The organism is Marinobacter sp. (assembly GCF_040904845.1).
In the GTDB taxonomy this organism is placed as follows: Bacteria; Pseudomonadota; Gammaproteobacteria; order Pseudomonadales; family Oleiphilaceae; genus Marinobacter.
In genome coordinates this window covers 57,059-104,458 of sequence record NZ_JBBDSR010000070.1, presented here as the reverse complement: position 1 = coordinate 104,458, position 47,400 = coordinate 57,059, and the positions used below count along the sequence as shown (strand labels likewise).

40 protein-coding genes and 3 tRNA genes (1 of these 43 running past the window's edge) are annotated in these 47,400 nt (G+C 58.4%); 27 read left to right on the top strand and 16 right to left on the bottom strand.

The annotated features are described in order from the left end of the window. Nucleotides 1-1,241 (bottom strand): leucyl aminopeptidase (locus WD429_RS09635; protein ID WP_368421960.1); only part of this gene is annotated, 1,241 nt, incomplete at its 3' end. 230 nt (nt 1,242-1,471) lie between these two features. Between WD429_RS09635 and lptF the strand changes: the two genes are divergently transcribed. Both lptF and lptG read left to right on the top strand, forming a co-directional pair. Continuing rightward, nucleotides 1,472-2,569 (top strand): LPS export ABC transporter permease LptF, encoded by a 1,098-nt coding sequence (lptF, locus tag WD429_RS09630; protein WP_368421959.1) that lies wholly within the window; start codon nt 1,472-1,474, stop codon nt 2,567-2,569. Beyond that, nucleotides 2,562-3,623, top strand: coding sequence for an LPS export ABC transporter permease LptG (gene lptG, locus WD429_RS09625; RefSeq protein WP_368421958.1), 1,062 nt, complete (start codon nt 2,562-2,564; stop codon nt 3,621-3,623). The genes lptF and lptG overlap by 8 nt, the downstream gene beginning before the upstream one ends. A 3-nt stretch (nt 3,624-3,626) precedes the next feature. Here the strand turns inward: lptG and WD429_RS09620 are convergent, their stop codons facing one another. Continuing rightward, nucleotides 3,627-4,163, bottom strand: a complete 537-nt coding sequence (locus WD429_RS09620; RefSeq protein WP_368421957.1) for an RDD family protein — start codon at nt 4,161-4,163, stop codon at nt 3,627-3,629. Between the two features lie 130 nt (nt 4,164-4,293). Here WD429_RS09620 and alaS point away from each other — a divergent pair, with 130 nt between their 5' ends. The 6 genes from alaS to WD429_RS09590 all read left to right on the top strand — a co-directional run bounded on the left by alaS (nt 4,294) and on the right by WD429_RS09590 (nt 9,095). Further along, nucleotides 4,294-6,924: an alanine--tRNA ligase gene (gene alaS, locus WD429_RS09615; protein ID WP_368421956.1), complete on the top strand. Its 2,631-nt coding sequence runs from the start codon at nt 4,294-4,296 to the stop codon at nt 6,922-6,924. A gap of 104 nt (nt 6,925-7,028) precedes the next feature. Further along, a complete protein-coding gene (locus WD429_RS09610) occupies nt 7,029-8,264 on the top strand; it encodes an aspartate kinase (protein WP_368421955.1) in 1,236 nt (411 codons plus the stop codon). 182 nt (nt 8,265-8,446) lie between these two features. Further along, a complete protein-coding gene (csrA, locus tag WD429_RS09605; RefSeq protein ID WP_248184444.1) occupies nt 8,447-8,644 on the top strand; it encodes a carbon storage regulator CsrA in 198 nt (65 codons plus the stop codon). A gap of 127 nt (nt 8,645-8,771) precedes the next feature. Continuing rightward, a tRNA-Ser gene (locus WD429_RS09600) sits at nt 8,772-8,861 on the top strand. Between the two features lie 60 nt (nt 8,862-8,921). Further along, a tRNA-Arg gene (locus WD429_RS09595) sits at nt 8,922-8,998 on the top strand. A gap of 20 nt (nt 8,999-9,018) precedes the next feature. Then, nucleotides 9,019-9,095 (top strand) — tRNA-Arg (locus WD429_RS09590). A 76-nt stretch (nt 9,096-9,171) separates the two neighbouring features. On the opposite strand, the gene WD429_RS09585 is transcribed toward WD429_RS09590, so the two are convergent. From WD429_RS09585 to WD429_RS09555, 7 genes are all read right to left on the bottom strand, one after another. Beyond that, nucleotides 9,172-11,277, bottom strand: a complete 2,106-nt coding sequence (locus WD429_RS09585; RefSeq protein ID WP_368421954.1) for a TonB-dependent receptor — start codon at nt 11,275-11,277, stop codon at nt 9,172-9,174. 112 nt (nt 11,278-11,389) lie between these two features. Continuing rightward, nucleotides 11,390-12,172, bottom strand: a complete 783-nt coding sequence (locus WD429_RS09580; protein WP_368421953.1) for an IucA/IucC family C-terminal-domain containing protein — start codon at nt 12,170-12,172, stop codon at nt 11,390-11,392. After that, nucleotides 12,156-12,992 (bottom strand): ABC transporter ATP-binding protein, encoded by an 837-nt coding sequence (locus WD429_RS09575; protein ID WP_368421952.1) that lies wholly within the window; start codon nt 12,990-12,992, stop codon nt 12,156-12,158. The genes WD429_RS09580 and WD429_RS09575 overlap by 17 nt, the downstream gene beginning before the upstream one ends. Nucleotides 12,993-13,005: 13 nt before the next feature. Then, entirely contained in the window at nt 13,006-14,037 is a 1,032-nt protein-coding gene (locus tag WD429_RS09570; RefSeq protein ID WP_368421951.1) for a FecCD family ABC transporter permease, read from the bottom strand. Then, on the bottom strand, nt 14,030-15,025 hold the full coding sequence (locus WD429_RS09565) for a FecCD family ABC transporter permease (protein ID WP_368421950.1): 996 nt from the start codon (nt 15,023-15,025) through the stop codon (nt 14,030-14,032). The genes WD429_RS09570 and WD429_RS09565 overlap by 8 nt, the downstream gene beginning before the upstream one ends. After that, on the bottom strand, nt 15,022-15,984 hold the full coding sequence (locus WD429_RS09560) for an ABC transporter substrate-binding protein (protein ID WP_368421949.1): 963 nt from the start codon (nt 15,982-15,984) through the stop codon (nt 15,022-15,024). The genes WD429_RS09565 and WD429_RS09560 overlap by 4 nt, the downstream gene beginning before the upstream one ends. A gap of 134 nt (nt 15,985-16,118) precedes the next feature. Next, nucleotides 16,119-16,655, bottom strand: a complete 537-nt coding sequence (locus tag WD429_RS09555; protein ID WP_368421948.1) for a DUF2058 domain-containing protein — start codon at nt 16,653-16,655, stop codon at nt 16,119-16,121. 106 nt (nt 16,656-16,761) lie between these two features. On the opposite strand from WD429_RS09555, the gene dbpA reads away from it, so the two are divergent. The 4 genes from dbpA (at nt 16,762) to WD429_RS09535 (ending at nt 21,793) form a co-directional block, all read left to right on the top strand. Further along, on the top strand, nt 16,762-18,135 hold the full coding sequence (dbpA, locus tag WD429_RS09550) for an ATP-dependent RNA helicase DbpA (RefSeq protein WP_368421947.1): 1,374 nt from the start codon (nt 16,762-16,764) through the stop codon (nt 18,133-18,135). Nucleotides 18,136-18,358: 223 nt separating this feature from the next. Beyond that, on the top strand, nt 18,359-18,607 hold the full coding sequence (locus WD429_RS09545) for an OadG family protein (RefSeq protein ID WP_368421946.1): 249 nt from the start codon (nt 18,359-18,361) through the stop codon (nt 18,605-18,607). Between the two features lie 41 nt (nt 18,608-18,648). Next, nucleotides 18,649-20,445 carry a sodium-extruding oxaloacetate decarboxylase subunit alpha gene (gene oadA / locus WD429_RS09540; protein WP_368421945.1) on the top strand — a complete coding sequence of 599 codons (1,797 nt, stop codon included), beginning with the start codon at nt 18,649-18,651 and terminating at the stop codon, nt 20,443-20,445. A gap of 13 nt (nt 20,446-20,458) precedes the next feature. Next, nucleotides 20,459-21,793, top strand: coding sequence for a sodium ion-translocating decarboxylase subunit beta (locus WD429_RS09535; protein WP_368421944.1), 1,335 nt, complete (start codon nt 20,459-20,461; stop codon nt 21,791-21,793). 53 nt (nt 21,794-21,846) lie between these two features. On the opposite strand, the gene WD429_RS09530 is transcribed toward WD429_RS09535, so the two are convergent. The 3 genes from WD429_RS09530 to imuA are packed head-to-tail and all read right to left on the bottom strand — an operon-like array spanning nt 21,847 to nt 27,094. Further along, nucleotides 21,847-24,957 carry an error-prone DNA polymerase gene (locus tag WD429_RS09530; protein WP_368421943.1) on the bottom strand — a complete coding sequence of 1,037 codons (3,111 nt, stop codon included), beginning with the start codon at nt 24,955-24,957 and terminating at the stop codon, nt 21,847-21,849. Between the two features lie 5 nt (nt 24,958-24,962). After that, a complete protein-coding gene (locus WD429_RS09525; RefSeq protein WP_368421942.1) occupies nt 24,963-26,393 on the bottom strand; it encodes a DNA polymerase Y family protein in 1,431 nt (476 codons plus the stop codon). Between the two features lie 20 nt (nt 26,394-26,413). Beyond that, nucleotides 26,414-27,094 (bottom strand): translesion DNA synthesis-associated protein ImuA, encoded by a 681-nt coding sequence (imuA, locus tag WD429_RS09520; RefSeq protein WP_368421941.1) that lies wholly within the window; start codon nt 27,092-27,094, stop codon nt 26,414-26,416. Nucleotides 27,095-27,234: 140 nt separating this feature from the next. Here imuA and WD429_RS09515 point away from each other — a divergent pair, with 140 nt between their 5' ends. Continuing rightward, entirely contained in the window at nt 27,235-27,576 is a 342-nt protein-coding gene (locus WD429_RS09515) for a 4a-hydroxytetrahydrobiopterin dehydratase (protein WP_368421940.1), read from the top strand. A 24-nt stretch (nt 27,577-27,600) separates the two neighbouring features. On the opposite strand, the gene WD429_RS09510 is transcribed toward WD429_RS09515, so the two are convergent. Together WD429_RS09510 and WD429_RS09505 are read right to left on the bottom strand one after the other, a co-directional pair. Further along, a complete protein-coding gene (locus WD429_RS09510) occupies nt 27,601-28,545 on the bottom strand; it encodes an aldo/keto reductase (RefSeq protein ID WP_368421939.1) in 945 nt (314 codons plus the stop codon). Beyond that, on the bottom strand, nt 28,542-29,861 hold the full coding sequence (locus tag WD429_RS09505; protein WP_368421938.1) for an NTP/NDP exchange transporter: 1,320 nt from the start codon (nt 29,859-29,861) through the stop codon (nt 28,542-28,544). Before WD429_RS09505 ends, WD429_RS09510 begins: the two co-directional genes overlap by 4 nt. Before the next feature lie 113 nt (nt 29,862-29,974). Between WD429_RS09505 and WD429_RS09500 the strand changes: the two genes are divergently transcribed. Both WD429_RS09500 and WD429_RS09495 read left to right on the top strand, forming a co-directional pair. Further along, the gene (locus tag WD429_RS09500) at nt 29,975-30,853 is read left to right on the top strand and encodes a putative RNA methyltransferase (RefSeq protein ID WP_368421937.1); all 879 of its coding nucleotides are present in this window, start codon (nt 29,975-29,977) and stop codon (nt 30,851-30,853) included. Continuing rightward, nucleotides 30,853-31,224 carry a YidH family protein gene (locus tag WD429_RS09495; protein ID WP_368421936.1) on the top strand — a complete coding sequence of 124 codons (372 nt, stop codon included), beginning with the start codon at nt 30,853-30,855 and terminating at the stop codon, nt 31,222-31,224. Before WD429_RS09500 ends, WD429_RS09495 begins: the two co-directional genes overlap by 1 nt. 3 nt (nt 31,225-31,227) lie before the next feature. Here the strand turns inward: WD429_RS09495 and WD429_RS09490 are convergent, their stop codons facing one another. Both WD429_RS09490 and ggt read right to left on the bottom strand, forming a co-directional pair. After that, a complete protein-coding gene (locus WD429_RS09490) occupies nt 31,228-31,479 on the bottom strand; it encodes a YkoF family thiamine/hydroxymethylpyrimidine-binding protein (RefSeq protein ID WP_368421935.1) in 252 nt (83 codons plus the stop codon). 16 nt (nt 31,480-31,495) lie between these two features. Next, nucleotides 31,496-33,259: a gamma-glutamyltransferase gene (gene ggt / locus WD429_RS09485; protein ID WP_368421934.1), complete on the bottom strand. Its 1,764-nt coding sequence runs from the start codon at nt 33,257-33,259 to the stop codon at nt 31,496-31,498. Between the two features lie 110 nt (nt 33,260-33,369). On the opposite strand from ggt, the gene purU reads away from it, so the two are divergent. The 12 genes from purU to pyrF form a co-directional block, all read left to right on the top strand. After that, nucleotides 33,370-34,224: a formyltetrahydrofolate deformylase gene (gene purU, locus WD429_RS09480; RefSeq protein WP_368421933.1), complete on the top strand. Its 855-nt coding sequence runs from the start codon at nt 33,370-33,372 to the stop codon at nt 34,222-34,224. Nucleotides 34,225-34,350: 126 nt separating this feature from the next. Next, on the top strand, nt 34,351-36,942 hold the full coding sequence (gene gyrA, locus WD429_RS09475) for a DNA gyrase subunit A (RefSeq protein ID WP_368421932.1): 2,592 nt from the start codon (nt 34,351-34,353) through the stop codon (nt 36,940-36,942). Then, a complete protein-coding gene (serC, locus tag WD429_RS09470; protein WP_368421931.1) occupies nt 36,926-38,008 on the top strand; it encodes a 3-phosphoserine/phosphohydroxythreonine transaminase in 1,083 nt (360 codons plus the stop codon). Before gyrA ends, serC begins: the two co-directional genes overlap by 17 nt. Before the next feature lie 2 nt (nt 38,009-38,010). Then, the gene (pheA, locus tag WD429_RS09465) at nt 38,011-39,108 is read left to right on the top strand and encodes a prephenate dehydratase (protein WP_368421930.1); all 1,098 of its coding nucleotides are present in this window, start codon (nt 38,011-38,013) and stop codon (nt 39,106-39,108) included. A 21-nt stretch (nt 39,109-39,129) separates the two neighbouring features. Further along, the gene (gene hisC / locus WD429_RS09460; protein ID WP_368421929.1) at nt 39,130-40,254 is read left to right on the top strand and encodes a histidinol-phosphate transaminase; all 1,125 of its coding nucleotides are present in this window, start codon (nt 39,130-39,132) and stop codon (nt 40,252-40,254) included. 2 nt (nt 40,255-40,256) lie between these two features. After that, a complete protein-coding gene (locus WD429_RS09455) occupies nt 40,257-42,485 on the top strand; it encodes a bifunctional prephenate dehydrogenase/3-phosphoshikimate 1-carboxyvinyltransferase (protein WP_368421928.1) in 2,229 nt (742 codons plus the stop codon). Continuing rightward, nucleotides 42,485-43,165, top strand: coding sequence for a (d)CMP kinase (gene cmk / locus WD429_RS09450; protein WP_368421927.1), 681 nt, complete (start codon nt 42,485-42,487; stop codon nt 43,163-43,165). Before WD429_RS09455 ends, cmk begins: the two co-directional genes overlap by 1 nt. Nucleotides 43,166-43,294: 129 nt before the next feature. Further along, the gene (gene rpsA / locus WD429_RS09445; protein ID WP_368421926.1) at nt 43,295-44,989 is read left to right on the top strand and encodes a 30S ribosomal protein S1; all 1,695 of its coding nucleotides are present in this window, start codon (nt 43,295-43,297) and stop codon (nt 44,987-44,989) included. 129 nt (nt 44,990-45,118) lie between these two features. After that, nucleotides 45,119-45,415 carry an integration host factor subunit beta gene (locus WD429_RS09440; protein WP_368421925.1) on the top strand — a complete coding sequence of 99 codons (297 nt, stop codon included), beginning with the start codon at nt 45,119-45,121 and terminating at the stop codon, nt 45,413-45,415. Nucleotides 45,416-45,481: 66 nt separating this feature from the next. Further along, nucleotides 45,482-45,784, top strand: a complete 303-nt coding sequence (locus WD429_RS09435; RefSeq protein WP_368421924.1) for a LapA family protein — start codon at nt 45,482-45,484, stop codon at nt 45,782-45,784. Further along, complete coding sequence (gene lapB, locus WD429_RS09430) at nt 45,784-46,953, top strand: lipopolysaccharide assembly protein LapB (RefSeq protein ID WP_368421923.1); 1,170 nt, start codon at nt 45,784-45,786, stop codon at nt 46,951-46,953. Before WD429_RS09435 ends, lapB begins: the two co-directional genes overlap by 1 nt. A gap of 14 nt (nt 46,954-46,967) precedes the next feature. Further along, a protein-coding gene (gene pyrF / locus WD429_RS09425; RefSeq protein WP_368421922.1) for an orotidine-5'-phosphate decarboxylase crosses the window boundary here: on the top strand, nt 46,968-47,400 show its 5' portion. 278 nt of this gene lie beyond the right edge of the window; only the first 433 of its 711 coding nucleotides appear in the window; its start codon is at nt 46,968-46,970; the stop codon falls past the right edge of the window.

Below are 47,400 nucleotides of genomic sequence, written 5' to 3'. Positions count from 1 at the left end.
CGATCACCCGCGCGCTCACCGGCTGCGAGCAGTTCGTTGGCCAGGTCATCGTTGTTGCTCAGCAGGCCGGTGGCGTGGCTGCCCAGGGCAATGATGCAGGCACCGGTGAGAGTGGCCATGTCCACCACGACTTCCGGATCGAATTTTTTCACGTAGGTGAGGGCGTCGCACAGAACCAGACGGCCTTCAGCGTCGGTGTTGAGGATTTCGATGGTCTGTCCGGACATGGAGGTGACAATATCGCCGGGGCGTGTTGCTGTGCCGCTGGGCATGTTTTCGGCGGCGGCAATCACGGCGACCACGTTGATGTTCGGTTTGGTTTCCGCAATCGCCTGCATGGCACCGAATACGGCAGCAGCGCCGCCCATGTCGTATTTCATTTCATCCATGCCCTCGCCCGGCTTGAGGCTGATGCCGCCAGTGTCGAAGGTGATGCCTTTGCCTACCAGAACGTAGGGTTTGTCCTTGGCTTTGCCGCCCCGGTATTCCATGACGATGAGTTTGGCGGGCTGGGCGCTCCCGGCGGATACAGACAACAGGCTGTGCATGCCCAGTTTTCTCATCTGTTTTTCATCAAGGATATCGGTCTTGATGACGTCGTGATCTTTTGCAAGTTGTTCCGCGCGTTCGCCAAGCCAGGTTGGGTGGCAGATATTGGGCGGGGTATTGCCCAGGTCACGGGTGAAGTTCATGCCGCGGCCGGTGGCCAGGCCAAGGTTAAAGGCATCTTTGAGTGCCTTGCCGGTACCGGAGGCCGCCACAGTCACTTTATTAAGTTTGCTCGCGGGCGGCTTTTCGCTCTTGAATTCGGTGAAAGTGTAAAGTTGTTCCTCAAGTGTGCGGCCAATCAGGCTCAGGCGAGCACTCTCGGAGCTGACGGCGTCCTCGCCGGTAACCGATGTGTCGGCCAGGGCGATCAACGCTGATTTTGACGGGCCATCCTTGAGTTGTCCCACCATCGCGATCAGCGCTTTGCGATAGCTGGCTGGTGACCGGTCCTTGTCGCTACCGGTGCCAACCACCAGTACACGGTTCCAGGGTTGATCCGTGACAGGAACGATGCTGGTCGCTGCGTTCTTGCCGGAGAGGTCGCCAGCCTGTTGCAGCGTTTTGATCAGCCCGCCAAGTGCCTCATCGGCCTGGGTGGTTGAGGCCGGCCAAGTGCCCTTGTCAGGGAGGGCGACGACGAGGGTATCGGCCTTGATGCTGGTGGTCGCTTTGGTGCTCAGGCTGAAATTCATGACAACTCCTGGTTTTGGATTCCTGATGTTTTGGTGCCCGGATTATTAGGAGACGTAGTAAGCCTCTCTGAATCGAAAGCAATACCTGTAGCATTGGGGTTTCCGGAGGATTTATCAAGCGGTGACAGCTCCTTAACCTGCAGTGCTGTCATTCAGTCCGCAGGTTACTTAGAATACCACCGTCTTTTTCAATCTACCCACAGCGCCTTATCCCGGCCAGAGACAACGTTTTGACCATCGTTTTCCGATACCTTGCCCGTCAGACCATAGTCAGCATGCTTGCCGTGTCCGGCATTCTGTTGCTGGTCTTTATGAGTGGGCGCTTCATCAAGTATCTGGCTGACGCCGCGGCGGGCGAGCTGGCGGCCGATGTGCTGTTCCAGATCATGGCTTACCGGTTCCCCGGCTTTCTTGAGCTGATCCTGCCGCTGGGTTTTTTCATCGGAACCCTTCTGGCGTATGGGCGGATGTACCTTGAGAGTGAGATGACCGTGCTGTTCGCCTGTGGCATGAGTGACCGGCAGATCCTCGGCAAAACGTTGTTGGCCAGTATTCCGGTGATGTTGATTGTTGGCGCGCTGAGCCTGTATGTGTCGCCCTGGGGCATGAAACAGGTTGAGGGTATTTTCAATGAGCAGCGCAAGGCTACGGAATTCGAGATGCTTGCGCCGGGGCGTTTTCAGGACCTGGAATCCGGCGGACGTGTGACCTACACCGAGGGCCTCAGTGATAACAAGCGTGTGCTGGAAGGCGTGTTCATGGCGGAGTACGGGCAGGAAGGCCTGACCATTATCACGGCGGACTACGGTTCCCAGGTGATTGACGAGGAAACCGGTAGCCGGTTTCTGATCCTCGAGGATGGTGGACGTTTCCAGGGCACGCCTGGACAACTGGAATATCAGATCACCGGCTTCGATGCCTATGGGCTCAAGATCCAGAGTGGAGAGGGTGGCGACAGAGAAACGGATGAAGGCAAAAGTACGCTGGCCCTGATGGCTTCAGACAACCCCGAAGACCGTGCTCTGTTGCACTGGCGGTTCACGCTTCCCTTGATTGTTCCGATTGTCACTTTGCTGGCGGTGCGCCTGAGCCGGGTGAACCCTCGTCAGGGCCGGTTTTTCCATCTATTGCCGGCCATGCTGGTCTACATCACGTACCTCGGGTTATTGATTGTGGCCAGGGATGCGATGGCTGACTCGAAAGTGCCCGAATGGATCGGGATGCTCTGGGTGCATGCTCTTTTCCTTGGTCTGGGGCTCTGGCTTCAGTTTGGTCCGGCCTGGCTTTACAGGCGCCGTCTGACCCGGGAGGGCCGTGCCGGTGCGTAAGATTGATCAATACGTGATGCGAACGGTCGGCGGTGCCATGTTCCTGGTCATGGTGGTGGTGCTGTCGTTGGACCTGATTTTCGGCTTTATTGCCGAACTGGAAGATACCCGCAACGATTACCAGACCGTTGAGGCCTTGTGGTACGTGATGATGACACTTCCCCGGCGGATCTATGATTATCTGCCGTTGGGTGCCTTCATGGGCTGCCTGGTGGGTCTTGGTGCAATGGCGAGTTCGTCTGAACTGACGGTCATTCGTGCGGCGGGTGTATCTCTCAAGCGGATTGTCTGGTCGGCCATGAAACCCGCGCTGATCATCGTCGTTATCGGGTTGCTGATCGGCGAATACGTGGCACCGCCGGCAGAACGTTTGGCCCAGAGCCAGAAGGCGATTGCACAGGGTGCCGGGGAAAATATCGCATCGGCCTCTGGTATCTGGCATCGGGAAGGCAATGTGTTCATGCACCTGAATGCGGTCAGTCCGAATGGCGAGCTCAGAGGGGTGTCGCTGTTCCGTTTCGATGCTGAGCGTTGGATGCTTTCTGCCAGTTTCGCTGAAAAGGCAACCTATCAGGGGGGGCATTGGCAGCTGGAAAATGTGGCGACCACGGTCATGGCTGAAGATCAACTGACTCAGGAAGTTCAAGGCACCCAGCGTTGGGATACCGGGCTGTCGCCCGAGGTATTGAGCGTGCTGATCGTCAAGCCTGAAAATCTGCCCGTGACCGGCTTATACACCTACGCCAGCTACCTCGACGAGCAGGGCCTGAGTTCCGCGAATTACTGGCTCGCGTTCTGGAAGAAGGTACTGATGCCGCTGGGCACGGCGGTGATGGTGCTGGTCGCCATTTCCTTTATCTTTGGTCCATTGCGGTCGGTCACGATGGGTTTTCGGGTGTTTACCGGGTTGATCGTCGGCCTGCTGTTCAAATACATGCAGGACCTGCTGGGGCCGATGAGCCTGGTTTTCGGGTTTAATCCGGTGCTGGCGATCCTTGTGCCCATTGCTATCAATGCGGCGGTCGGTGCCATACTGATGCGACGGGCCGGGTAACGATCAGTCTTTGGCAGGGTTGGGAACCTGGACGACCACACTGTCAGAAAAGCGGTCGGTGACGGACAGGCCGTTGATGGGCCAGAACAGCGCCAGCATTGCGGGAACGGTGATGATCAGGGTCAGTGTCCCGACATAGTAGGACGCCAGTAATGTCACGAAAAATACCGCCGCCGCCGTGACATATCGCTTCAGCGCCTGGGTCCAGTTCACCGAGGTGCCGTCCAGATTTTCAATCCGGATGCGCCATACCTGCATGGCCAGGGTTTGACCGGTGCGCGTCCAGAAGTAGGCAAAAAACAGGTAGAGCACCAGAAACAGCACGAAAGTCAGCAGCGGGTCGCCTCCCAGTGCGCCGCTCTCAGCCATTTGCTCGTAACGGTCCCAGCCGGTAACCCAGCCCGCCATCATTGTGTAGATCCAGGTCGCTACCAAAAGCACCGCGATACAGATCAGGCCATCGTAAATGATCGCCAGAAGTCGTTTGATAAAGGTGGCGGGGGGCAGCAGTTCCTCGGCGTCGTGGAAGCGTCGGGGCATGGGATCTCCTGTGATGTTGCACGTTTTTCCTGTTCTCAGCGTGTGCTAGAGTAGCGGATTTGCACGCGCATGTAAGTATGTGTTCTCAATCGTGAACCCGTTCGGGTTTATAGAAAGGTATCAAAGGGCTATGAAAACCGCAGAGTTGCGACAGGCGTTTCTGGACTATTTCAAGCAGCAGGGTCACACCATTGTGTCAAGCAGTTCGCTGGTGCCGGCGGACGATCCGACCCTGTTGTTCACCAATGCGGGGATGAATCAGTTCAAGGACTCGTTTCTCGGCCGTGAAGATCGCGGTTACACTCGCGCGACCAGTTCCCAGAAATGCGTCCGTGCCGGCGGCAAGCACAATGACCTCGAGAATGTGGGTTACACCGCACGCCATCATACCTTCTTTGAAATGCTGGGTAATTTCAGCTTTGGTGACTATTTTAAACGCGAAGCGATCAACTACGCCTGGACCTTCCTTACCGGTGAAAGCTGGCTGAAACTGCCTGAAGACAAGCTTTGGATAACGGTGTACGCCTCGGATGACGAAGCCTACGACATCTGGAACAAGGAAATTGGTGTTCCGGCGGAACGCATCGTGCGCATTGGTGACAACAAGGGCACGCCCTATGCCTCGGATAATTTCTGGCAGATGGGCGATACCGGGCCCTGCGGCCCGTGTAGTGAGATTTTCTACGATCACGGTCCGGACGTGGCGGGTGGGCCTCCTGGCAGTCCGGAAGAAGACGGCGACCGTTATATCGAAATCTGGAACGTGGTCTTCATGCAATACAACCGCACCGCTGACGGCGAAATGCTGAACCTGCCCAAGCCATCGGTGGATACCGGTATGGGGCTGGAGCGCATCACCGCCGTTCTGCAGGGGGTGCACAGCAATTATGAAATCGACCTGATGCAGGATCTGCTCAAGTCGGCTTCCGACATTCTCGGCGGAGTCGCCACGACGGAGGCGTCACTGCGCGTTGTTGCGGATCACATTCGCTCATGTGCTTTCCTGATCGCGGATGGCGTCATGCCCTCTAATGAAGGGCGGGGGTTTGTCCTGCGTCGCATCATCCGTCGCGCGGCACGTCACGGTAACAAGTTGGGCGCAACCCAGCCGTTTTTTCATAAGCTGACGGGTGCCCTGGTCGAGTTGATGGGAGACGCCTATCCACAGCTGGTCAGTAGCCGTAAGCAGATTGAGAAAGTGCTGTTGCAGGAAGAAGAACAGTTCGTCAAGACGCTGGATAAAGGCCTGCGTTTGCTGGAACAGGACATCGCCGAGCTCAAAAGTGATGTTATCCCCGGTGAAACCATCTTTGCCCTTTACGATACCTACGGTTTTCCGGTGGATCTGACCAACGATATCGCCCGGGAGCGCGGCCTGACGCTTGATTACCAAGGCTACGAGCAGGCCATGGAGCGTCAGCGCGAGCGGGCCCGAGCGGCAAGCAAGTTCGGTATTGACTATAACGCGGCGGGCCTGAGCATCGAAGGCACCACCGAATTCACCGGTTATGATCACATCGATGGCCATGAAGCGATTCGGACGGTGATTGTCGGTGATCAGGAACAAACCGCGGAAGCCGGGGATGAAGCCGTGATTGTTCTGGAGCGCACGCCGTTCTACGCCGAATCCGGTGGTCAGGTGGGCGATACCGGGCTACTGACCTGGAGTGGTGGCCGTTTTCTGGTGACCGATACCCGGAAAGAAGGCGACAACCACCTGCATATCGGCACCGTGCTCGAGGGTGAGCTTTTCCCCGGGCTGGAAGTGGACGCCCGCATTGATCATGCCCGCCGTGAGCGCACCAAGCGCAACCACTCAGCGACCCATCTCATGCACGCGGCGTTGCGCAGCGTGCTGGGCGAACATGTTACCCAGAAGGGGTCGCTGGTCGACCCGGACAAGCTGCGCTTTGATTTCTCGCACTTTGAAGCGGTGACGGCAGAGCAGCTGCAGGAAATTGAGCGCCAGGTTAACGAGCAGATCCTGTCCAACACGCCGGTGCAGACTGAAATCACCGATATGGAGCAGGCCCAGGCGAAGGGCGCAATGGCGTTGTTTGGTGAAAAGTACGGCGATACCGTGCGGGTTCTGAGCATGGGTTCTGACGCCTACTCCGTCGAGCTGTGTGGCGGTACTCACGTAGCGCGCACGGGTGATATCGGCCTGTTCCGCATCACCTCGGAAAGTGGCATTTCCTCGGGCGTACGCCGCATTGAGGCGGTGACCGGCTTCGGTGCGCTTGAATGGGTGGATGAAACCGAGCGGACTCTTCGCGAAGCGTCACGGCTGGTGAAAGGCTCCCGTGAAACCCTGCTTGAAAAAGTGCAGCAAACCCTGGATCGGAACCGTCAGCTCGAAAAAGAGATGACCGCCCTCAAGGCCAGGTTGGCGAGTTCGGCGGGCACCGATCTGGCGGGTTCAGCCGTTGACGTTGCCGGCCTGAAGGTGGTGGCTTCCGAACTGGAGGGCGCTGATCGGCAGGCGCTGATGGAGACCGCGGATCAGCTCAAGAACAAGCTTGGGGAAGGTGTCGTGGTGTTGGCCAGCGTGGACGACGGTAAAGTGACCCTGGTGGCAGGCGTGACCAAGTCAGCAACCGGGCGGATCAAAGCGGGAGACCTGATGAAGTACCTCGCCGCCCAGGTGGATGGCAAAGGCGGTGGCCGTCCCGACATGGCTCAGGGCGGTGGCAACGATCCGTCGAAATTGGCGGAGGCGCTGGCAGGCGTTCCAGCGTGGGTTGAAAAAAATAGTGCATAAGCAACTGTTTTGACAGTGAGCGGGCGTTTATAATTCCGCCTGCTTGAATTGAAACCGGCGGGGCGCGGCTCCGCCTTTGTCCTATTCTGGATACCGGGAAGAACATGGCGCTGTTGGTTCAGAAATTCGGTGGTACCTCGGTAGGCACGACCGAGCGCATTGAGGCGGTGGCCGAAAAAGTGTGCCGCTTCCGCCGTGAGGGTCACGACGTGGTCGTTGTGGTGTCTGCCATGAGTGGCGAGACCAATCGCCTCATCGGATTGGCACGCGGCATTATGGAAGAGCCTACGCCCAGAGAGATGGATGTGCTGGTCTCGACCGGGGAGCAGGTGACCATAGCGCTGTTGTCGATGGCGTTACAGAAGCTTGGTTGCAGTGCCCGCTCCTACACCGGGTCGCAGGTGCGCATCGTGACCGACAGTGCCCACACCAAGGCGCGCATCAAACAGATTGATGAGCAGCGTATGCGGGAAGACCTGGACGCTGGCAGTGTTGTGGTTGTGGCTGGATTTCAGGGCATCGATGAGAGCGGTAATATTACCACCCTTGGCCGTGGCGGTTCGGACACCACGGCGGTGGCCCTGGCGGCGGCTCTTAGGGCGGATGAATGTCAGATCTATACCGACGTGGACGGGGTTTACACCACCGATCCCCGGGTTGTGGACACCGCCCGACGCTTGCAGAAAATTACCTTTGAGGAAATGCTGGAAATGGCCAGCCTGGGCTCAAAGGTCCTGCAGATTCGCGCCGTCGAGTTTGCAGGCAAGTACAATGTTCCGCTGAGGGTTCTTTCCAGCTTCCAGGAAGGTGAAGGTACCCTGATTACTCTTGAGGATGATAACGCCATGGAACAACCGGTCGTTTCCGGCATCGCTTTTAACCGTGACGAAGCCAAAGTCACCATATCCGGTGTGCCTGATACACCCGGCAGTGCTTTGCGTATATTGAAGCCGATCAGTGATGCCAACATCGAAGTCGACATGATTGTGCAGAACGTGGGGGAAGATAACCGCACGTCTTTTACGTTCACGGTCCATCGCAACGATTTCAGCCGGGCGAAAGAAGTGCTTCAGGGCGTGGCGAACGAGTTGGGTGCCCGTGAAGTGGGCGGCGATAGCCGGATTGCCAAGGTCAGTATCGTTGGCGTCGGCATGCGCTCTCACGCAGGTGTTGCCACCAAGATGTTTGAAGCCCTGTCAAATGAGGGTATAAATATTCAGATGATCTCCACATCGGAAATCAAGATTTCCGTGGTGATTGACGAGAAATATCTCGAGCTGGCGGTTCGTGCACTTCACAGTGCCTTCGAGCTGGATAAGCCTGGGGTTGAGGAAGCCTGATCACGCGGAGCACAGGTCGGTTCGCGCAGGTTTGCTGACTAAGGGAGTCATCGACTGCGCCTTTGGGCACGTTGTCCCGTATAAGGGATTGTGCGTCTTTTGAGCGGAGAGTGCCCCTACAACATAACAAAGAAGTACACTATTTTTCGGAACAGGTAGCTCTGGATAAGGGAGAACAGGATATGTTGATTTTGACTCGCCGCGTTGGCGAAACTCTGATGGTGGGTGATGACATTACCGTTACCGTCCTTGGGGTGAAAGGCAATCAGGTGCGCATTGGTGTTAATGCCCCGAAGGAAGTGGCAGTACACCGTGAAGAGATTTATCAGCGGATTCAGAGCGAAAAAGACTCTGAGGGGCCGGAACCTGGCAATAGTTGAGAAACCTGAAAAGCCGTTCCGGGACAACCTGAACGGCTTTTTTATGCACGGCCAGAATGGGTGGCAAAAAACTTATGTCAACCCTATGAAAACAGAAAAATTATGGTAGTATACGCCCCGTTCTCAAGGAGAGGTGGGTGAGTGGCTGAAACCAGTTCCCTGCTAAGGAACCGTACGAGCAATCGTACCGAGGGTTCGAATCCCTCCCTCTCCGCCATTTCTTTTCGAAGAAAATGAGAGCAGGTTGAAGTTGCATTCAACCATTGCGAATGAAAGTGCGGCTGTAGCTCAGCTGGATAGAGTACCTGGCTACGAACCAGGCGGTCGGAGGTTCGAATCCTCCCAGCCGCGCCATTTTCGCAAACCCGTTTTTAGCGGCTGTAGCTCAGCTGGATAGAGTACCTGGCTACGAACCAGGCGGTCGGAGGTTCGAATCCTCCCAGCCGCGCCAAATTTAAGTTAAAACGCCTCAACCTGAATTCTCCAGGTTGAGGCGTTTTGCGTTATGTACCCTGTTTCTCAGGCGGTTAGAAGTCCACAGAATACCCCAGGGTCATTGTGCGACCACGGCCCTTGAAGTAGCGGGCATCGTTTACCTGGGCGCTCTGGGAGTAATAGGTGATGTAATCTTCGTTGAACAGATTAGCCACGGCCAGATTAACCTTGCCGGTAGGTAGCTGATAGCCCACGGAGGCGTCAACGAGGGTGTAACCGTCAAATTCCTTTTCAGGCTCTTCGAAGCTGCGGTCAAAAGCGTGGCTGGCTTGAATCTGGGAATCCAGCTTGCTGCTCCACTGCGCGCGCCACTTGGCGGTCAGGCGGTTGGGCGGAATGTTGAGGCCGTCCAGTTTGCTGTCCACGCTGCCGTCCTGGTTGCTGTCGAACTCACCGTTGATGCGGGAATAGGCCAGTTCCACCCGGTGCTGCTCGTGCGCGTCGATGCCGAGAGTGGCTTCATAACCGTCAATCTCGGTTTTCTCTCGTCTGACGAAGTAGGTGCCATCAATCAATTCCAGTCGCGATCCGAGTTCAGAGTCCGATTCGTAATAGCTCAGCTCAAAATCCACCGGGTGGTAGTCGATGCGAAAGCCAATTTCACGGTTTTCGGTGACGACCGGCTGCAGGTCCAGAAACTCATCCACGTCCTGGTTTTCCTGATCGATGCCTCGAAGTACCCGGCCCACATCTGCCATGCCGAACCCTTCGGCGTAGTTGGCAAACACGCTGAGCCAGGTCATCGGCTTATAGACCACACCGGCGTTGAAGAGAGTTTCCTCGAAGTCCGGGTTGCCACCGTCAACGGTCACGCCATTGGCGGAGGAGAGGGTCTGGAAGGTGTCGACATCCAGCTCGGCAATTTCATGTCGCACGCCGGTGTTCAAAATCAGGTTATCAACGGGCTTGATCTCAGCCTGAAGGAAGGGCGCGTAATTGAAGAAGTCGGTTTCCGGTACCCAACTGCGGTTGGTCAGGACCAGGGTTTGGGCGGTGGTATCCTTGAGAAGGTCAAGGCCGCCGGTGAGCTTCAGGTGATCATCCAGCAGGCCTGCTTTGGTCAGGGTGAACTTGGCCCCCAGTTTGTCGGATTCCGCCTGTGACTGGTCGAACAGAGTGCCGTCCGGCGCAATAGATTCGTCCTGGAACGTCGGGGTGAGTGTCGCACCGAAGCGACCCTCGAACTGCTGGCTGTAAGCTTGAGCGTTGAACACCATGTCGTAGAGGTCATCGTGTTGATACTTAACGCTGGTGGTCAGTACCTGGTTGCGGGGAGCCTTGCCCTCGGGATCGCCCTTCACGGAGGTGGTGGGGATGCCGGCGGCGCGGTCACCATTCACGCTGACATAGTCCTGTTTGCCGGTAATGTCGTAACGGTTGATCTCGAATTCCACATTCTGGTTGTTGTCGATCCAGTAACCCAGCTTGGCGAACACGTCGTAGGCGCGTGAATTCATCAGATCACCCTGGGTGTTGTCCACGCCCACCAGGTCACCGTCGGCGTCAGTGTAGGCACCCTGTTCCTCGTAGCTGGCACCTACCAGGTATTCGAAGTCCTCACGGGTGCCTTCAACGCGGTAGTTGAGCTTGTAGCCCAGCGTGTCGGAGTCGGGGTCATCGGTCGGTGCCGTGCCCTGAATGCTGGCGTGCTGGCGTACTTGATCGCTCGAGGGGCGGCGGGTGATGAAATTGATGATGCCGCCGGGGGCACCCAGGCCGTGAATGGCGTTGGCCCCGTGAATCACCTCAATACGCTCCACCATCGACAGGTCGATGGTGTGGGTGGCGCGCCCGGTGCTGCGCAGCGGGTTTGACTGGGGCACGCCGTCGATCAGGAACAGTGCTTTGCGGCCACGGAACGTTTCACCGGAACCGGTCATTTTTTCCCGGTTCGGGGTATAGGACGGCAGCAAATTGGCGAGTGCGCGGGAGGAATCCGATGATAGATTGAGTTGCTGCTCGATCTGCTCACGGCTGATTACCGTCACCACCTGAGGCGAGTCGTCAATCTGCGTTCCTGACCGACTGGAGCTCACCACCAGTTCGTCCAGTGTTTTGCGTTCAGCTGTCTGGGCAGATGCGGTGGCAACCGCGAGAGACAAGATTGCGATGCCAAAGCTTTGAGGTTTCAATGCCATGTGAGAGATCCTGGATTGAGTTTTGGGTTATTGGATGTCGTGAAATCGGCCAGGATTTTATATTGAATGAGAATTGTTAGCAAATCGTAATGCTTGTCACGAATAATGCCCGCTATTGTCCGGTGCCTTCGTTGGACCAGGCCTGGGGTAGAGGGCAGGTGGAGCAATATTTGATGGGCTGCGTGGCCCGGTAGTAAAAGCAGCAGGTCTTGCGAAGGCGCACGGTGCTATCCGTGCAAGCCGGTCTTGGATCAAAGTAGCGTTTGAGCGGGTTGTAACCGGTACCAAAGAGGTCCTCAGGGGCACGGTGCACAAGGTAGTCGAAGTCTTGGGTGATGCGTTGCCGGGTTTCGGGGCAGGCGTGGTTGGCCATCCGTCGCTCATACAGGGAGTAGACCCGCACGGCGGTGTTTTCCCAGAGCACGGGAAGTGGCACCCGGGAAACGGCGCGAAAAGTTCGCCACAATGGGGCCAGGTGCCCGGCAAACAGCTGACTGATCACCCCATCCCGCCAGCCGTTACGCAGGCCGGAGGTAGGGGTTGAGACCGTCAGGTCTTCCAGTGGCAAACGGGATTGCCAGAGCCCGTCTTCGTGCCGGTATTCCAGGAAGCTGTTATCGATAGACAGGTTTAGCCCCCGATCCAGAGCAGACATGGCATACAGAGCGCTGGCGGTGGTCAGAAAGGCGATGCGTTTGGCCAGCAGGGAGGCGGTGACGTATCGGTTCGGCGAGCCTATGACTGGCGTTAGCCGGTCCAGCAGGTCCGTGCAGGTCTCGGGCACCAACAGCTGAGCCGCTGGCAGAGCAAAGACGTGGTCGCGGGCATGCGCCGGGATCAGTTGGCATTTTTCCGCCAGTTCTTCCTGGTGCCGAGGGTCAAGCGTCAGCCGCATCGGTGACTCCAACGGATTGGGTGGCCATAGCCTTGCCAAAGGGTACGCACAAAGGGGTGTCGAACAGCGGATCACGGATGATGCGACAGCCCAGGTTGAACACGTCCCGCACCATCGTTTCGGTCACCACATCGTCCGGGTGACCCTGGGTGTGAACTGTGCCATCCCGCAGGGCTACGATATGGTGAGCGTAACGGCAGGCCAGGTTGAGGTCGTGCAATACCATCACGATGGTCTTCTGACCTCGCCGGTTAAGGTCCGCCAGCAGATCGAGAATGTCGATCTGGTGCGTGAGGTCCAGGTAGGTGGTCGGCTCGTCCAGTAACAGCACGTCGGTGTCCTGGGCAAGCGTCATGGCGATCCAGGCTCGTTGGCGCTGGCCACCGGACAGTTCGTCCACCGGGCTGTGGGCCAGCTCTTCCAGATCGGTATCTTTCAATGCCTGATTGACCCGGTCTTCGTCCTCCCGCGTCCAGGATTGTAACCAGCGCTGATGCGGGTAACGGCCCTGACGCACCAGTTGGTGCACGGTCAGGCCCTCCGGCGCAGTGGGCCCCTGAGGCAGGATCGCCAGCCTTTGCGCTACCTGGCGGGTGGGCCGTTGCTGGATGTCGCGGCCGTCCAACAACACCACGCCCTGCCGAGGCTTGAGCAGTCTCGCGAATGCTTTCAGCAGGGTGGACTTGCCGCAGCCATTGCCGCCCACCAAAACGGTTATGCGTCCTTCGGGGATGCTCAGGTCCAGATTCCCGATCACCTGATGATCTTCGTAAGCAAGGCTCAGGGAGCGGCTTTCCAACGGTGGTGTGAGGGTAGACATAGCCAACTCCTGATCAGTATCGCTGACGGAACAGCAGATAGATAAAAAAGGGTGCGCCGATGGCGGATACGAAAATACCCGCAGGCAGGTCCAGCGGCACAAACACAGTGCGGCCGATCAGGTCGGCGATCATCACCAGCAGACCACCGATGATCGCCGCCACCGGGGCCAGGCCGGAAAAGTGCCGGTCCACCAGCTTACGGGCAATGTGCGGAGCAATCAGCCCGACAAATCCGATGGCACCGGCATAGGCCACGGCGGAACCTGCCAGCGCCACCGCCAGCAATAGCAATAACATCCGGCTGCGCTGTACCGCCAGCCCCAGACCGCTGGCTACGGTGTCGCCGAACTCCTGCAGGTCGATGGCACCGGCGCGGGTCAGGGCCAGCGGCAGCAGCACCAATACCCAGGGGGCCAGGGCACGGACATCATCCCAGTCGGACCCGTAAACACTGCCAGTCAGCCAGACGTAGGCGGTCATGGTGGTGGTGATCGGGCTGAGAGTGATCATCAGGGTGGTGGCCGCACCCATGGCGGCGGACAGGCCGATGCCGATCAGTACCAGTCGGACCGGCGTGACCCCCTGTCGCCAAGCCAATAGATAGATGGCTAACGCGGCAACCATGGCACCGGCGATGGCCACAACGGGCAGCCAGTGAATGCCAAGATAGGGGGTTAGGAATGACAGGAATGCCACCGCAGCAACCGAGGCCCCGCCGCTGATGCCAATGATGTCTGGCGACGCCAGCGGGTTGCGCACCAGTGCCTGCAGGATCAGCCCGGAGACGCCTAAAGCGGCTCCCACCAGGAACGCCATAACCACTCTGGGGAGTCGCAGGGTGTCGATAATAAAACCGTAAGGGCCGGCGGAGTCGCCCAGCAGGGCCTCTATCACAGTGACTGGCGAAATGAGCACGGTACCGATGGACAGTGACAGTATCGTCAGGGCCAGGCAGGCTAATGCGAGCAGGGTGGTGACTGCCAGAGTGCGAGGGTTGATGGCCACAGATACCGGGCCGGCGACCAGGCGGCGACGCTTATCCATGGCGTAGCCCTCGTCGTGCCAGGTGAATAAAGAAGGGGGTGCCGATCAGCGCTGTCATCACACCCACGGGAATTTCCTGGGGCATGATGACAAGGCGCGCCACCACGTCTGCGAGCAGTAGCAGGCTGGCACCGAACACCGCGCAGCCCGGGATGATCCAGCGATGATCCCGGCCAAGCCAGCTCCGTACCATGTGAGGCACAATCAGCCCTACAAAACCAACGTTCCCCGCCATCGCGACAGCACTACCAGCCAGACACACGGTTAACACGCCCAGTGTGGCCTTCAGCCTGGCTACGTTCTGCCCCAGCCCGCGGGCGATGTCATCGCCGGACATCAGCAGGTTCATGTGGCGTCCTAGCAGCAGGCACAGGGCCAGCGACGGTAACACCAGGGGCAGGGTGGGCCATACGGTGTCCAGGCTGCGCCCGGATACCGAACCGGCGAGCCAGAACAGCACGCTGTCCAGCCCTTCCTGATTGGTCACCAATAAAGCCTGGGTGAAGGACACAAACAGCGCGGTGATCGCGGCACCGGCCAGCACCAGCCGCACCGGACCAGGTCCGTCGCGGCCCAGAGTGCCAAGGGTATAAACCAGCGTGCCGGCCACCGTCGCCCCGGCCAGCCCGATCCACAGAAGCTGGTCCATGGCGGATACCGCCAGCAGGGTGGTGGCCAGTACAATGGCGAACACAGCCCCGGCATTGACTCCGAAGATCGCGGGGGAGGCCAGTGGGTTGCGGGTAAGGGCCTGCATCAACGCCCCGGCGACGGCCAGCGACGCACCTACCAGGGTGGCAATCACCGCTCGTGGGAGACGGGAGCCGTATACAATCAGGTGGTGGGTGTTGGTGGCGTCAAAGTGAATCAGGGCCTCTATAACCGTGGTCAGAGGAATGGCTGTCTGGCCAAGGGCCAGGCTGGCGCTGAAGGCAGTCAGCATAAGCGCTAGCCCGAACAGCAGTCGGCTGGCCGGCGTGGTCATCATTCTTCGTCCAGGCCGAAGTGAGCGATCAACTGGTCCAGCATGCGATTAGCGCCCAGAATGCCGCCAGCCAGGCTCCAGTCCACCCGGTCCACGGCGTAGACCCGCTCTTCACGCACGGCGTCCAGGTTGTCCCACAGGGGGTGGTCGGTCCAGGCATCAAAGTTGTCCTGCACGGCCGTCTCGTCTTTCATGAAATAGAACACCACATCGGCATCGATGATCGGGATACTTTCCTTGGTGGTGAGCTTCAGAACCCACTGGTTCTTTGGATGTGCTGTCGGGCGGGTGAACCCCAGGCTGTGGAGGACGGAGCCTGCGTAACTGCTGTCCAGGTAGAGGCGCGCGTGATCGGCACGAATATTCAGCACCGTGGCGGACATCGGCCACTGCTCGCCAAGCGCGTCCCCTGCCTGTTGGCGAAAGTCCGTCAGCCGGTGCTCCCATGCTCTCCAAAGTGCCTGTGCCCGGGTTTCGCGATTCAGCGCCTGGCCCATCACTTTCAGGGTTTGGTGAACATCGAACACGGTATCAAGTGACACGGTGGGGGCGATTTGCGAGAGCTGATCGTAGATTTTTTCGTGGCGACGCTTGGAGGCAATAATCAGGTCAGGCTGAAGCAGGACGATGGCTTCCATGCTCGGTTGGGTTTCCAGCCCGACATGGGGTACGCCCTCCAAGGCAGTGTCCAGATAGTCGTAGTTGGCACCCTGTGCCCAGGCGTCCACCACACCGGCTGGGGTGATTCCCAGGGCCACGGCGGTGTCATTGGCACCCTGGAACAGCGTGACCACCCGTTTGGGCGTGCCGGTGATGCGGGTTGTGCCTTGGGCATGAGCCACCACCCGGCTGTCCTGACCGGCATGGGCGGTCGGGCTCAGTGAAAGGCACAGCACCCAAAGTGTCAGAAAGATGAGCCGACCGGACACGGCGGCGGAGGTGATATACGGCGAGGAATGCATGGTGAAACCCTGAAATTTGCCGTAATGATATAGATTATTATTTATATTAACAAATGGCCGGTTCTCGCCCAATCAGAATGGGTGTGTGGCGGTCAGTCCCGGGGAACCTGGGGCAGAACACCGGGACTATAGAATTACCACATCAGATCATCCGGAATCTCATAACCCGCATAAGGGTCATCCTCGCCCACGTCATCCTTGTGCCGATCATGCAGCACGACAACGGCCGTTTCATCCCGCTCCTGGATTTTTCGTGCTACGCCTTCGGCCACTATCTCGTACTGGTCACTGACGAAAACAATGGCCAGACGCCCGCGGGAAAGCTGGTCAACCATGGCAGTGTCCACAAAGAGTTTCTTGATTTTCTGGTCGTGGACAAACTGATACGAGGTGTCGCCTCTGGAGCGGTCAAGCCGGTTGGTTTCCACCAGTTGACGAATCTGCGCCTGAACGGCTTTCTTGCTGGCCTCTTTCTGGCGCTCAAGGTTCAGTTGGCGGTCGTGCTCAGCCTTTTCTTCCCGCGTCTTGCGGGCGCGAATTTCAGACTCGCTGACCTGGGCCGTCCCTTTCGGTTGTTGCTTGCGTTGCTTCTTCTTTTCGTTGCGAATGGCCTTGGCTTTTTTCTCATCGGCAAGCCCGGCTTTCAGTAACTGATCCTGAAGTGATGCCATCGACGACTCCGTAAATAATGACTAACTCTGTTAAACTGGTGAGGTAGTATACGCGCACTCTCGACTCCGCCATAACCAGCGTTATTCATTTCAGGATTCTCTATTTATGTCTTCCTTTAATCAGCTCGGTCTGTCTCAGGCCATGATCTCCAATCTTGAGCAACTGGGATTCAAGCAGCCCACGCCCATTCAGGCCAGGGCACTGCCGGCGGCGATGGCTGGGAAGGATGTGATCGCCATGGCGCAAACAGGCAGCGGTAAAACCGCGGCCTTTGGTATCGGGCTGATTGAAAAACTCAGGCCGAAACAGTTTTCGGTTCAGGCACTGGTGTTGTGTCCGACCAGGGAACTTGCCGATCAGGTGGCAAAGGCGTTGCGGGAGCTGGCGCGGGCGAAAGCCAATGTGAAAGTGCTGTCGCTGTGTGGTGGTGTCTCCATTGGTCCGCAAATTGGTTCCCTGAGTCACGGTGCGCACGTTGTTGTTGGCACGCCGGGGCGCATTCAGGACCATCTCCGCAAGGGCACCCTGGTTCTTGACCGGTTGCAGACCCTGGTGCTGGATGAGGCCGACCGGATGCTGGACATGGGGTTCCAGGATGCGGTTGAGGATATTATCAGCCGGGCACCCTCGCAACGTCAGACCCTGATGTTCTCAGCGACCTGGCCCGGCAGTATCCGAACGCTCAGTGAGCGTTACCAGACTGGCGCAGTGGATATTCGGGTTGAAGGGCAGGTCGAAAAGCCTGACATTCGTGAAATATTCTACGAGATTGCTCCTGGGCATCAGGCAGACGCATTGGCCGCGGTGCTGTCTGAGCACCAGCCAGCCTCGTGCCTCGCTTTTTGCACCACCAAGCAGCAGTGCGACGAGCTGGCTGAGGCATTAGGGAATCGTGGGTTCTCGGCCTTGCCCCTCCATGGTGACCTGGAACAGCGCGAGCGAGACAGTGTACTGGTTCGGTTTGGCAATCAGAGTTGTTCGGTCCTGGTGGCAACGGATGTGGCGGCGCGGGGGCTGGATATCAAGTTATTACCGCTGGTGGTGAACGTAGAGCCCGCCAGGGACCCTGAAGTACACACCCACCGTGTCGGTCGAACGGGGCGTGCCGGCGAGGCTGGCCTGGCAGTCACGCTGTGCACTCCGTCCCAGGGGCACAAGATTTCCCGGTTGGAATCCCACCGTGGTGAAGAGGTCCAATGGGGTGATACAGAGCGCCTGCTGGCCAACCCCGACAAACCTGTGGCGCCGGCCATGCGCACGCTCTGTATTTCCGGTGGTCGCAAAGACAAGGTTCGCCCCGGTGATGTGCTGGGCGCGCTGACCGGTGAGGCCGGGCTGCCTGGCAAATCGGTTGGTAAGATCGATCTCTTTGAATTTCAATGCTTTGTAGCAGTAGATCGCGGCGTGGCTGGTGACGCACTGAGACGGCTGGAGGAAGGTAAGATCAAGGGGCGCAGACTGCGCGTTCGATATGCCTGAAGTTATACAGCACTGGGGTGGGCCTGCATTGTCATAACAGGCCGGCGGCCTCGGAAAGCGCGTATAGTAATTCCCATTTAGGTTGCTCGCCGAGTCCTAAAACGGTAAATTACGCGGGATTTTGCCTCCTGAATTGCAATGGACGGGCCGCAAACGTTAGTCGTAGCGCACGTTTCATGCAAATCGGGGAAATCAAATAACTCAATACAGGTAGCTGTTCGATATGAATGAGCTGATGTCACAAGCCGTCGAGCTGATGATTGCCGGCATGGGGTTCGTGTTCGTATTCCTGGTTATTCTGGTGTTCGCAACCGGTGCCATGTCGAAAATCATTGCGCGGTTTGCGCCAGAGCCGGCAACCCCGGCGAAAACACCACGTGCCAAGCCCAAGGCTCCGGCGTCGGTTGACCCCGACACTGCCGCAGCCATCAAAAAGGCGATTGCACAATTCCGGTCACGCCACAAGAAGTGATCCGGTAAAAGATTAGAACCTTTAAACAGAAGGCTGACACGATGACTGACACAAAGAAACCGCTGGGGATTACGGACGTTATCCTGCGTGACGCCCACCAGTCCCTGCTCGCCACCCGTATGCGGCTTGACGACATGCTGCCCATTGCCGAGAAACTCGACAAAGTCGGTTTCTGGTCATTGGAATCCTGGGGTGGAGCTACCTTTGACTCCTGCATCCGTTACCTGGGCGAAGACCCCTGGGAACGTATTCGCGAACTGAAAAAAGCCATGCCCAACACGCCGCAACAGATGCTGTTGCGTGGTCAGAACCTGTTGGGTTATCGCCATTACGCGGATGATGTCGTAGACCGTTTCTGTGAGCGTGCCGCCGAGAATGGCGTCGACGTGTTCCGTATTTTTGATGCGATGAACGATCCCCGTAACATGGATCGCGCCATCAAGGCCGTTCGTAAAACAGGCAAGCATGCCCAGGGCACCATCGCCTACACCACCAGCCCGGTACACACCATCGAGATGTGGGTAGAGCTGGCGAAAGAAGTTGCCGACATGGGCGCAGACTCCATTGCCATTAAAGACATGGCCGGTATCCTCAAGCCGTATGTGGCTTTCGATCTGGTCAGCCGTCTGAAGAAAGAACTGGATATCCCGATTCACATGCAGTGCCACGCTACCACTGGCATGTCCACCGCGACCGCCATCAAGGCGGCGGAAGCGGGTATCGATAACGTGGATACGGCCATTTCCTCCATGAGTATGACCTATGGTCACTCTCCCACCGAGGCGGTGGTTGCGATTCTGGAAGGTACTGACCGTGATACCGGTCTGGACCTGAACTTGCTGGAAGAAATTGCCAGCTACTTCCGGGAAGTTCGCAAGAAGTACGGAAAGTTTGAAGGCAGCCTCCGTGGTACCGATTCCCGTATCCTGATTGCTCAGGTGCCGGGTGGCATGTTGACCAACATGGAAAATCAGCTGCGTGAGCAGAACGCCAGTGACAAATTCGACCAGGTTCTGGAGGAGATCCCCAAGGTTCGCGAAGACCTCGGCTTCATCCCGCTGGTGACGCCGACTTCCCAAATCGTGGGTACCCAGGCGGTGCTGAACGTTCTGACCGGTGAGCGCTACAAGTCGATTTCCAAGGAAACCTCCGCGATTCTGAAAGGTGAGTACGGTGCTGCACCGGCACCGATGAACAAGGAATTGCAAGAGCGTGTTCTGGATGGCAAAGAAGTGGTTACCTGCCGCCCGGCGGATCTGATCGAGCCGGAAATGGACAAGCTGACTGACGAGCTGAAAAAACTGTCCGAAGAGAAGAGCTTCAAGCTGGCCGAGCAGGAAGTGGACGACGTTCTGACCTATGCCCTGTTCCCACAGATTGGCCTGAAGTTCCTCGAGAATCGTGGCAATCCGGATGCGTTTGAGCCAGTCCCGAGTGCAGAAGATGCCGGACCTGCCGCAGCACCGGCCAAGAAGGCTGATGGCCCTGAAACCTACACCGTTGACGTGAATGGCAAGCAGTATGTGGTTGCGGTTTCCGAAGGTGGCGAGGTTAGCCAGATTGAAGCCAAAGGTGGCGCGGCTGCGCCGGCGGCGTCTTCCGCACCGGCCCCTGCGGCTGGCGACGGTGAGCCGGTTCTGGCTCCGTTGGGCGGCAATATCTTCAAGGTGCTGGTTTCTCCGGGTGATGTCGTGGAGGAAGGCGATGTAATGATCATTCTCGAAGCCATGAAAATGGAAACCGAGGTGCGTGCATCCAAGGCCGGTACGATCGGCGAAGTCTTCATCAAGGTCGGTGATGCCGTCTCCCCTGATGATGAAATGCTGACAATCGCATAAGGGCCAGCATTCCATGGAAAAGTTAATGACACTCTGGACGGGTAGTGGCCTGTTCAATATAGAGATTGGCCAGGTGATCATGATCGCCGTTGGCTTTCTTCTTCTGTTCCTTGCGATTCGCAAGGGTTTTGAGCCTCTGCTGCTGGTGCCCATCGGGTTTGGCGGTATTCTGGCGAATATTCCGGAGGCGGGGCTTGCCCTGACTGCGGCGGAAAACGCGATCCACTTCGCCCTGAAAGCTGGGAGCACCGAGTTCCTTGCTGCGCTGGCAGCGCCGCTGGACGTGGCATACCAGGCCGGGCAGGCAGTAACGCCAGAGCTGAAAGACACCTTCAAGGAAGCGGTGAAAGAGGCCAGCTATTCCGACATGGCGATGGCAAACTCCATTGCCCAGGATGCCGGTTATGGCCATGGCATGCTGTATAACTTCTACTCGGTGATTATCGGCAGCACCATCGGGCCGCTGGTGATCTTCATGGGTGTGGGCGCGATGACGGATTTCGGTCCGCTGCTGGCCAACCCGAAGACCATGCTGCTGGGTGCTGCAGCCCAGTTCGGTATTTTCGGTACGGTATTGGGTGCGGCGCTGCTCGACTGGCTTGGCATCCTGGATTTCACCATCCTGGAAGCCGCGGCAATCGGTATCATCGGTGGCGCGGATGGCCCAACCTCCATCTACGTCTCCAGTGTACTGGCTCCGCACCTGCTGGGTGCCATCGCGGTGTCGGCCTACGCTTACATGGCGATGGTGCCGATGATCCAGCCGCCGATCATGAAAGCGCTGACCAGCCAGAAAGAGCGGGCCATCAAGATGTCCCAGCTTCGCCCGGTGAGCAAGAAAGAGAAGATCGTTTTCCCGCTGGTGGTTCTGATTGCGGTGGTTCTCTTCCTGCCGGATGCAGCTCCGCTGCTGGGTATGTTCTGCTTCGGTAACCTGCTGCGCGAATGTGGCGTGGTCGAGCGTCTGAGCGATACGGCCCAGAATGCGCTGATTAACATCACCACCATTTTCCTGGGTCTGTCGGTTGGCTCCAAGCTGATGGCGGATAAGTTCCTGGACGCCCAGACGCTGGGTATCCTGGGCCTGGGCATTGTGGCCTTTGGTGTGGGTACGGCGTGCGGTGTTTTGATGGCGAAGCTGATGAACCGCTTCACCAAGGAAGCTATCAACCCGCTGATCGGTTCTGCCGGTGTATCCGCGGTGCCAATGGCAGCACGGGTCTCCAACAAGGTAGGCCTTGAGGCCAACCCGCAGAACTTCCTGCTGATGCACGCGATGGGCCCGAACGTGGCCGGTGTTATCGGCTCTGCGGTTGCTGCAGGTGTGATGATCAAGCTTCTGAGCTGATCTCGCTCTTCCAGTACCAAAAACCCCGCCGGGCTTTTGCCTAGCGGGGTTTTTTAATGAAAATCCCGGGAGTTAATCGGTAATGAATGGATCAGGTGGCTGAGATCCGAAAGCTTCCCCGCCATCACATGAACCACTTCCCCCTCTCTTTCCAGCACGCCCTTCACATGCAGCAATCGTGCGGTCAATAATGGTTTCCGCTGCCGTCGTGCCGTTTCCAGCCAGACAATCACGTTGACGTTGCCGGTTTCATCCTCAAGGGTGACAAAGGTAACGCCAGAGGCGGTGCCGGGGCGTTGGCGACCGGTAACCAGGCCGGCGACCTGGACCGGGATGCCGGCTTTGGTGGTTTTGAGCTGTTCGGCACTGAGGCAGAATGTCAGGTGGCCCTGTTCCCTTAGCAGGGCGAGCGGGTGGCGTTGTAGGGTCAGGCCCTGACTGGCGTAATCGGCGAGAACGTTCTGGCCCTCCGTGGGCTCGGGCAGTTGCTCACAGGTGTCCGGTGTGTAGTCTTCATTGTCTTCGGCGGCAAAGAGTTCGGCCGGTTGTTCGTGGCCCAGCAATTGCCAGTAAGCCTGATGGCGGTTGGCGGTGAAGTCTGGCATGGCGTTGGCCCCCGCCAGCAGTTCCATGTCCCGTTGGTGGAGGTTGGCCAGGCGGCGGAGCTCGTTGCTGGAACGGAAACCCGGGGAAGGGCGGTTCTGGCACAGGCGGTCAGCGCCGCTGGCGGACAGACCCTGTATCAGTTTCAGCCCCAGGCGAAGGTGGCGGTCAGGGGTTTCCAGAGTGTGCTCCCAGTGGCTGTGATTCACATCCACGGGCAAGACGGTAACGTCGTGGCGGCGAGCATCCTGAACCAGTTGAGACGGAGAATAGAATCCCATCGGCTGACTGTTGAGCAGGGCGCAATAGAAGGCCGCCGGATAATGGCGCTTGATCCAGGCAGAGACATACACCAGCAGGGCAAAACTGGCGGAGTGGGACTCCGGGAAGCCATAGCCGCCAAACCCACAAATCTGTTGATACAGCCGCTCGGCGAAATCCGCGTCGTGGCCTCGGGCCAGCATGCCGTTGATGAGCTTGTCTCGAAACGGGCTGAGGTCGCCGTGGGATTTCCAGGCGGCCATGGCGCGCCGGAGTCGGTCGGCTTCGCCGGCGGTGAATCCGGCGGCCACCATCGCGAGTTTGATCGCCTGTTCCTGAAAAATAGGCACACCCAGCGTGCGCTCCAGCACGTTCTGTATCTCGGCGTTGGGGTACTCCACGGCTTCCAGGCCGTGTTTCCGGCGTAGGTAGGGGTGCACCATGTTCCCCTGGATGGGGCCGGGGCGGACGATGGCGACTTCGATCACCAGGTCGTAGAAGCAATCCGGCTTCAGTCGCGGCAACATGCTCATCTGGGCGCGGGACTCCACCTGGAAGACGCCGATGCTGTCCCCCTGTTGAAGCATCTCATAGGTAGGGCGGTCGTCGGCGGGGATATCGGGCATGCCAAAGGGTTGTCCGCGCTCTTCGCTGATCAGTTCCAGAGCCCTGCGGATGGCGGAGAGCATGCCCAGGGCGAGCACGTCTACCTTCATGAGTCCCAGACTTTCCAGGTCGTCCTTGTCCCACTGGATAACGGTTCGGTCGGTCATGGCGGCGTTCTCCACCGGGACCAGCTCGGCCAGGGGGCCGGCGCTGATGACAAAGCCACCGACATGCTGGGACAAGTGGCGGGGAAACCCCAGCAATGTGTTGACCAGGGTAAAGAACTGGTTCGCCACTTGCGGGTTACGGGTCAGGTGTTTGTCCAGGATCTGGTGGCGCCAGTCCGTGGCCCGGTCCCGCCAGTCAATGCCTTCCAGCAGTTGTTCCACCAGGGCCGGATCAAACCCCAGGGCTTTCCCGACATCACGGATGGCGCTTTTCGGGCGATAGCGGATGACGGTCGCGGCCAGGGCCGCCCGCTCGCGGCTATAGCGCCGGTAGATGTACTGGATAACCTCTTCCCGCCGTTCGTGCTCGAAGTCCACGTCGATGTCTGGCGGTTCGTCCCGGTCTTTGGATATAAAACGTTCAAAGAGCAATTCGGTGTGGGCGGGGTCAACCTCCGTGATGCCCAGGCAGTAGCATACCGCCGAGTTGGCTGCGGAGCCCCGGCCCTGGCAAAGAATGCCCTGTTGGCGGGCAAAGGCCACAATGTCATGAATGGTCAGGAAATAGTGCTCGTAACGCAGCTCCGAAATCAGCGCCAGCTCCTTGCGAATCAGGGCCTGGACGCTCAGGGGGGTGCCTTGGGGATAGCGGCGGCGTTCTCCCTGCCGGGTCAGTGCCTGTAGGTAAGCGGTGGCTGTTTTCTCTGCGGGGACCAGGTCCGAGGGGTATTCGTAGCGCAGGCTGCCGGGTTCAAAGGTGCACTGATCCGCGATAATCAGGCTTTCTTTCAGCCAGTGCTCGGGAAACAGGCGCTGCAGAACCGGCAGCGGCCGAAGGTAGCGTTCGCCATTCTGGAACAGGTGGTGGCCGGCGTTCTCCAGTGAAGTGTGGTGACGCAGGGCCGTGAGCACGTCCTGCAAAGGCTGGCGTTCACGGCTGTGCATGTGGACCTGTCCGGTGGCGGTAATCGGGCAGCGCAGGTCTGCGGCAAGCTGGCGCACCCTGGCCAGGTGTTGCTCTTCACCGGCTTCCAGAGTGCGGGTAGCCGCCAGCCTCAGGCGGTGTTCAAACAGTTGATGTAACCACTGGCCACAGCCCAGAGCGTTGTCATAAGCGGCGCAGCCAGGCGAAGGTGGTAACCACAAGCAGAGACAGTCGTCGAGGGCGTGATTTTCGAGGTCCTGGCAGAACAGCTGGTATTGACCCTTTTCCGCTCGCCGCCGGCCGGTGGTGATCAATTGGCATAGCTGACCATAGCCAGTCCGGGTGCGGGCCAGCAGGATAAAACGGGGGGTGGCACTGTTGGCCGGTGCGTTACTGAGTTCAAATTCGCTGCCGGTAATCAGCTTGACCGGGCTGTCCTTTAAGGCAATCCAGGCCCTTGGAATGCCGGCGACCGAGCAGGCATCGGTGATCGCCAGGGCCTGGTAACCCAGTTCGGCGGCCTGTTCCGCCAGTTCATGGGGGTGCGATGCGCCGGTGAGGAATGTGAAATTGCTCAGGCAATGAAGTTCGGCATAAGACATGGCAGCTACCCGAACCAGCCATGGATGAACCAGCCATCGCGAACATCCCGGAACACCCAGGCCAGTTGACCACTGGCCAGTTGGGCGATGTAGTAATCCCGGTGGACTCGATGGCCATCCCACCAGCCCCCGCTGATACGCTCCGGGCCGGCAAACCAGGTGTTGGGTGTTTCCTGCAGGGGGTGTGGGCTGTTCAGCAGCCATAAGGGCCGGTGGGGCTGATGGTTTGCCTGCCTGCTGGTGGCGTGTGCCCGGCGCTGGATGTCGGCAGCGGTCCAGGCATGTTCCGGGCGATGGTCAGCCTTGGGTGCCAGCTGTTGCAGGGCGCTGTCTCCGAGCCGGGCCTGTAGCCGGCTGATCAGGGTATGCCAGGCTTCGTTCAGGTCGGGGGTTTCTCCCAGCAGATCATGACCGGTACGGGCTTCCCGCCCCAGGAAGCGACTGACAGAAAGCGTCAGGGAGGTAACGGGTGCTTTCAGGGGGTGCTGCTCAAAGCGCAAACGAAGCAAATCCAGAAACGTCTCGGCCCGATGTTCCGGCCCCGAAGTGCGAATGCGCAGTCGCGTGGGCTCAAGATGGCGATGGTTCAGAACCAGCCGCAGGCTGTCGGTATCCTGCTGACGCCAGCACAGATCCTCCTCGAGCTCTCCCAGCAGGCGGCGCAAAGGAAACAGCAGCCCTTCGGAATGTTCAACATCCTGGACAAAATCTGCCTGTTGGCGAAAGTGATGGGGAGGCCGCCAGGGTTGTTGGGGGTCTGCCCGGCTGCCCTGAATTTTCTGCAGGTAAGCCAAAGTTTCCGGTGATAATCGACGGGCCAACTCCTTGGTCGGTAATGCCATGACCTCCCCCAGCCGCGACAGGCCCAGTCGGTTCAGGCGGGTAAGGGTGCGGCTGTCCAGTTCCATAGCACTCAGGGGCAGGCTGGAAAGCTGTTGCATCATAGGGCCCCTGTCGGCGGTACACTGGCCCTGGCCAGCACGGGCGCACAAGCGGGCGGCCAGGGGGGTTGGTCCGGTTGCCATCCAGGCGGTGAGCTGCCTTTGGGAGAGCGCCTGTTCGAACGTTTGCCATACGGCCGGCAGGCCGCCGTAGAGCTTTTGCAGGCTGCCAACCTCCACCAGTAACCCCTCCGGTGGGTAAGGGGTGATGTTGGCGGCATGGCGATACAGCCAGCGGGCCTGCTCCGCCAGAATGTGCTGTTCCCGGCTGGCATCAGCCCGGGCGATGATCAGTTCCGGTGCCAGGCTGAGGGCGGTTTTCAGGGGGGTGCCTGGTTGCACTCCCTGTGCCTGGGCTTCCGCACAGGCCTGGAGTACTCGCTGACCAGTGGCCTCCACAACCACCAGTGCCTCTGTGCCGTTCTCGTCGTTTTTTCTGGCGCGGCGAATATGGTCCAGCAAAAGGTGCGGAAAGTGCAGGTATACCCAGAGCATGATCGTGTGCCTTTGTTTTGTTAGCCGTCCAACCCGGTCCAGGGGCCCTGAACCACTGGGCCGGGCTCAGCGAATGACCGGTTTGCCATGGCAATGGTGCAGCGTTGTCCCGGCCAGCTTCCCCTGCGCTTCAGCACGTGGACTCGCAGTTCCTGGTGCTTTCCCGCGTCCAGTTCCAGCCTCAGGGCGGCGGGTGAGCTTTGCTCTGCCTGCTTGTGGCTGCGAAAGAGTATGCAGACGTTGCTGCCAGCTTCGGCGGCCAGCTGCAGCCGGCGAACATCCCGGGCCGCCAGTTTGCCGGGCCAGGCCAGAACCAGGCCGGTGACCGGAGATCGCAGGCAGTTTTCCAGAGTCCACAGCAGGTCACCGTTATCCTCGGTACGGACCATAACGACCTGCTCCAGGTCCACACCTTCTCGCGCCAGAGCAGGGGCATAGGGCGTGTGTGGCGGGTTCAGCCAGAACACCGTCTTGCCGGCGTGGGTCGTGCGCCGCATCAGTGGCAATACCAGTTGTAACTCACCAATGCCGGGAGCTTCCAGCAGGCACTCGCTCAGGGCTCCCCGGGGCCAGCCGAGACCGCCGAGGTGGTTGTCCAACACCTGGTAACCGGTTGGCTCTGCCGGTTGTCTGGCCGGGGTGTGACGGTTTCCCTGCCAGACCCGGGCATCCTGTATCAACGTGTTCAGAAGTTCGCTCATAACGGTGATCTTGGCCCTTAGTAAAATACTGTTTAAATATACAGTATTCTGAACCGGGCGGGAATTCAATAGCGGGCTTGATAATCTCGGGTTCGGCACCCACGCTTGTTATATGAGCCATCAATCAGGGAGAAAGGGCCATGAGTTCATTGACCGGACAATCCTGCGAAGCCTGCCGGGCGGATGCCCCGAAAATCGCAGAACAGGAGAAAATCAGCCTGTTGCGGGAAATTCCGGACTGGCAGACCGTCGAACTGGACGGCGAAGAGCAATTGCAGAAGGTGTTTAAATTCAGGAATTTTGCCGAGGCGCAGGCGTTTACCAACAAAGTCGGAGAGCTGGCTGAGGCCGAGGGCCATCATCCTGCGATTCTGCTGGAATGGGGCAAGGTGACCGTACGCTGGTGGACTCACAAGATCGGTGGCCTGCACAAAAATGATTTCATCATGGCGGCACGGACCGATGCGGCCTACGCGAACTGAGCGGGTAGGCCAGGGTGGTCGCCCTTACAGACTGGCGATGTGGCGGATCATCCTCTGACGCATCTCCTCATCGGGTAAAGCCCCCATGGCGGCTCCCATGTTGTCGGCCATGTGACGGGCCTTGCTGGTTGCCGGCGTTGCGGCGGTGACCACCGGGTGAGCAACCACAAACTTCAGGAAGAACTGCCCCCAGGAGTGAGCATCGAATTCCGCGGCCCAGGCCGGGACCTCCTTGCCTTTAACCTTGTCCCAGAGCCGGTTCCGGCCGAAGGGCGCGTACACCAGTACGCCGATGCCCTTATCCCTGGCCAGCGGTAGTATGCGTTCTTCCATCGTGAGATTGTCGATGGCGTAATCGATGCCAATGAAGTCGAGAGGTTCCCGCTCCATAATGCGTTCCAGGTCGTCATACTGCCGGGGGAACGTGGTGGTCACGCCGATGTGACGCACCCGTTGTTCTTCACGCAGCTCCTTGAGAATACCCAGTTGGGTCGGTACGTCGCCCAGATTATGAACCTGGATCAGATCGATAACCTCTTTGCCAATACGTTGGAAGGAGGCTTCGATCTGTTCCCGGGCAGCGTCAGCATCGGCCTCGCCACCACCAAATCCGGCAACGTTTACCTTGGTGGCCCAGAACAGTTCATCGGTAATGCCCAGTTCCCCCGCAATGTCCCCGGCCACAGCTTCCGACGCACCGTAGCTCGGGGCGGTATCAAAGACCGTGCCGCCTTTCTCGACCAGAGTTCTCAGAACGTCCCGGAGGGCATTCTGATCGTTGCTGCTGGCCACGCGGGAGAAGGTGGCAGAGCTGCCCAGTCCCACTACGGGCAGACGCTGTCCGGAGGAAGGAATGGTTCGGGTGATCAGCTCCAGCTGTTTGTTTTCCGCCCAGAGCAGGTCAGGTTTCAGGGCCAGCGTGGCACCGGCGGCGAGGGTGAGCTTGAGATAGTCCCTGCGGGAAATCATGGTGATATCCTCTGTTCCGTGGCGGCCCGTGGTTGCCCCGAGGTCGCGATTGACTGCTGTGTTCTGCCCAGCCAAAGCGCCAGTAAAGCCCACATCAACGCCAACGGAACCGCAACGCTGGCAATGGCAGCCAGCCCCATACCCAGGCGGCCAAGCAGACCTTCGACCTGAGCGCCCACCACATCACCACCACGGTAGACGAAGGTATCGATAAACGCCTTGGCTTTGTATTTGTCTTCCCGGCTGGCGACGGTATACAGCGTTTCCCGGGCCGGGCGCATGATGGCTCGCTGTACTGCACGGAATGAGGCTTCCAGGGTGATCAGCGCGGCCAGCGAGCCGACCATGGCCAGGCCGATAAAACCAAAGGCTGTTGTTAAAGGTAGCAGAGCCAGGGTGATATGCACGCCAAGGCGTTTCATCAGGTGGCCGGCCACCAGGGCCTGCATTACCAGCGTGGCGATCTGGGTGATCAGATCGATTCGGGCGAACAGAGTGGTTCTCTGATCCGTACTGTCGCCGAGTTCCGCAACCATTTGTAAGCGGGTGAAATAGATGAACGTGGCCATGATGGCCAGAATGATGACATAGGTGCCGATGCCCAACAGGTAGCGGGAGCGGAACACGGCCCGAAAACCCTCCCAGGCGCTGCCGCCAATCAGTTCCTCATCGTCCATGGCCGGCCGGTTATCGTGATCGCGCTGAGCCCGGTCGGGCTGGATATGAGTGATCGCCCAACAGATCAGCAGCGCCAGCACCAGGAACCCGGTGCTGACAAGAAGCAGGGCGGCTGTGCCCAGTGGCTCGGCCAGCATGGCTGTCAGCCAGGGCCCGAAGATGGCACCACAGGTGCCGCCCACCGCGATCACCCCGAAGAAGCGCTTGCCCTGATCCAGGGTGAAGCGATCCGCCATCAGCGCCCAGAACACCATGGTGATGAACAGGTTGAATACGCTGAACCAGACGTAGAATACCTGCCCGGTAGCGATGCCGATAACGCCGGGGGCCAGGGTCATGATCAGATAAAACCCGACCAGGCTGAGCCCGAAAAAAAGATAGGTGATGGTGATAAACGTCAGGCGGGGTAACCGGCTGACCAGTAATCCGAACACCGGATTGACCAGCAGGGTAATGACCGCTGTGCCGACAAACAGCCAGCGTACCGTTTCAATGCCGCCCTGTAGCCCAAGGGATTCGCGGGCAGGGCGCAGAACCATCAGGGCAGTGAGCACGCAAAAAAAGAAGAGTGCGGCTAGCAGAACCGGAAGGATCTCGTTGCGGTTGATGTTGAACAGCTTGGCAAACGGGTGGTCCATAAACAGATGCCGGGTTCAATTTTCGTTGAAACGCAGCTTTCAATTTAGACCATGGCGCGTGTTTGAGTTAGCCTTGCATTCCGCCGTTGCCCATTGATTGAGACGGAACCCTAATGCCCATCAACGCTTTTCATGCCCTGGCCTGTCCGCTGGACGGCGAGCCCCTGAGCCGAACCGGCTCAGCCTGGGGCTGTCCGACCGGTCACAATTTTGATATCGCCCGTCAGGGCTATACGCACCTGTTGCCCGTACAGAACAAACGATCCCGTCACCCTGGTGACAGCAAGGAGATGGTCGCAGCGCGCCAACGGTTCCTGAATGGCGGTTTTTATCAGCCCATCGCCGATGCGGTAAACCGTGCGGTGTTGGCAGATGCGGCGGATAATCAACCGTTAAGCTGCCTGGATGCTGGCTGCGGGGAAGGCTATTACCTGAGACAACTGGCCGCCTCAGACAGAGAGGGCAGGTATCTGGAGTTGCTGGGTGTAGACATCTCCAAATGGGCGGTGCTGGCCGCGGCAAAGCAGGACAAACGCCCGGCCTGGGTGGTGGGCACCAACGCCAGGCTGCCGGTGCTGCCGTCATCCGTGGACCGGGTGCTATGCTTGTTTGGTTTCCCCGTGTATGCCGAGTTTGCCCGGGTACTGAGAGCCGGGGGCCAGCTGCTTCAGGTGGACGCGGGGCCTGAGCATTTGCGGGAACTGCGTGAAATCATTTATCCCGTGCTGAAGCCTGAAAAGGCTGTGGTGCCTGAAGATCCGGATGGCTTTACCATCCTGAGTACCACGACGGAGCGATTCGCCCTGGCGCTGAACAGCCCGGATCGGATTGCGGATTTACTGGCGATGACGCCACATTTGTATCGTGCGACGGCCCAGGGGCTTGAGCGTGCCGCGGCGCTGAATTCGCTGACGGTGACGGTGGACGTTCGTCTGACCTGTTACCAACGTAACACTGAAAGCCCCTCACAGGATGGAGAGGAACGTATCTGATGTCCGATCTTAAAGACCCACGAGTTCTGTTCGCGGCTGAACGCACATTGCTGGCGTGGAACCGCACCAGCCTATCTTTCATTGCATTCGGGTTTCTGATCGAACGCGCGGGGCTCTTGCTGCATGCGCTGGCCCCGGAGGCGGTGGGAGCGATAAACGCGGTGCTGGCGTTCTGGATCGGTATTCTGTTTATTCTCCTGGGGGCGTTTGCTGCGGTCTGGTCGTCGCGCCAGTTCCGCGCCCTGTTGCGCACTTTGAGCCCCGCGGAGTTCCCCGCAGGTTACGGGTTCCGCTGGGGGCTGGTGATCAACCTGATTGTGGCGTTTCTGGGTACTGTGCTGGTGGCCGCGCTTTTCGTGGGGCGGGTGTAGGCGTTACGCCTTTGGCCGCCGGTCCCCGGCCATGATTTTGGCGACAAATACCGATTTGCCATAAGTCTCGAACGACCACTTCATGGTGTCCGACAGCACCTTCATCACCTCGTCATACTCGCCAAAGATTTCGGTGCTCATGCGCCCGGAAATCACCTCCAGATTCGTCTGTTTCAGGCGGTCGATCAGGTCCCATATTGGTTGTTTGTAGTCGTCTTTGAGCGGATAGCAGCTCAGTTGCACGGATAGATACATAGTGCCTCCCCGGGGGTCAGTACCCCTTTGCTGATGATGTACTGCGTCTTGGATCAGCGCCACCGTAAAGCGTTCCATCGGCATCCAGAAGAATGCTCTGAATCGCGCCCATGGCGCTGGTTGGTTTGATGGTGTGGCCGCGGGCCTCGAGCAACCGCAGCGTGTCCGGGCTGAAGCCCTGTTCGATGAAAATCGCATCCGGCAGCCATTGATGATGCATGCGCGGCGCGTTTACCGCGGTCTGAATGTTCATGTTGTGGTCAATCACATTCAGGATCACCTGCAGGGTGGTGGTGATAATACGGGAGCCGCCGGGGCTGCCGGTGACCAGAACATTACGCCCGTCCTTGCGCACAATGGTCGGGGACATGGAGCTCAGCATGCGTTTGCCCGGTTCCACCTTGTTGGCTTCGCCACCTATCAGACCAAAGGCGTTGGGTACCCCCGGTTTGGCGCTGAAATCGTCCATTTCATTGTTGAGCAGGAAGCCGGCACCGGTGACGGTAATACCGGAGCCGTAACTGAAATTGATGGTGTAGGTATTCGACACCGCGTTACCCCAGCGGTCGACGATGGAGAAGTGGGTGGTTTCCGGGCTTTCATAGGCCCCAGGGTTGCCGGGTTGAATGTCGCTGGCTGGCCGGGCTTTATCGGGGCTGATGCCCTTGCGCAATTCGGCGGCGTAGGCTTTGTCCTGTAGCCCTTTCAGCGGCACATCGACAAAGTCGGTGTCGCCAAGGAATTCTGAGCGGTCTGCGTACGCCAGTTTCATGGCTTCGGCCATGTAGTGCAATGTGTCGGCGGAATTATGGCCGAGCTCTGCCAGCGGGTAATCTTCCAGAATGTTCAGGATCTGGATGATGTGAGTGCCCCCGGAAGAGGGCGGCGACATGGAGAACACCTCATGGCCGCGATAGCTTCCCTGGGCCGGCTCCCGGACCGAAGGCTGATAGTGTTTCAGGTCCTCCCGGGTGATCAGACCATCGTGATTCTGCATCTCCTCCACAATGAGGCGTGCGGTTTCGCCTTGGTAAAAATCCTGAATGCCGTGGTCGGCCAGCCGTTGCAGAGTGGCGGCCAGTTCCGGTTGACGGAAGCGTTCGCCGGGCTGCCATGCTGAGCCGTCGTCCCGATAGAACGTGGCGCGGCTGGCGGGCCAGCGGTGCAGGCGATCCGCAGCCTGCTCCAGGCCTTCGGTGAAGCGGGGCGGCACCACAAACCCATTCCGCGCCAGGTCGATGGCTGGAGCCAGTGCCTCCCTGAGCGACAGCGTACCGTGTCGATCCAACGCCAGTGCCATCCCGGCCACCGTGCCAGGCACACCGGACGCACGGTGAGTAAAGCGGCTGCGATTGGTCACCACGTTGCCATCCTCGTCCTGAAACATGGTCTCGGTTGCGGCTGCGGGTGCCTTTTCCCGATAATCAATGGCTTCGACCGGGCTGCCATCGCCGGGTGCCACCAGCATGAAACCACCGCCGCCAATATTCCCGGACCGGGGTTGCACCACCGCCAGCACAAACCCGGCGGTAACCGCGGCATCCACCGCATTGCCGTCGTTTTTCAGCACGCGCAGGGCAGCGTCTGTTGCCAGGTCGTGGCTGGTAACTACCATGCCGTGGCGGCCCTCCTCGGGATGGTGTCGCTCACCCTCCAGGATCGCTTGCGCCTGCAGGGCGGTGGTAAACACCAGCAGCACCAGGGCAAATCCGGCGCGGGCGGCGAGTGAGCGGCCCTGGGAGGCGTGTTCGGGGAGGCCCCGAAGGAGGTGTCTGTCCATGTGCCTGTTCCTCGTTTCTGGCGTTGAGATAGGCTATGATAGCCGGTCATTTTTACGGGTGTGAACCTTCGCCCCCGCTTTCCCCGGATCAGAACTAAGGAAAGGCTTTCATGGAGCATACCTATCGTCTTGTGATTTCCTGCCCGGACCGGGTTGGAATTGTCGCCAAGGTGAGCAATTTCCTGTCCACCTACAATGGCTGGATTACCGAGGCGAGTCACCATTCCGATACCCACTCGGGCCGTTTTTTCATGCGCCACGAGATCAAGGCCAGTTCGATTCCCTTCGGCCTGGATCAGTTTCGTGCGGCGTTCGACCCGATTGCCCGTGAATTTGACATGGACTGGCACGTAGCCGATTCCGCCCAGCCCAAGAAAGTGATCCTGATGTGCAGCAAGGAATCCCATTGCGTGGCCGACCTGCTGCACCGCTGGCACAGCCGCGAGATCAACGCCGAGATTGTGGCAGTGATTTCCAACCATGAAGATTTACGCCGCATGGTGGAGTGGCACGAAATACCGTATCACTGCATTCCTGCCACGACAGATAACCGCGACGAAGCCTTTGGCGAAATTGACGGGCTGATCGAAGGCTACAACGCCGACGTGGTGGTGCTTGCCCGTTACATGCAGATCCTGCCGGCGTCCCTGTGTGAAAAGTACACTGGCAAGGTGATCAATATTCACCACAGCTTCCTGCCATCATTCGCTGGTGCGCGCCCATACCATCAGGCCTACAGCCGTGGTGTGAAGCTGATCGGGGCCACCTGCCACTATGTTACTCAGGACCTGGACGAAGGCCCGATTATAGAACAGGACGTGATCCGCATTACCCACAGCGATGCCATCGAAGACATGGTGCGCCTGGGCAAAGACGTGGAGAAAAACGTGCTGGCCCGCGGGTTGCGGTCGCACATTGAGGATCGGGTGATTACCTATCAGAACAAGACGGTGGTTTTTGATTAAGACCTGTTCGCAATTGCCCCGCTAAGGGGCTGACTGTGTTAGTATTGGCCGCTTGTTAAAGAATAACTATGGGGCAGCAAAAACGCCCTGAAACGACTTCCAGCAAACGCAAAGGAACCTTTCTCGATGGGTGAGTTAGCCAAAGAGATCCTGCCGGTAAATATTGAAGATGAGTTGAAGCAGTCCTACCTCGATTACGCCATGAGCGTCATCGTCGGGCGGGCCCTTCCGGATGTTCGTGACGGCCTCAAGCCGGTTCACCGTCGTGTTCTGTTCGCCATGTCCGAACTGAACAATGACTGGAACAAGGCTTACAAGAAGTCCGCCCGCGTGGTCGGTGACGTCATCGGTAAATACCACCCCCACGGTGACTCCGCGGTCTACGACACCATCGTTCGTATGGCTCAGCCGTTTTCCCTGCGTTATCCGCTGGTTGATGGTCAGGGTAACTTTGGTTCCATCGACGGCGACAACGCCGCCGCCATGCGTTACACCGAAATCCGCATGGAGAAGGTCGCGCATTCGCTGCTGGCGGACCTGGACAAGGAAACTGTCGATTTCGTCGACAACTACGATGGCACCGAACGGATTCCCGAGGTCATGCCTACCCGGGTACCGAATCTGCTGGTTAACGGCTCTTCCGGTATTGCCGTTGGTATGGCTACGAATATTCCGCCTCACAACCTGACAGAGGTGGTCAGTGGGTGTCTGGCGCTGATCGACAACCCGGATCTGACCATTGATGAGCTGATGGGATACATTCCCGGCCCGGATTTCCCCACGGATGGCATTATCAATGGCCGCGCGGGCATTGTTGAGGCTTACCGCACGGGTCGTGGCCGTATCTACATTCGTGCCCGCCACGAGATCGAGCACGATAAGAAAACCAACCGTGACGCCGTCATCATTACCGAGCTGCCTTATCAGTTGAACAAAGCGCGCCTGATCGAGAAGATCGCGGAACTGGTCAAGGAAAAGCGCCTGGAAGGCATCACCGAGCTACGTGACGAATCCAACAAGGAAGGCATCCGCGTGGTGATTGAGCTGCGCCGGGGTGAAAACCCTGAGGTGATCGTCAACAACCTGTTCGCTCACACCCAGCTGCAGACCGTGTTCGGTATCAACATGGTAGCGCTGATTAACGGCGAGCCGAAGATCCTCAATCTGAAAGAAATGCTCGACGCGTTCGTGCGCCACCGCCGTGAAGTGGTTACTCGCCGGACCCTCTATGAGCTGCGTAAGGCTCGTGAGCGTGGCCATATTCTGGAAGGCCTGACCGTCGCCCTGGCCAACATCGACGAGATGATCGAGCTGATCAAAGCCTCCCCGACGTCGGTGGAAGCGAAAGAGAAGCTGATGTCGAAGGGCTGGGCTCCGGGCGATGTGCTGGCCATGCTGGAGCGTGCCGGTGAAGATGCCTGTCGCCCCGACGACCTGCCGGAAATCTACGGCCTGCGTGACGGCCTGTACTATATGTCGCCCGAGCAGACTCAGGCCATCCTGGACATGCGCCTGCACCGTCTGACCGGTCTGGAGACTGAAAAGCTCCAGAACGAGTACAAGGACATTCTTGAGAAAATCGCCGGCCTGCTGGAAATCCTGGCGGACCCGGATCGTCTCATGCAGGTCATCCGTGAAGAGCTGGAAGCCGTCGTGTCCGAATTCGGAGATGAGCGCCGTACCGAAATCACCAGCTCCCAGCGTGACCTGACCATCGCCGACCTGATTGACGAAGAAGATCTGGTAGTGACCATATCCCATGGCGGTTACGCCAAGACCCAGGCGGTCGAAGACTACCAGGCCCAGCGGCGTGGTGGCCGGGGCAAGGCCGCTACGTCCATGAAGGACGAGGATTTCGTCGAGAAACTGCTGGTGGCCAACTCTCACGACACCATTCTGTGTTTCTCCAACCGCGGCAAGGTCTACTGGCTGCGCGTATTCGAGATTCCCCGCGCCAGCCGTGCGTCCCGTGGCCGTCCGATGGTGAATATTCTGCCACTGGACGAAGGCGAGCGCATCACCACCTTCCTGCCAGTACGGGATTACCCGGAAGACCAGTTTGTACTGATGGCGACTTTTGCCGGCGTGGTCAAGAAGACGCCTCTGCCGAACTTTTCCCGTCCGCGCAGCAATGGTCTGATCGCGCTGAACCTGGATGAGGGCGACACCCTGATTGGCGCAGCCATCACCAAGGGCGATGCCGAAGTGATGCTGTTCTCGACCGCCGGCAAAGCTGTGCGCTTCAACGAAGAAGCCGTGCGCCCGATGAGCCGCACCGCCCGTGGCGTTCGCGGTATCCGCATGCCTGCGGGCCACCATGTGGTGTCGTTGATTATTCCGCAGGAAGACGGCGTGCTGCTTACCGCCAGTGAAAATGGTTACGGCAAGCGCACGGCTTTCGACGAGTTCCCGACTTACAGCCGCGGCAGCCAGGGTGTTATCGCCATGCAGTGCTCAGAGCGTAACGGTAATCTGGTGACAGCGCTGCAGTTGTTCGAAGGCGACGAAATGATGCTGATTTCGGACAAGGGCACACTGGTACGTACCCGCACTGATGAAGTGTCGGTACTGAGCCGGAATACTCAAGGCGTTCGCCTGATCAAGCTGAGCCAGGAAGATGAGCGTCTGGTAGGCGTCGAGCGTATTGCTGAGACCGACGCGGAAGAGATAGACGGTGAAGAAGAGATAAGCGGTGAGGACGATGAGCAGGGCGTATAACTTTTGTGCAGGCCCGGCAACCTTGCCGGAAAGCGTGCTGCAACAGGCACGGGACGAAATGCTCGACTGGCGCGGCACCGGCATGTCGGTGATGGAAATGAGCCATCGCAGTGATGAGTTTGTGGAAATCGCCGAAACAGCGGAAAAAGATCTTCGTGAATTGGCCGGAGTTTCAGATGATTACGCCGTACTCTTCATGCAGGGTGGTGCCTCGAGCCAGTTCTCAACGATCCCTCTGAACCTGTTGGGTGACAAGTCGTCCGCGGATTACATCAACACCGGTATCTGGTCGAAAAAAGCCATTGCAGAAGCCAGCCGTTATGGTGACATCAACGTGGCGGGCAGCAGCGAAGCGGACGGTTTTACCACCATTCCGGACCAAAGCGCCTGGACCACCCGACGTGATGCGGCTTACCTGCACTACACGCCAAACGAGACCATTGGTGGGCTGGAGTTTGATTTCATACCCGACAGCGGCGATGTACCGCTGGTGGCGGATCTGTCGTCCACCATGCTGTCGCGTCCGCTGGACGTGTCGAAGTTCGGGTTGATCTATGCCGGTGCCCAGAAAAACATCGGGCCGTCGGGCCTGGTGGTGGTCATCATCCGCAAAGATTTGCTGGGCAAGGCTCGCAGAGAAACTCCGACAATGATGAATTATCAGGTCATCGCCGATAATGCCTCCATGTACAACACCCCGGCGACCTATTCCTGGTACCTGGCGGGGCTGGTGTTCAAGTGGCTGAAAGCGCAGGGCGGGGTCACGGCCATGGGTGAAACCAACCTGCGCAAAGCGCGGAAGCTCTATGATTTCATTGATACCAATGATTTCTACGCCAATCCTATTGATCCTCGTTTCCGCTCCTGGATGAACGTACCGTTCACTCTGGGGGACGACGGGCTGAACAATGAGTTCCTGAAAGGCGCGGATGCTCGGGGACTGCTCAACCTGAAGGGACATCGCTCCGTCGGCGGTATGCGCGCGAGCCTATACAACGCTATGCCCGAGGCCGGTGTCGACACGCTGATGGCCTACATGGCCGAGTTTGCCAGGGAGCGTGGCTGATCATGACCGATGAACAGACCCGCCTCGCAGAGCTGAGGGAAGAGATCGATCAGCTGGATCAGAAAATCATGGAACTGATCAGCGCCCGCGCCACCTGCGCGCAGGAAGTGGCCAACGTGAAAACCACCGCCAATCCGGATCAGGATGTGTTCTTTTACCGTCCCGAACGGGAAGCTCAGGTATTGCGGCGTATTAAAGAGCAGAACCCGGGGCCGCTGTCCGGCGAGGAGATGGCGCGGCTGTTCCGCGAAATCATGTCCGCCTGTCTGGCGCTGGAAAAGCCCATGCACATTGCCTTCCTGGGCCCGGTGGGCACCTTTACCCAATCCGCAGCATTGAAGCATTTCGGCCATTCCGTGGTCAGCGTGCCGCTGCCTGCGATTGACGCAGTGTTCCGTGAGGTGGAGTCCGGCGCGGCTCATTACGGCGTGGTGCCGGTGGAAAACTCCACCGAAGGCATGATCAACCACACTCTCGATATGTTCATGTCATCGCCCCTGAAAATCTGTGGCGAGGTGCAGTTGCGGATTCATCATCATTTGCTGGTGTCGCCCGCCTTCAAGGATCAGGACGTTACCCGGATCTACTCGCACCAGCAGTCGTTTGCCCAGTGTCGGCAATGGCTTGATACGCATCGGTACGGGATTGAGCGTATTACCGTCAGCAGCAACGCTGAAGCGGCGCGTCGTGCGGCGGAAGAGCCCGGCGCAGCCGCCATCGCAGGCGACATGGCCGCCGAGCTGTACGGCCTTGAGAAAGAGGTCGCCAGCATTGAGGATCGCCCGGACAATACCACGCGGTTCCTGATCATCGGCCGCGAAGAAGTGCCGGCCAGTGGCCACGACAAGTCCTCGATTCTGGTGTCCATGCGCAACAAACCCGGCGCGCTGTATCAGTTACTGGAGCCGTTCCACCGCCATGGCCTCAGCCTGACCCGGATCGAAACCCGGCCATCGCCCAGCGGCACCTGGGCCTATGTGTTCTATATCGACTTTGAGGGTCATATGGAGGGCGATCAGGTGCGTAAAGTGCTGGCGGAAGTCGATGACGAAGCCGTGGAACTGAAACGGTTGGGCTCCTACCCGATCGGGGTTCTATAAGCCGACTAGCAGGATGGTGTGATGACGATTGATTACCAAAGCCTGGCGGTCAGCGGCGTTCAGGCGCTGTCGCCTTACCAGCCAGGAAAGCCCATTGCCGAACTTGCCCGCGAACTGGGTTTGAATCCAGCCGATATCGTCAAGCTGGCCAGCAATGAGAATCCGCTTGGCCCCAGTGAGCAGGCGATGGCAGCCGCGCGTGAGGCATTGAGTGAGCTGTGCCTCTACCCCGATGGCAACGGCTTTGATCTCAAACAGGCCCTGGCGGCGCGTTTTGGCGTCGACATGGCTCAGATTACCCTCGGCAACGGCTCCAACGACGTGTTGGAGGTGATCGCCCGCTGTTTTGCCGACGCCGATTCCGAGGTGGTGTTCTCCCAGTACGCGTTTGCGGTCTATCCACTGGTCACGCAGGCGATTGGTGCAAACGGCGTGTCTGTTCCCGCCAAAGACTGGGGGCACGACCTGGATGCCATGGCGGCGGCGGTCACCGAGCGCACCAAGCTGGTGTTTGTGGCCAACCCCAATAACCCCACCGGTACGGTTCACGGTGCGGATGCCATCGTGGCGTTCCTGGAAAAAATTCCGGCACGAGTGCTCGTGGTGCTCGACGAAGCCTATTGTGAATACCTCCGGGGCGACGGCTACGCCGACGGTGTTGAGCTGCTGTCACAGTTCCCCAATCTGATTGTTTGCCGCACCTTCTCCAAGGCCTGGGGGCTGGCAGCGCTGCGTGTTGGCTACAGCCTCAGTTCGCCTGAGATCGCCGACATTCTTAACCGCGTGCGCCAGCCTTTTAACGTCGATACGGTTGCCCTGGCCGCCGCCACAGCGGTGCTCGATGACGAGCTCTATTTACAGCGCTCCTGTGAAGTGATCGCTGTCGGCATGGTGCAGTTGGAAGCCGGTTTCCGGGAATTGGATCTGTCGTTCATTCCTTCTGCGGGAAACTTTATCGCCGTGGATGTAGGCGACAATGCCATGGCGGTTTACCAGTCGCTGCTGGAGCAGGGCGTCATTGTGCGCCCGGTTGCCGGATACGGCATGCCCCGGCATCTGCGGGTGTCCATCGGGCTGGAACATGAAAACACCAAACTGCTGAACGCCCTGGCCAAGACGCTTGGTCGTTCAGGGCAGGGAGCATAACCGTGTTAACGGTTGAGCCATTGTTCAAACGGGTAGCCATTATTGGCCTGGGGCTGATTGGCGGCTCACTGGCGAAGGCCGTGCGTCTGAACGGTTTGGCCGGCACGGTGGTGGGCACCGACAAACGTGAGGAAGAGCTTTCCCTCGGTATAGAGCTGGGCGTTATTGACCAAGCGGCAGCGTCTCTCGCGGAGGCCGTGTCGGGCAGTGATCTGGTGGTTCTGGCGGTGCCGGTTCGCGCCACCCGTGAGGTGCTGGAGGCTGTGAAACCGCACCTGTCGGCCGATGCCGTATTGACGGATGTTGGCAGCACCAAAACCAGCTTTGTGAACGATGTTCGCGCCGTCTTTGGGGGTGTGTCTCCCCGGGTTATTCCCGGACACCCCATCGCCGGTTCCGAGAAAAGTGGCATTCGCGCTGCCAATCCGGAACTGTTCGCCAGTCACAAGGTGATCCTGACGCCAGGGGATGACGTTGACGCAGGTGATCTGGCCCGCCTCAAATCTCTCTGGGAAGGCTGCGGTGCCACGGTGCTGACCATGTCCGTGGCTTACCACGATGAGGTGCTGGCGGCGACCAGCCATTTGCCTCACCTGATCGCGTTTTCGCTGGTGGACACATTGGCCGGTGAGGACGAGAACCTGGATATTTTCCGCTACGCGGCGGGCGGGTTTCGCGATTTCACCCGTATTGCCGCCAGCGATCCGGTGATGTGGCATGACATCTTCCTGTCCAACCGGGATGCGGTTTTGCGAGGCATTGACCACTTCACCCACGATCTGGACCAGCTTCGCACCGCCATTGCCAATCAGGACAGCGCGACCCTGCTCAGAGTTTTCAGCCGTGCCAAAGCGGCGAGGGAACATTTTTCAAAAATGCTTTCAGGACAGGCTTACGTGACAAATAACAGTCAGAAACAGGTAACGTTCCGTCTTCAGCCCGGTGGCAGCATGACCGGTGATATCCGGGTGCCGGGTGACAAGTCCATTTCTCACCGCTCCATTATGCTGGGCGCGCTGGCGGACGGCGTCACCGAAGTGAAAGGCTTTCTCGAAGGTGAGGACAGCCTCGCCACGCTTCAGGCGTTCCGCGATATGGGCGTCACCATCGAGGGGCCGGATGACGGCTTTGTTCGCATACACGGGGTCGGGCTGAACGGTCTTCAACCACCGCGTGGGCCGCTGTATCTGGGGAACTCCGGTACGGCCATGCGCCTGTTTTCCGGGCTTCTTGCGGCTCAGTCGTTTGATTCCGAGCTCACCGGCGACAGCAGTTTGGCCAAGCGGCCCATGGGGCGCATTGCAGATCCGCTGCGAGCGATGGGTGCTGTCATCGATACCGCGGAAGGTGGCCGGCCGCCCCTGAAAATCCGGGGTGCCCAGCCACTGACTGGTATTCATTACGAAATGCCGGTCGCCTCTGCGCAGGTAAAGTCCTGCCTGTTGCTGGCGGGTCTGTATGCCGAGGGTGTGACTTCGGTTACCGAGCCCGCACCGACCCGGGATCATACCGAGAGGATGCTCGCCGGGTTTGGCTACCATGTGCATCGGGACAGCGCCACGGCCAGCGTTTCAGGTGGCGGTAAGCTCACCTCCACCGCCATTGACGTGCCTGCCGATATCTCATCGGCAGCGTTCTTCCTGGTGGCCGCAAGCATCGCGCCGGGCTCTGAATTGACCCTCCGTCATGTGGGCATGAATCCGACCCGGGTCGGGGTCATTAATATCCTCCGAATGATGGGGGCGAACATCGACGTGCTGGACGAGCGCGAAATCGGCGGTGAGCCGGTGGCGGATCTGAAAGTACGCTCTGCACAGCTTCAGGGCATTGATATCCCGGAAGATCAGGTACCTCTGGCGATTGATGAATTTCCGGTGTTGTTTATTGCTGCGGTTTGCGCACAGGGAACCACCGTGTTGCGGGGTGCTGAAGAGCTGCGGGTGAAGGAAAGTGATCGCATCCAGGTCATGGCCGACGGCCTTGCCGAGCTTGGGGTTGAAACCACTGTTACCCCTGACGGCATCATTATTGAAGGCGGCCAGACCATCGTTGGCGGCAAGGTCAACAGCCATGGCGATCACCGCATAGCCATGGCTTTTGCTGTTGCCTCCCTGCGTGCAGCGGGTGACATTGAGGTGACCGACTGTGCCAACGTAGCGACGTCGTTCCCGGGCTTTGTGGCGCTGGCCCGCCAGACCGGTATTCTGATCAGCGCCGAAGGAGGGGAGTAATGTCCTTCAGTATGACACCTGTCATTACCGTGGACGGGCCCGGAGGCTCGGGTAAAGGTACGATCACCCAGATGCTGGCCAGGGAACTGGGCTGGCACTTGCTGGACAGTGGTGCGCTTTACCGGCTGACCGCATTGGCAGCGACCAGGCAGGGTGTGGCTCTGGATAATGAAGCGGGCCTGGTAGCCGTTGCCGCCAGCCTTGATGTGGCGTTTGAGCCGACTGAGCCCGGTGAGCCGGTGAAAGTGATTCTTGCGGGTGAAGATGTTACCGTCGAGATCCGCACCGAAGCCACGGGGGACAACGCCTCTCGGGTTGCGGTCATCCAGCCGGTCCGGGATGCGCTGCTCCAGCGGCAGCGGGATTTCCAGCAGCCGCCGGGGCTGGTCGCAGACGGTCGCGACATGGGCACGGTGGTGTTCCCGGATGCGCCGGTCAAAATATTTTTGACCGCCAGTGCCGAGGAGCGGGCAAGCCGACGATACAACCAGTTGAAGGACGCCGGGGTCGATGTTAATATTGACACCCTTTTAGAAGAGATACGGGTTCGCGATGAGCGGGATATGAATCGCTCTGCAGCCCCGCTCAAACCGGCGGATGATGCGCAAGTCATTGATTCTACAGGTTTGAGCATAAAAGAGGTGTTGGACAGGTGTATGGCCGTAGCAGGCCAGGCCTGACCACACCTTTTTGTTGTTGGAATGCCGGAGCAGTGTTACCTGCCAGCCACAGGCTGTCTTCGGAAACTACTAACAGACCGTGTTGCTGGTAGCACGGAGCATACTTGCGTTGATCATATAGGACTCATAATGAGCGAGAGCTTTGCGGATCTTTTTGAAGAAAGCCTAAAAGAAATTGACATGCAGCCAGGTTCCATCGTCCAGGGAACCGTAGTGGATGTCGACAACGACTGGGTCACCGTTAACGCCGGACTGAAGTCCGAAGGCGTTATCCCCGCCTCCCAGTTCCTGAACGAAAAAGGCGAGTTGGAAGTTGCCATTGGCGACGTTGTCGATGTAGCTCTCGACGCTGTGGAAGACGGTTTCGGTGAAACCCGTCTGTCGCGCGAGAAGGCTAAGCGAGCTGAAGCCTGGAAGGTACTCGAGAAGTCCTTCGAAGCTGAAGAAGTGGTCAAGGGTATTATTAATGGCAAGGTCAAAGGTGGTTTCACTGTTGATCTGGCCGGCATTCGTGCCTTCCTGCCAGGCTCACTGGTAGACGTTCGTCCGGTTCGCGATACCGCGCACCTGGAGAACAAAGAGCTGGAATTCAAGGTTATCAAGCTGGACCAGAAGCGTAACAACGTGGTTGTTTCCCGCCGCGCCGTTCTGGAAGCTGAAAACAGTGCTGAGCGTGAAGCTCTGCTGGAAACCCTGACCGAAGGTATGGAAATCAAGGGTATCGTCAAGAATCTGACCGACTACGGCGCGTTCGTAGATCTGGGCGGTGTTGACGGCCTGCTGCACATCACCGATATGGCCTGGAAGCGCATCAAGCATCCGAGCGAAATCGTGAACGTGGGCGATGAAATCAGCGTTAAGGTTCTCAAGTTCGATCGTGAGCGTAACCGCGTATCTCTCGGCCTGAAGCAGCTGGGCGAAGATCCCTGGGTTGATATCAAAGGTCGCTATCCGGAAGGCAGCAAGGTTACTGCGCGTGTCACCAACCTGACCGACTACGGTTGCTTTGCCGAGCTCGAAGAAGGTGTTGAAGGCCTGGTTCACGTATCCGAAATGGACTGGACCAACAAGAACATTCACCCCTCCAAGGTTGTCCAGGTTGGCGACGAAGTGGGCGTGATGATTCTGGACATCGACGAAGAGCGCCGTCGTATTTCTCTGGGTATCAAGCAGTGTGTATCCAACCCATGGGAAGACTTCTCCGGCAACTTCAACAAAGGCGACCGTATTTCCGGCAAGATCAAGTCAATCACTGACTTCGGTATCTTCATCGGCCTGGACGGTGGCATCGATGGTCTGGTTCACCTGTCAGACATCAGCTGGAACGAGACTGGCGAAGAAGCCGTCCGCGAATACAAGAAGGGCGACGAAGTTGAAACCGTTATCCTGTCTGTTGATCCCGAGCGTGAGCGTATCTCCCTGGGTATCAAGCAGCTGGAAAGCGATCCGTTCGCCGAGTTTGTTCAGCTGAATGACAAGGGCTCCATCGTTAAGGGCACCGTATCCGCCGTTGACGCCAAGGCAGCCACGATCGCCCTGAACGACGAAGTTGAAGCTGTTCTGAAGGCTTCCGAAATCAGCCGTGACCGCGTTGAAGACGCGCGCAACGCGCTGAAGGAAGGCGAAGAAGTTGAAGCGAAGATCATCAGCATCGATCGCAAAAACCGCGTGATCAATCTGTCTGTGAAGTCCAAAGACGTCGAGGACGATAAGCAGGCCATTGAAACCGTGCGCAGCAAGACTGCAGATACAGCTTCCGGTGCGACCACCATTGGTGATCTCATCAAGGAGCAGATGCAGCAGCAAAACGCCAACAAGGAATAAATTTCCGGTTGGTACGAAAAAAACGGGCTCTAAGAGCCCGTTTTTTTTGTGTTTTTTTCTGGTTTGGCTAAACTAGGATCATGGAGCTGGTAACCGGCTATCCAACAATAAAGAAGAGGGAAACGCCTCATGACGAAGTCCGAACTGGTTGAGCTGATAGCGTCGAAGCAGACTCAGCTATCCGTCAAGGATGTGGAGTTGGCCGTAAAAACAGTGATTGAACACATGTCGCAGTCCCTGTCGAGTGGGCAGCGAATCGAAATTCGTGGATTCGGCAGCTTTTCCCTGCATCATCGTGCAGCGAGAACGGGCCGAAACCCAAAGACCGGCGAGGCAGTTCAGTTGCCCGCCAAGTTTGTACCGCATTTCAAGCCAGGCAAGGAACTGCGCGAACAAGTGAATGACAGCCTGAAAAAAGGGTTCTGATCAGTTCTCATAGCGCATTACACTGACCGGGGTTTATTTGACCGTCCCGTAGGGAGCAAGACAGCGATGGCAGGGTTGCAGAAAGTTCTAATCATTCTGTTTGTGTTGTTTTTGGTCCTGGTGGCGCTGGTCTTTTCCCTCAACAACCAGATGGCGGTATCGCTGAATTTTCTGGTGTTTGAAACTCAACCCCACGGGGTCGCTATCTGGATTGTCCTGTCTTTTGTGCTGGGCGCTCTGGTGGGTGTGCTGATCACCATGCTGGCGACATTCCGCACATCTGTTTCCCGCCGACACCTTCAGAAACAGCTTGCCCGTACCGAGCAGGCATTGGAGAAATCCAGGGCCGAGAACGACCGGACACTTTGATGGAAATAGTGCTTCAGTGGCTGCTTCTGACCGTCGCTGTCGCGGCCGGTTGGTTTGCCGGGCGCCTCGGCAGCTCTGGCCGGCGCTCAAAAAAAATCATCGCTGATGAAGACTCCGTCAAAGACCGCCTTCAGTTTTTGTTTACCAACTACTCCGATCAGGCGGTTGAAAATTTCGTCCAGTCTCTGGCGGTCAATCGTGACACCGTTAGCCTCCATCTTTCTGTCGGTGCCCATTTTCGTCATAAGGGCGAAACCGACCGCGCCATCCTGATTCATCAGAACCTTCTGGCGCGCCCAGAACTTCCCCCCCGATACTCCCCGCAAGTGACGTTTGAGCTGGCCCTCGACTATCTGAATGCAGGGCTTCTTGATCGTGCTGAAGCCTTGCTTCAGGAGTTGATGGGTGATCGGGAGTACGGCCGAAAGTCCTCGTTACAGCTGATCGAGCTGTACCAGCAGGAAAAGGAATGGGAAAAGGCCGCCCAGGTTGCGAGAACGTTGACCAATGGCCAGACCGACCCGGCTGTACTAAAAGTGTTGGCGTACATCACCTGCGAGATCGCAGACGAAGCCTTTAAGACCGATGATCGCTGGGGTGCCCAGAAACTGGCGAAAGAAGCGCTGGAGTACGACGGTGCCTGTGTCCGTGCGACCTTCATTCTGATGAAACTGCAGGTTCGCCAGGGCAATTTCAAGGAAGCCACCAACCAGAGCTTCAAAGTATTTGACCAGAACCCGGAGTTTGGCTCTGAAGCAGTGGATCGGTTAATGAAGCTCGAGCATGAGCATGGTGACATCGGCCGGCTTTCCAAGAAGCTTCGTAAATTGTATGAAACCTGGCCAAATACCAGTTTGCTGCTGGCCCTGGTGGAATCCGTGGAGCGCGCATCCGGACGGCCAGCGGCCATTGAGCTGTTGCGCCGTGAACTCGAGGTGCGGCCAAGTGTCCGGGGTCTATTACGGCTGGTGGAAATGGCCGGCTATGAAAAAGGCATGACCTCCGACGAAGGCCGCCTGGTCAGCCGTATCGGCCATCTGATTCTCGCCAACCGGCCGGTCTATCGCTGCGTGAGCTGCGGTTTCTCCGGCAGACAATTACACTGGCTATGCCCAAGCTGCAAACAATGGGAAACCGTACGCCCGATTCAGGGTGTTGAGGCCGAATAACGAAGGACCTGACCGTGCAAACCAAACATGACCCGAAGATCATCGTTGCCCTGGATTTCCCCTCAGAGGATCTGGCGCTAGCGCTGGTCGACCAACTGGACCCCGGAAAATGCCGGCTGAAAGTTGGCAAAGAGCTCTTCACCCGCTCCGGCCCGGCCCTTGTGCGCAGCCTGCAGAATCGCGGCTTCGAAGTGTTTCTGGACCTGAAGTTCCACGATATCCCCAACACCACCTCAGCGGCGGTGGCGGCCGCCGCGGACCTGGGCGTCTGGATGGTCAACGTTCACGCCTCAGGCGGTGAAAACATGATGCTGGCCTGCCGCGAGCGCCTGGAAGCCTTTGGCGCGGACCGGCCTTTGCTGATTGCCGTCACGGTACTGACCAGCATGTCCGCCGATGACCTGGCGGGCATCGGTATCTCTGAAAGCCCGGAAGCCCAGGTGTCCC

Coding starts and splice junctions, on each gene's coding strand:
- WD429_RS09510 (WP_368421939.1), bottom strand. CDS start 28,545: ATGATTTCCCGCAGGGACTATCTCAAGCTCACCCTCGCCGCCGGTGCC.
- oadA (WP_368421945.1), top strand. CDS start 18,649: ATGACTGACACAAAGAAACCGCTGGGGATTACGGACGTTATCCTGCGT.
- rpsA (WP_368421926.1), top strand. CDS start 43,295: ATGAGCGAGAGCTTTGCGGATCTTTTTGAAGAAAGCCTAAAAGAAATT.
- WD429_RS09575 (WP_368421952.1), bottom strand. CDS start 12,992: ATGTCTACCCTCACACCACCGTTGGAAAGCCGCTCCCTGAGCCTTGCT.
- csrA (WP_248184444.1), top strand. CDS start 8,447: ATGTTGATTTTGACTCGCCGCGTTGGCGAAACTCTGATGGTGGGTGAT.
- WD429_RS09490 (WP_368421935.1), bottom strand. CDS start 31,479: ATGTATCTATCCGTGCAACTGAGCTGCTATCCGCTCAAAGACGACTAC.
- WD429_RS09500 (WP_368421937.1), top strand. CDS start 29,975: ATGCCCATCAACGCTTTTCATGCCCTGGCCTGTCCGCTGGACGGCGAG.
- WD429_RS09570 (WP_368421951.1), bottom strand. CDS start 14,037: ATGGATAAGCGTCGCCGCCTGGTCGCCGGCCCGGTATCTGTGGCCATC.
- WD429_RS09515 (WP_368421940.1), top strand. CDS start 27,235: ATGAGTTCATTGACCGGACAATCCTGCGAAGCCTGCCGGGCGGATGCC.
- WD429_RS09440 (WP_368421925.1), top strand. CDS start 45,119: ATGACGAAGTCCGAACTGGTTGAGCTGATAGCGTCGAAGCAGACTCAG.
- WD429_RS09505 (WP_368421938.1), bottom strand. CDS start 29,861: ATGGACCACCCGTTTGCCAAGCTGTTCAACATCAACCGCAACGAGATC.
- WD429_RS09435 (WP_368421924.1), top strand. CDS start 45,482: ATGGCAGGGTTGCAGAAAGTTCTAATCATTCTGTTTGTGTTGTTTTTG.
- WD429_RS09580 (WP_368421953.1), bottom strand. CDS start 12,172: ATGCGGCTGACGCTTGACCCTCGGCACCAGGAAGAACTGGCGGAAAAA.
- WD429_RS09530 (WP_368421943.1), bottom strand. CDS start 24,957: ATGTCTTATGCCGAACTTCATTGCCTGAGCAATTTCACATTCCTCACC.
- WD429_RS09525 (WP_368421942.1), bottom strand. CDS start 26,393: ATGCTCTGGGTATACCTGCACTTTCCGCACCTTTTGCTGGACCATATT.
- purU (WP_368421933.1), top strand. CDS start 33,370: ATGGAGCATACCTATCGTCTTGTGATTTCCTGCCCGGACCGGGTTGGA.
- dbpA (WP_368421947.1), top strand. CDS start 16,762: ATGTCTTCCTTTAATCAGCTCGGTCTGTCTCAGGCCATGATCTCCAAT.
- pheA (WP_368421930.1), top strand. CDS start 38,011: ATGACCGATGAACAGACCCGCCTCGCAGAGCTGAGGGAAGAGATCGAT.
- imuA (WP_368421941.1), bottom strand. CDS start 27,094: ATGAGCGAACTTCTGAACACGTTGATACAGGATGCCCGGGTCTGGCAG.
- WD429_RS09565 (WP_368421950.1), bottom strand. CDS start 15,025: ATGATGACCACGCCGGCCAGCCGACTGCTGTTCGGGCTAGCGCTTATG.
- lapB (WP_368421923.1), top strand. CDS start 45,784: ATGGAAATAGTGCTTCAGTGGCTGCTTCTGACCGTCGCTGTCGCGGCC.
- WD429_RS09560 (WP_368421949.1), bottom strand. CDS start 15,984: ATGCATTCCTCGCCGTATATCACCTCCGCCGCCGTGTCCGGTCGGCTC.
- WD429_RS09495 (WP_368421936.1), top strand. CDS start 30,853: ATGTCCGATCTTAAAGACCCACGAGTTCTGTTCGCGGCTGAACGCACA.
- alaS (WP_368421956.1), top strand. CDS start 4,294: ATGAAAACCGCAGAGTTGCGACAGGCGTTTCTGGACTATTTCAAGCAG.
- gyrA (WP_368421932.1), top strand. CDS start 34,351: ATGGGTGAGTTAGCCAAAGAGATCCTGCCGGTAAATATTGAAGATGAG.
- WD429_RS09585 (WP_368421954.1), bottom strand. CDS start 11,277: ATGGCATTGAAACCTCAAAGCTTTGGCATCGCAATCTTGTCTCTCGCG.
- cmk (WP_368421927.1), top strand. CDS start 42,485: ATGTCCTTCAGTATGACACCTGTCATTACCGTGGACGGGCCCGGAGGC.
- ggt (WP_368421934.1), bottom strand. CDS start 33,259: ATGGACAGACACCTCCTTCGGGGCCTCCCCGAACACGCCTCCCAGGGC.
- WD429_RS09545 (WP_368421946.1), top strand. CDS start 18,359: ATGAATGAGCTGATGTCACAAGCCGTCGAGCTGATGATTGCCGGCATG.
- hisC (WP_368421929.1), top strand. CDS start 39,130: ATGACGATTGATTACCAAAGCCTGGCGGTCAGCGGCGTTCAGGCGCTG.
- WD429_RS09620 (WP_368421957.1), bottom strand. CDS start 4,163: ATGCCCCGACGCTTCCACGACGCCGAGGAACTGCTGCCCCCCGCCACC.
- WD429_RS09555 (WP_368421948.1), bottom strand. CDS start 16,655: ATGGCATCACTTCAGGATCAGTTACTGAAAGCCGGGCTTGCCGATGAG.
- serC (WP_368421931.1), top strand. CDS start 36,926: ATGAGCAGGGCGTATAACTTTTGTGCAGGCCCGGCAACCTTGCCGGAA.
- WD429_RS09610 (WP_368421955.1), top strand. CDS start 7,029: ATGGCGCTGTTGGTTCAGAAATTCGGTGGTACCTCGGTAGGCACGACC.
- WD429_RS09535 (WP_368421944.1), top strand. CDS start 20,459: ATGGAAAAGTTAATGACACTCTGGACGGGTAGTGGCCTGTTCAATATA.